Origin of the sequence: Sutcliffiella sp. NPDC057660 (assembly GCF_042800035.1) — a bacterium.
Lineage (GTDB): Bacteria > Bacillota > Bacilli > Bacillales > Bacillaceae_I > Sutcliffiella_A.
In genome coordinates, this window is sequence record NZ_JBHVHV010000001.1 from 216,366 (window position 1) to 274,036 (window position 57,671).

Annotated in this window: 42 protein-coding genes (1 of these 42 only partly in view); 15 read left to right on the forward strand and 27 right to left on the reverse strand. The window is 45.0% G+C overall.

What is annotated here, in order from left to right:
- Nucleotides 1-2,916: the 5' portion of an EAL domain-containing protein gene (locus ACFVAD_RS00975; RefSeq protein WP_386634994.1), read on the reverse strand. It extends 51 nt beyond the left edge of the window; 2,916 of the gene's 2,967 nt are visible here — the first part of the coding sequence; it begins with the start codon at nt 2,914-2,916; its stop codon lies off the left edge, out of view.
- A gap of 197 nt (nt 2,917-3,113) precedes the next feature.
- On the opposite strand from ACFVAD_RS00975, the gene ACFVAD_RS00980 reads away from it, so the two are divergent.
- The 3 genes from ACFVAD_RS00980 (at nt 3,114) to ACFVAD_RS00990 (ending at nt 7,142) form a co-directional block, all read left to right on the forward strand.
- Nucleotides 3,114-5,102, forward strand: a complete 1,989-nt coding sequence (locus ACFVAD_RS00980; RefSeq protein ID WP_386634997.1) for a PAS domain S-box protein — start codon at nt 3,114-3,116, stop codon at nt 5,100-5,102.
- A 142-nt stretch (nt 5,103-5,244) separates the two neighbouring features.
- Nucleotides 5,245-6,630: a Glu/Leu/Phe/Val family dehydrogenase gene (locus tag ACFVAD_RS00985; RefSeq protein ID WP_386634999.1), complete on the forward strand. Its 1,386-nt coding sequence runs from the start codon at nt 5,245-5,247 to the stop codon at nt 6,628-6,630.
- Between the two features lie 119 nt (nt 6,631-6,749).
- The gene (locus ACFVAD_RS00990) at nt 6,750-7,142 is read left to right on the forward strand and encodes a hypothetical protein (protein ID WP_386635002.1); all 393 of its coding nucleotides are present in this window, start codon (nt 6,750-6,752) and stop codon (nt 7,140-7,142) included.
- 83 nt (nt 7,143-7,225) lie between these two features.
- On the opposite strand, the gene ACFVAD_RS00995 is transcribed toward ACFVAD_RS00990, so the two are convergent.
- A complete protein-coding gene (locus ACFVAD_RS00995) occupies nt 7,226-8,395 on the reverse strand; it encodes a hypothetical protein (RefSeq protein WP_386635005.1) in 1,170 nt (389 codons plus the stop codon).
- 155 nt (nt 8,396-8,550) lie between these two features.
- Between ACFVAD_RS00995 and ACFVAD_RS01000 the strand changes: the two genes are divergently transcribed.
- The 6 genes from ACFVAD_RS01000 (at nt 8,551) to ACFVAD_RS01025 (ending at nt 14,408) form a co-directional block, all read left to right on the forward strand.
- A complete protein-coding gene (locus ACFVAD_RS01000; protein WP_386635008.1) occupies nt 8,551-9,321 on the forward strand; it encodes a metal-dependent hydrolase in 771 nt (256 codons plus the stop codon).
- A gap of 127 nt (nt 9,322-9,448) precedes the next feature.
- A complete protein-coding gene (locus ACFVAD_RS01005) occupies nt 9,449-10,000 on the forward strand; it encodes a sigma-70 family RNA polymerase sigma factor (RefSeq protein ID WP_386635011.1) in 552 nt (183 codons plus the stop codon).
- On the forward strand, nt 9,985-11,457 hold the full coding sequence (locus ACFVAD_RS01010) for a hypothetical protein (protein WP_386635013.1): 1,473 nt from the start codon (nt 9,985-9,987) through the stop codon (nt 11,455-11,457). Before ACFVAD_RS01005 ends, ACFVAD_RS01010 begins: the two co-directional genes overlap by 16 nt.
- Before the next feature lie 158 nt (nt 11,458-11,615).
- Complete coding sequence (locus ACFVAD_RS01015; RefSeq protein WP_386635016.1) at nt 11,616-12,227, forward strand: DedA family protein; 612 nt, start codon at nt 11,616-11,618, stop codon at nt 12,225-12,227.
- Between the two features lie 160 nt (nt 12,228-12,387).
- A complete protein-coding gene (locus ACFVAD_RS01020) occupies nt 12,388-12,939 on the forward strand; it encodes a sigma-70 family RNA polymerase sigma factor (RefSeq protein ID WP_386635020.1) in 552 nt (183 codons plus the stop codon).
- Complete coding sequence (locus ACFVAD_RS01025; RefSeq protein WP_386635023.1) at nt 12,924-14,408, forward strand: hypothetical protein; 1,485 nt, start codon at nt 12,924-12,926, stop codon at nt 14,406-14,408. The genes ACFVAD_RS01020 and ACFVAD_RS01025 overlap by 16 nt, the downstream gene beginning before the upstream one ends.
- Nucleotides 14,409-14,481: 73 nt before the next feature.
- Here the strand turns inward: ACFVAD_RS01025 and ACFVAD_RS01030 are convergent, their stop codons facing one another.
- The 7 genes from ACFVAD_RS01030 to ACFVAD_RS01060 form a co-directional block, all read right to left on the reverse strand.
- Nucleotides 14,482-15,609 (reverse strand): M20 family metallopeptidase, encoded by a 1,128-nt coding sequence (locus ACFVAD_RS01030; RefSeq protein ID WP_386635364.1) that lies wholly within the window; start codon nt 15,607-15,609, stop codon nt 14,482-14,484.
- A 50-nt stretch (nt 15,610-15,659) separates the two neighbouring features.
- A complete protein-coding gene (locus tag ACFVAD_RS01035; RefSeq protein WP_386635026.1) occupies nt 15,660-16,670 on the reverse strand; it encodes an ABC transporter ATP-binding protein in 1,011 nt (336 codons plus the stop codon).
- Complete coding sequence (locus ACFVAD_RS01040) at nt 16,671-17,651, reverse strand: ABC transporter ATP-binding protein (protein WP_386635029.1); 981 nt, start codon at nt 17,649-17,651, stop codon at nt 16,671-16,673.
- A 15-nt stretch (nt 17,652-17,666) separates the two neighbouring features.
- Nucleotides 17,667-18,521 carry an ABC transporter permease gene (locus ACFVAD_RS01045; protein ID WP_386635367.1) on the reverse strand — a complete coding sequence of 285 codons (855 nt, stop codon included), beginning with the start codon at nt 18,519-18,521 and terminating at the stop codon, nt 17,667-17,669.
- A gap of 94 nt (nt 18,522-18,615) precedes the next feature.
- Nucleotides 18,616-19,533 carry an ABC transporter permease gene (locus tag ACFVAD_RS01050; RefSeq protein ID WP_386635370.1) on the reverse strand — a complete coding sequence of 306 codons (918 nt, stop codon included), beginning with the start codon at nt 19,531-19,533 and terminating at the stop codon, nt 18,616-18,618.
- A 69-nt stretch (nt 19,534-19,602) separates the two neighbouring features.
- Entirely contained in the window at nt 19,603-21,174 is a 1,572-nt protein-coding gene (locus tag ACFVAD_RS01055) for an ABC transporter substrate-binding protein (RefSeq protein ID WP_386635032.1), read from the reverse strand.
- Nucleotides 21,175-22,054: 880 nt separating this feature from the next.
- Entirely contained in the window at nt 22,055-27,769 is a 5,715-nt protein-coding gene (locus ACFVAD_RS01060) for a pullulanase (RefSeq protein WP_386635035.1), read from the reverse strand.
- 451 nt (nt 27,770-28,220) lie between these two features.
- On the opposite strand from ACFVAD_RS01060, the gene galE (ACFVAD_RS01065) reads away from it, so the two are divergent.
- Entirely contained in the window at nt 28,221-29,273 is a 1,053-nt protein-coding gene (gene galE / locus ACFVAD_RS01065; protein WP_386635037.1) for a UDP-glucose 4-epimerase GalE, read from the forward strand.
- Between the two features lie 991 nt (nt 29,274-30,264).
- Here galE (ACFVAD_RS01065) and ACFVAD_RS01070 read toward each other — a convergent pair.
- The 7 genes from ACFVAD_RS01070 to ACFVAD_RS01100 form a co-directional block, all read right to left on the reverse strand.
- A complete protein-coding gene (locus ACFVAD_RS01070) occupies nt 30,265-31,368 on the reverse strand; it encodes a plasmid pRiA4b ORF-3 family protein (RefSeq protein WP_386635040.1) in 1,104 nt (367 codons plus the stop codon).
- A 175-nt stretch (nt 31,369-31,543) separates the two neighbouring features.
- A complete protein-coding gene (locus ACFVAD_RS01075) occupies nt 31,544-33,445 on the reverse strand; it encodes a hypothetical protein (protein ID WP_386635043.1) in 1,902 nt (633 codons plus the stop codon).
- An 80-nt stretch (nt 33,446-33,525) separates the two neighbouring features.
- Nucleotides 33,526-34,734, reverse strand: coding sequence for an RDD family protein (locus ACFVAD_RS01080; RefSeq protein ID WP_386635045.1), 1,209 nt, complete (start codon nt 34,732-34,734; stop codon nt 33,526-33,528).
- Between the two features lie 26 nt (nt 34,735-34,760).
- Nucleotides 34,761-36,236: an Hsp70 family protein gene (locus tag ACFVAD_RS01085; protein ID WP_386635047.1), complete on the reverse strand. Its 1,476-nt coding sequence runs from the start codon at nt 36,234-36,236 to the stop codon at nt 34,761-34,763.
- Nucleotides 36,226-37,170 carry a nucleotide exchange factor GrpE gene (grpE, locus tag ACFVAD_RS01090; protein ID WP_386635050.1) on the reverse strand — a complete coding sequence of 315 codons (945 nt, stop codon included), beginning with the start codon at nt 37,168-37,170 and terminating at the stop codon, nt 36,226-36,228. The genes ACFVAD_RS01085 and grpE overlap by 11 nt, the downstream gene beginning before the upstream one ends.
- A gap of 11 nt (nt 37,171-37,181) precedes the next feature.
- On the reverse strand, nt 37,182-38,771 hold the full coding sequence (locus ACFVAD_RS01095; RefSeq protein ID WP_386635053.1) for an Hsp70 family protein: 1,590 nt from the start codon (nt 38,769-38,771) through the stop codon (nt 37,182-37,184).
- A 12-nt stretch (nt 38,772-38,783) separates the two neighbouring features.
- Nucleotides 38,784-40,298: an Hsp70 family protein gene (locus tag ACFVAD_RS01100; protein ID WP_386635056.1), complete on the reverse strand. Its 1,515-nt coding sequence runs from the start codon at nt 40,296-40,298 to the stop codon at nt 38,784-38,786.
- A 558-nt stretch (nt 40,299-40,856) separates the two neighbouring features.
- Between ACFVAD_RS01100 and ACFVAD_RS01105 the strand changes: the two genes are divergently transcribed.
- The 5 genes from ACFVAD_RS01105 to ACFVAD_RS01125 all read left to right on the forward strand — a co-directional run bounded on the left by ACFVAD_RS01105 (nt 40,857) and on the right by ACFVAD_RS01125 (nt 45,043).
- Complete coding sequence (locus tag ACFVAD_RS01105) at nt 40,857-41,381, forward strand: competence protein ComK (protein WP_386635059.1); 525 nt, start codon at nt 40,857-40,859, stop codon at nt 41,379-41,381.
- Nucleotides 41,382-41,523: 142 nt separating this feature from the next.
- Complete coding sequence (locus ACFVAD_RS01110; RefSeq protein ID WP_386635062.1) at nt 41,524-41,844, forward strand: hypothetical protein; 321 nt, start codon at nt 41,524-41,526, stop codon at nt 41,842-41,844.
- Nucleotides 41,845-42,221: 377 nt separating this feature from the next.
- The gene (locus tag ACFVAD_RS01115; RefSeq protein ID WP_386635066.1) at nt 42,222-43,190 is read left to right on the forward strand and encodes a glycosyltransferase family 2 protein; all 969 of its coding nucleotides are present in this window, start codon (nt 42,222-42,224) and stop codon (nt 43,188-43,190) included.
- A 4-nt stretch (nt 43,191-43,194) separates the two neighbouring features.
- Entirely contained in the window at nt 43,195-43,575 is a 381-nt protein-coding gene (locus ACFVAD_RS01120) for a GtrA family protein (RefSeq protein WP_386635069.1), read from the forward strand.
- A 16-nt stretch (nt 43,576-43,591) separates the two neighbouring features.
- On the forward strand, nt 43,592-45,043 hold the full coding sequence (locus ACFVAD_RS01125) for an ArnT family glycosyltransferase (protein ID WP_386635072.1): 1,452 nt from the start codon (nt 43,592-43,594) through the stop codon (nt 45,041-45,043).
- A 45-nt stretch (nt 45,044-45,088) separates the two neighbouring features.
- Here the strand turns inward: ACFVAD_RS01125 and galE (ACFVAD_RS01130) are convergent, their stop codons facing one another.
- The 11 genes from galE (ACFVAD_RS01130) to ACFVAD_RS01180 all read right to left on the reverse strand — a co-directional run bounded on the left by galE (ACFVAD_RS01130) (nt 45,089) and on the right by ACFVAD_RS01180 (nt 57,315).
- Entirely contained in the window at nt 45,089-46,081 is a 993-nt protein-coding gene (gene galE / locus ACFVAD_RS01130; protein ID WP_386635074.1) for a UDP-glucose 4-epimerase GalE, read from the reverse strand.
- 107 nt (nt 46,082-46,188) lie between these two features.
- Nucleotides 46,189-47,346: a mannosyltransferase family protein gene (locus ACFVAD_RS01135; RefSeq protein ID WP_386635372.1), complete on the reverse strand. Its 1,158-nt coding sequence runs from the start codon at nt 47,344-47,346 to the stop codon at nt 46,189-46,191.
- Nucleotides 47,347-47,508: 162 nt separating this feature from the next.
- Nucleotides 47,509-47,709 carry a hypothetical protein gene (locus ACFVAD_RS01140; protein WP_386635076.1) on the reverse strand — a complete coding sequence of 67 codons (201 nt, stop codon included), beginning with the start codon at nt 47,707-47,709 and terminating at the stop codon, nt 47,509-47,511.
- Nucleotides 47,706-47,888, reverse strand: a complete 183-nt coding sequence (locus tag ACFVAD_RS01145; RefSeq protein ID WP_386635078.1) for a hypothetical protein — start codon at nt 47,886-47,888, stop codon at nt 47,706-47,708. The genes ACFVAD_RS01140 and ACFVAD_RS01145 overlap by 4 nt, the downstream gene beginning before the upstream one ends.
- A 118-nt stretch (nt 47,889-48,006) precedes the next feature.
- A complete protein-coding gene (locus ACFVAD_RS01150; protein WP_386635081.1) occupies nt 48,007-48,834 on the reverse strand; it encodes a carbohydrate ABC transporter permease in 828 nt (275 codons plus the stop codon).
- Between the two features lie 12 nt (nt 48,835-48,846).
- On the reverse strand, nt 48,847-49,752 hold the full coding sequence (locus tag ACFVAD_RS01155; protein ID WP_386635084.1) for a carbohydrate ABC transporter permease: 906 nt from the start codon (nt 49,750-49,752) through the stop codon (nt 48,847-48,849).
- A 151-nt stretch (nt 49,753-49,903) separates the two neighbouring features.
- Nucleotides 49,904-51,154, reverse strand: coding sequence for an ABC transporter substrate-binding protein (locus ACFVAD_RS01160; RefSeq protein WP_386635088.1), 1,251 nt, complete (start codon nt 51,152-51,154; stop codon nt 49,904-49,906).
- A 64-nt stretch (nt 51,155-51,218) separates the two neighbouring features.
- Nucleotides 51,219-53,312, reverse strand: coding sequence for an amylo-alpha-1,6-glucosidase (locus ACFVAD_RS01165; RefSeq protein WP_386635091.1), 2,094 nt, complete (start codon nt 53,310-53,312; stop codon nt 51,219-51,221).
- A 114-nt stretch (nt 53,313-53,426) separates the two neighbouring features.
- Nucleotides 53,427-54,443, reverse strand: coding sequence for a LacI family DNA-binding transcriptional regulator (locus ACFVAD_RS01170; protein ID WP_386635094.1), 1,017 nt, complete (start codon nt 54,441-54,443; stop codon nt 53,427-53,429).
- Between the two features lie 588 nt (nt 54,444-55,031).
- Nucleotides 55,032-56,483, reverse strand: coding sequence for a carbon starvation CstA family protein (locus ACFVAD_RS01175; protein ID WP_386635097.1), 1,452 nt, complete (start codon nt 56,481-56,483; stop codon nt 55,032-55,034).
- A gap of 289 nt (nt 56,484-56,772) precedes the next feature.
- Complete coding sequence (locus ACFVAD_RS01180) at nt 56,773-57,315, reverse strand: hypothetical protein (protein WP_386635100.1); 543 nt, start codon at nt 57,313-57,315, stop codon at nt 56,773-56,775.
- Between the last annotated feature and the right edge of the window lie 356 nt (nt 57,316-57,671).

The following is a 57,671-nucleotide window of genomic DNA, read 5'->3' on the forward strand; positions in this document are numbered from 1 at the left end:
GCTGGTTTGCGGGAGGGTGTGGCTGTCCTTTAATTGAAGGGTTACCCGGTTAAGGAATCCGGTAAGTTCTGTTCGCTCGTTTTCATCCACCATGAATTCCACGCCATAATAAAAGTAGGTTTCCGGTCCTTCTTCTTTCCAGACTATCTTGCCGATGTAGTCCCGGGTTTCTCCCAGAATACTTGTCCGGATGGAAACGATGAGGTCAGGTCTAACCGGGAACTGCATATGAGAAATAATCCGCATCCCGCCCGGACCGATATTTTCCAACACAATCCCCACTTGGCCGAGTTGTACTTCCTTCCCTCTTATTTCTTTCACGGTGAGTTCTCCCATGAGCGCATTCGGAAAATCGATTCGGAAATACTCCCTGCGCTCGATGGATGGCAGCTTTGCTTTCGTTTTCTGTGGCAGCAGCTTTCTCTTCTCAAGCATATCAGTGAATGGTGAGATAGGAACTGGCTTGCTGAAAATATAGCCCTGAATGATGTCACAATTCTTCTGTTTCATAAAGAGCAGCTGACCTTCCGTTTCTACCCCTTCCACTACAACCTCTATATCCAGGTCTTTGGCAATAACAAAAAGAGATTCCAGGATAATCGCATTCTTTCTGTTTGTTTCTACATCTTTTACAAAGGATCGGTCCACCTTTAGAACATCAATTTCCAATTCGGTCAGTCGCGTCATGGAGGAATATCCCGTCCCAAAATCATCCAGGGCAACCTTCACCCCAAGATTACGTAGATCCCGAACCGTTTTCAGCACAACCTCCGGATTATGAAGGAAGGAACTCTCGGTAATTTCCAGTTCAATTAATTTTGGGTCAACTCCATAGCTTTTTATGGAGCTCTCCACTAATTGATAATAATTTTTACGTAAAAACCTTTGTGGAGAAACATTAATCGATATTGGTACAACGGGTACACCATTCTCAGTCCAAGTGCTGATCTGCTGCAGCACTTTTTCCATCACATAATCCCCGATTTCATTTATCATCCCTGTTTCTTCTGCTATTGGGATGAATTCACCTGGCGATAGCATCCCCCATAATGGATGTTCCCAGCGAATCAATGCTTCCGCTCCGACAATTTGATACGTTTGTGCATTTACTTTCGGCTGAAAATAGATGGTGAATTGGTCTTCCTTTAACGCTTTATGCATATCTCGTTCTATCGTGAATTGCTGATAAGTTTTAACGTTAATATTTGGTGTATAGATTTCAAAGTAATTTTTCCCTAATTCTTTTGCGCGAAATAGGGCAACATCCGCATGTTTCAATAAAGTATCTTCCATCTCTCCATCAAACGGGAAAACACTCACGCCAACACAAGCTGTCAGGTAAAGTTCATATTCTCCTTCATAAACCGGCTCTCTTAAAAGTGTAATCAAATCCTTGGCAATTCCCTTTAGTTCCTCAATTTTCACTGATCCCTGGTAAACAATGATGAACTCGTCCCCGCCAACCCGAGCTACAAAGTGACCTTCCTGCTGATAGACTGTTAGCCGATCCGCGATAATCTTCAGTACATTATCTCCAACCGGATGGCCTAAAGTGTCATTAATGTATTTGAATCGGTCCAAATCAATATAGAGGACCGCGAAATTCTGTTCCGTCTCATCATAGTTTTGAATCAGAAATTCCATTTCCTCTTTTAGCAGTCGGCGATTCGGCAGTCCAGTAAGATAATCATGATTCGCCAAATACTCGACCTTCTCCAAGAGCTCTTTATGTTCTGTAATATCGGTTAAGATTCCGTTAATTTTAACGAGTTGCCGATTTTCGTCCAGTATTGGCATCATGCAATCCTTAACCCATTTATGCTCACCATTTGGCAAAACAATACGATATTCGTTTACAATGGTGTTTTTTTCATAAAGATAGCGAAGATTGGAATCATAGGACGGGAGATCCTGTTTGCATATTATGTCCCTAATGGTTACTGTACCGTTTTCAAACAGAGCAACATCCAAACCTACCATTTTTTCTATCGTTTTCGAAACAAAAGTGAAGCGTTTTCCTTTTACATCATAAGCCCATACTCCAAGATCCAGATTGTCATAGATCTCTTTCATTTCCTGGTCTATTGTTTCCAGTTTCTTTTCCAAAGTCCTCATTTCCGTAATATCCATGATGGTACCGATAAACTTTGTTGGCACCCCCAGGTCATTCAGCACGATATCAGAATTGACAAATATATGAACCACACCGCTGCAAGGTGTGATAAAACGGTATTCCAACGAGCAGCTATTTTGATTTTTCATGGCATTATCATATACGGAACGGAAATTCCCCTGGTCATCGGGATGGATCATACTGAAGAAAACCTCAAAAGTAAAACTGTACTGTTTGCTTTTTTCAATTCCTAGAATATCGTAAGCATGATTTGACCAAGACATCTCCATTGTTGATATATCATAATGCCAATTGCCTAGTTTTGCTGTATTCTGCATTAATCTCAATGAAGATTTAACCGATTTCAGCTCATTTTGGGTTTGTTTCTCTTTTTCAATATTCCTGATAACAACATAAATTCCAATTACGGATGTGTCATCCATGATTGGAACACTTGTTACGCTTACATCAATATGCAGTTTATTTTTATGTAGAATTTTCGTTTCATATGTTAATGAGAGACCCTTTAATGCTTCTTGGAACTTAGCCGCTACTTCGTGTAAGCACTCGTGTGGAATAAACTTCGTGAAATCCCCAGTCAATTCTTTTTGCTTATAGCCGAATTGACTGACTGCCCTTTTATTATTCTTTACAATTTCCCCCTGTGCATTTACTAATATAACCGGGTGCGGATGGTAATCGAAAAGAGAATGGAAGAGTCGTTCTTCAACTAATCTTTCTTTAGTAGCTGTATCTGAGTCCTGCTGTTTCGATCTATTTCCCCATAATTGGATCTTTTTCAATCATATTCCCCACCAATCTGCAACTAATCATGTGTTCGTATTACATTTTATAACATTAGATTAATATTTTGTAACATTTTTTCCAATTGGGAAATTTATCTTATTTTGATATATAGATAATTTAATAATAAATACCTATAATAGAATAATATAGCTTCTAACGCCGGGAAAAATAATGTATGTAAAGAAGGATACTTATGAGAATAGAAGAGAAATTCAAGTTTTTCTTTGAACATATGGTGGACATGGTATTTTTGGTTGAGTGGAAAGATAATGAATTTTGGTATACCTATGTCAATTCTTCTGCACAACAGAAACTAGCAGTCGTGTTGATAGGCAGAAAATTGGAGGATGTACTTCCGCAGGTTACGTACGATCTCCTTCATAAGCATTATTCAGTTTGTGTCCAGAAAAGGGAGTCCATCAGTTATTCAGATTTGAATCTTTTCGTACCAGACATGCCCGCTTCGGAAACCACCTTGACACCTATTGAAGATGATGGGCGCATTTTCGTTCTTGCCATAACCAAAAATGTCAATGAATTGAAGAAAAAAGCGGAAGATTACCTTTTTCTGAACTCTCTAGTAGCAAACACCGTGGATGCCATGTTGGTAATAGACACAAATGGCACCATATTAAAAATAAACGATGCTTTTCAAAAACAATTTGGATGGACAACTCCTGAAATGATTGGTCAGCATTGGGAAGAGTTCCAATTCACCCCAATGGAATTGAAAGCGCAATCAGATGAGACGATTCTGTTGCTTAAAAATCAAAAAACTACCCAACCGCTGGAAACCGTCCGATTAACTAATAATGGTCAATCTATCCATACGTCCGTCAGCTATTCCCCTATTCTGGATAAAGATCAGCAAGTAGTCGCAATCTCCATGATTTATCGCAACATCCAGCATTTGCGGGAGCTCGAGGCAAAACTTGCAGAAAGCAAAGAAGCCTACAAATCCCTATTTTCCTATCATAAAAATGCGATTCTCATGGTCAATTCCAAAGGCTATATCACAAACGTCAATGAAGCCTGCGAAACTTTGACTGGCTATAAAAAAGAACTGATTATCGGTATTGATTTTGTACAATATGTACAACAAAAGCTCCAACTGCCAATTGATCCCCTCCAGAAAGCTTTTGAAGGACTTGTAAATAGCTATGAGGTGGAAGTCCCTCATGCATCCGGAAACATACTTTTCTTTTATGTCACCCACGTCCCTATCATCATTAAAGGGAAGGTAACCGGAGTGTATCTCATCGCCCAGGATATTACGGAAAAGCGGAAAATGGAGCTTGCCTTGAAGGACAGCGAGGAAAAATTCCGTCTCATTACAGAGCATTCCTCCGACTTAATAAAAGTTATCAATAAATGCGGCAACATTTCATATGTTTCCCCTTCTTATCGAAATTTTATGGGCGCTAAATATAAAATCCTGGAAGGTCAGCAACTGACATATGGCGTTCACGAATTAGATCATCCATTATTATTGGAATCCATTCATAAGCTTCGGACAAACGAGATGAAATCCATACAGATAGAATATCGATACTTGAATCAGGAAAAAGAGGAAGTATGGGTGGAAGTGAATGCGTCTTCTATTGCCGGCGAAGGAGAGCTCGATCACATCGTTCTGACTGGACGCATCATTTCAGAACGAAAAGAGCTGCAGGAACTGCTCACCTACCAAGCATATCATGACAGCCTGACGGGTCTTCCAAACCGCCGATTGCTGGAACAATCCTTGGATACGGCGATAGAATCTGCTTCCAAAAACAACGAAAAACTGGCGCTTCTCTTCTTGGACTGCGACAACTTCAAACAAATAAATGATACGTATGGACATGATATGGGAGATCTGTTGCTTGTTGAGCTGGCCCAACGATTATCAACCTGCGTCCGTTCAGAAGGCACCGTTTCCCGATTAGGCGGAGATGAATTTGTTGTCTTGGTCAAGCGTGCAGAGAATTATGAGCATATCACAAGAGTGGCAGACCGCATCCAAACAACACTGCAGCAACCCTATATAATAGAAGGAGAGCTGATTGAGGCCACATCTTCCATCGGAATTTCCATTTATCCCGATAATGGCACAACCATCAAGCAACTATTCCGAAAAGCAGATCAGGCACTATACCAGGTAAAAAATAACGGTCGCAACGACTATCAATTCTATTCATGATAACACCCCAAAAAGGGACTGACCTTTTTGGGGTGTTTCCTCTTCCCTCTCACCTAATCAAAATCAAAATGCTTTTCACTAAAAATTCCCAACCAAAAATGTTATACTATTTGAAAAATACAGAACTGGAGTGATTCACAAAATGTCCAATCAAACACGCCAGATTGTCCAAGATTCGTTAAATGCCTTGTTGGAGGATACTGCATTTCTACCGGAGCTGCAGGGTGATGCCAGAGAGCAAGCCTTCACGTCCCTTGGCTCTATCCTTTCCACCCCCAACCATGTACATAAATCCTTTCTTCGCATCGCGCTCGAAAATGGAAGCGTTGTCAGAATCCCCGCATTCCGGGTCCAGCACAACAACGCCCTTGGCCCCTACAAGGGCGGCATCCGTTTCCATGAGTCCGTCAACGAGGAGGAAGTGATCAACCTTGCTTCCCTCATGACCTTAAAAAATGCACTCCACGACGTGCCCTATGGCGGAGGAAAGGGCGGTATCATTCTCGATCCACGCACCTATTCCGTAAAAGACCTGCATCTCATTTGCAAAAAGTACGTCCAATACTTCAGTGATATCATTGGTCCCGACAAGGATATCCCAGCGCCGGATGTAGGTTCTGGCGAAAGGGAGATGGACTGGATGATGGCCGAGTATAAAAGCATCCGTCCCGGCCAGCCTTATAAAGGAAGCTTCACGGGGAAAAGTGTCGTAAACGGGGGGTCTTTGGGGCGGCGGGAAGCAACAGGTAAGGGCGTCTATTTCACCTTCCGATACATGTTGCATGATTTCATGAAAGATCAACGTAAATTCCTAGCAGGCGCTAGCAATGACAACACCTTCGCCAGGACCGCACTAAAATACGAAGGACGCCCTCTTAAGCTCGCTGTACAAGGCTTTGGTAACGTAGGTTCCGTTGCTGCGCATGAGGCCTATCAATGTCAGTACCTTGAGAACAAGGTGGTTGCCGTTAGCGACCGGAATGTGACACTCTTCAATTCAGATGGTTTGGATATACCTGCTCTTGTCCGATTTTCCTCCCTCCACAAAGGCGACCTGCCTACAACAGATGAACAGCTCCAGGAAGCAGGTGTTAAGGCGGAAATCCAGGATCGCAGCAAGGTGCTCTATCTCGATGTTGATGTTCTGATACTTGCTGCACTTGAGGACCAGATCCACCTCGATAATATGGATAAAATAAAAGCCGGAATCATCGTGGAAGGCGCGAATGCCCCTGTCACAAGCGAGGCAGACCAATATCTCAGCGACAAAGGCGTCATCATCGTGCCCGATATTCTTGCAAATGCAGGCGGGGTCATCGTCTCCTATTTCGAATGGATGCAGGGGCGGGAAACTCAGTTCTATACTGAGGCGGAAGTATACGAACTTTTGTACAAACAGATGAAAACCACCATGGATACCATTCTTCCTGCTTTCTTTGGCGATCCGTTCCCGCTGAGGCAGAACTGTTATATCCATTCGGTGATGAAGCTTTCGACTGTGTTGTTCAGGCAGGGGAAGCTATACTGAGGATGCTTTTAAAAAAGCCTATCTCTAATTTTAAGCAACCACCCCCCGGTATCGGACACTCCCTCTCCTTCATATGATTAAACTGTTAACGCTAACAGAATATGTAGGGGAGCGATAAGATGAAAAACAAGCGTGCGTGGCTGCTTGGACTGTTCCTGATCGTTGGTCTCTTGGTCGGTTGTTATGAGAAAAAAGGTGTAGGTGATTTGGAAATAGGGATCGGCCGGGATGAGGATATGGAGGTTGCTGAAGTTACCGATACATTCACTGTAGACGATATTATTGCCGTCACCTATGGACAGGATGAAATTATTGGCGGCAGTGTGACATTCATCATTTTGAAAAAAGTCGGCATCAACGAGGAAATCATTTTTCAGTGGGAGGAGTCGCTTGACCCAACCTGGACCTGGTTTTCCATTGAAATCTATCCTCCTGAAGAAGAAGGTGACTATATCCTTCGCCTTACGAGCGGAAGCGAACTCTTGGGGGAAAAGAGTTTTTCAGTAGAATAATAATCAAACAAATCTTACTCAACATCAAAAAAGCATCGCTACAAGAAAGCGATGCTTTTTCTAGTCTATATCTATATCATTTCCTACTCATCCTTCTTGTATATCCCTTCAAACGTCACATCCATTCCACGCAAAGCAGTGCATCCTGCATTTTCTGTCACCTCGATGGTGTCCACTCCAAGCTCCAGGTTCAGCTCACATCCATATTCCAATTCGTGAAAAATTCCTTTTGTCCCGTCCACTACTGCCATTCCTTCTAGATCCCCTACGTGCCCTTCACTTGAGACTACATTTAAATGAAAGTAGAATACGTTCCCCGAAACATTGCTGATTTCAAGCTTTCCTTCATTGAGTTCATGCGTCCATACACCTTCCAAATTCTTTAGGTAATAAGGTGGAATGCGATAATCTACAGGGATCCAATCAATCGGGAAGTCATAGATGGAATTGGTGCTTGATGCGTAAACGGCATTCAGTCGATTGGCATCGTGATTGAAGAAGACATACACCTTCTCCCCGTTATGGGTGACTTCATTCAAGAAGGTGACCTTGTTATACTCCCCTACATATGCTTCATACTCCCCCCAGGTGACGTGCATATCCTCTTCCTCGGGGCTCACATAACTCCACCCGTCCATCACCCATTTCCCGTCTTCTTTTATAATCGTAAAATAAATCGTCCCTCCGTTGTCCCCATGCAGCTCGTTGGAAAATTCAATGGAGGATGCAATGATTTTCCCACCGGTATTCTCCCGCACCGAAAAGCGGATATCCATAGACGGGTACGGAGTAAGTGGCGCATCACATTCACAATAATACTTTCCGGCCAGCTCCTTCAGATGTCCATTCGTAAAAGCTTCGGAAGCATACTGAAGCAGTGCCGGTCTTAAAATGTCAAAATTGGCTGGGTTGCTTCTGTTGCTCCAATTGTATTCTTGACCCAGATCACGAAACGTTGCAAGGATTCCTTCAAATAGACCAGTGACAACCCCTTGAACCTCTTCATCCAGCAATTTCTCTTCTTCCTTCACTTCCTCTTTTGGATCCTCAGTTTCCTCGCCTTCACCACTGTCGTTCTCATTATTAATATCTGGCTCCTCTTCCATGTCTTCATTTATTTCATCTGAAACATTGACATTGCTTTCTACCGATATCGCTTCCTTAAAGAAAATCTGCTGAAAAATATAATAAGTCCCTATCCCCGCTATGAGGAATAAAAGCATCCAAACAAGCCACCTCTTTTTAATCATCATATCCCCCTAAACCACAATTTAAGTACCTATATCAATAGATGTGAATATTATTAGAAATATGAATTTTAATATCTTTTTTTATTTATCAGTGTTCTAATACCTATTAATTTACATAAATATGAGAATTGAAAATCCCATAATAAAGGAGCACGAATATGAAACTCACACGCTTAGGCCACTCATGTTTTGTCATCTCTACGAAAAAAGGTAAAAACGTAATGGTAGATCCATTTTTGGGACAAAATCCTGCTTGTCCACGGGAATTTCTTGAGGATAAGTACTTGAAGAAGATAGATACTGTGTTCCTGACACACGGGCACTTTGACCATATCTCAGGGCTTGCGGAGGTCAAAGCAGCCAATCCGGAGGTGTTAGTGGTTTCCCAATATGAGCTTGCTCTCAAGCTGATGGGTGAGGGATACAATGTTTTTCCTTTGAACTACGGCGGTACATATCGCGAGGCCACCTTCGAAGTGACGATGGTGAATGCGGTCCACACCTCCTCCTTCGGGGAAACCCAAGGGCCTCCTGAACTTGTCGGTCTTCCTTGCGGCTATGTATTAAATGTATACGGAGAAAAGGTCATCTATATTTCCGGAGATACGAATGTAATGGCGGATATGAAAATCATTCAGGACATCTATCAGCCAACAGTCGCCATCCTAGCTTGCTCCGGCCAGTTTGTGATGGGCGTGCGGGAGGCAGTATTTGCACTGAATAACCTGCTGGATGTAGAAAAAGTCATCCCATGCCATACCTTCCCTAAAGTCGAAGAGTCCGCAAACCCCGAAATGATGGCCGGCCTGGTTGAAGGATTCCCGGTCATTCAATTCATGATGGGACAGGATCAGGAGCTAAAAGGAGCGATGGAAGGGACAGATGTGGAGGTTTGTATTTTGGGATTCGGGGAGACACGGGATATTTAGGGACAGGTCCCTTGTCCCACTCAAGAATTAAGAAGCACTCTCCAAATTAGGAGGGAGCTTTTTTTTTGCCAAAAATAAGGAACCTGCCTCACCCCAGCATCGTCTATAATGGGAAGGGAGGAGGAATATGGAAACAATGGCAGAACATGATGTGTACCTATCGAAAGAAAAATTACTTGAAAGTTTAATCGAAGACTACGGAACAGAACTGAAACGGGTTGCCTACCTTTATGTAAAAGACCACTCGCTTTCCGAGGATATCATACAGGAAGTATTTATCAACTGCTATCATCATCTGGACTCATTTCGCCAGGAAAGCTCCTATCGAACCTGGTTGATGAGGATCACCGTCAATAAATCCAAGGATGCATTGAAGAGGTGGAGCTTCCGCAAATTAATTTCTAAAGCTGAAATTGAGCCTGAATTGCTCAATATGCATACACCTGAATCTGATACAGTCTCCGGAATGGAAAAGAAAGAGCTTATTCAAGCGGTGCTTACCCTTCCCATCAAGCTCCGCGAGGTCATTATCTTATTCTATTATAAAGATTTTTCAATTGTAGAAATCAGCAGCATCCTCCAACTAAATGAAAATACAATTAAAACCCGCCTATTCAGAGCCCGGGAAAAGCTGAGAACTAAATTAGAGGGGAGCGGCAACCTATGGACAAACAACTAAAAAGCTTAAAAAAAGATCTGGACCAATACATGTTGCATGAAATTACCATGACAACCGATGAAAAGAAAAGGATATTCCAAAAAGTCCTTGCACAAAAGAAGCCAAAGCTCCCTATCGGCTATTATGCTACACTGGTTGCCACCGCTGTACTTATCTGCATTTTCACACTCTCGCAGATTGATTTGTTCTCAAAAAAAGATCCAGGAAAGTCAGATGATGATCCAGCCATTCTCGTTCCTGATGAAGAAAAAATTCCCGAAAATCCAGTGGAGGAAAAGGAACCACCGCCTCCAATACAGGAAAAAGAACCTGTTGAGGAGAGTCCCGATATATATGAAGAAGCACCGATTTTTTACGAGACAGAGGATGGGGAATTCAAGCTTAAGCTTACAAAGGATTCAGATCGCGGAATCGGCATTGGGGATAGCATGGAGGAAGTGCTGGAAATCTTCGGGGAGCCGGATGATCGCCCTTTTGATGAAGCCACTCCAAACAATCCAATATTCCACTATTCCAATGAGGAAGTAGAAATGTTCAGCATCATTTTTACAGAAGGTCCTGAACCGAAAGTTGATTTTGTAAATACCTTTTATTACAGCAACCCTGTGAGCGAAGAATCCTTTTACACGGGTAGTTACGATTATATTCTGGATTTGAAAGCCAATATTAATATCTATGATGATGTTGAGATTGTTTTTTACTCCAATAACACTCCGTTGTACAATATGAAGCTTTTGAATATCGAAAAGCATCAGGATGGCCCTACTATGAAAGAAGCATATGATGCGGAAGAATTAACATTGGAAGAGTTTTTGGAAAAAATCAGTGAGAACGGTATGGAAACAGAAGTCATCAGGGATGAAGAAGTTCCTGAACTGATTACCGGCCTATATGACGGACTCGTCCAAACCTTTTGGGATTTAGGGGAAAAACATAATTGGGATAAATTTGAAAACCCTGCGGATTTTGAAATCCTGAAGCCCGAATTGCTAAACTATGCATCAAATTCTTTTACAACTACTGAGTTGAAAGAACTATCAAACAATCTATACGTTGCGACCGATGCCAAACATCTACCCGACCCATCCTTTCATAGCAGATTAATTGTCACAGAAAAAACAAATGACAAAATAATCGTGTCCACCATTGAAGTGGGTAATCATATTAATCCCTCAAGAACCGTGGATTTCACCTTAGTTAAAGAGGATGGAAAATGGGTGATAGACAGCTGGAACCGAATCATCCAGGATATTCACCTTAGCTGGGAGGAGTACAAGGCCTATATAGAACCCTATACGGACGAAGTCATCTTTTTAAGTGAAAAGAAGTCAGAAGATGGGAAAATAGTATATGTATTCTACATCCCAAAAAATGAGCAGGTAGCTGCCATATACGCATCAAATGGCATAGATATCGTATCCATCCCGGAAGAATGGATACCTGAGGAATATCGATAAGGGTCTGGCCCCTTGTAATTTATAATAAAGAAGCTCATCCCTCGAGGAAAAGCTTCTTTATTTTTTATGTTTATGACAACCTATCAAAAATTTGCGAAGAAACACTTTATTTCTATATAATAGTTCTGTGTAAAAGGATATTTCTAAGGAGACCAACAATGGAAAATTGGCTAACAGACATTATTAATGAATTTGGTTATTTGGGCATTATGTTCCTCATTGCATTAGAGAATATATTCCCACCCATCCCTTCTGAAGTGATATTGACCTTCGCAGGGTTTGCAACCACCACTTCCAATCTTAGTATCCTTGGAGTAGTTGTAGCATCCACAGTAGGTTCGGTTGCTGGAGCGATTGTGTTATATGTGATCGGTTTGCAGCTGGACGTTGAGAGGCTTGAAAAGATTGTCGATCGATGGGGGCATATCCTCAGAATTACAAAAAAAGATGTACACAGGGCCGATGCCTGGTTTGATAAATATGGACCCTGGACGGTGTTTTTGTGCCGTTTTGTTCCCTTGATCCGCAGTTTGATCTCCATCCCGGCTGGAATGTCGAATATGAATTTCGGTCTGTTCCTCCTGTTTACAACGTTGGGGACGCTGATTTGGAATGTTGTCCTTATTTATCTGGGAGCTTCTGTGGGGTCGTCCTGGGATACGATTGTGGAGTATATGGATCTTTATTCGAAATTTGTGTATATCCTGTTGATAGTGCTATTTATTGCACTTGTGGTGGTTTATGTGAGGAAGAGAAGAATGCGTAAATGATTTCGCAAAAAAAAAGCTGTCACACAAATCGATGTGTGACAGTTTTTTTGTTTTGGGGAACCGTGGGACACTGAGGGACACGGGACCTGTCCCCAAAAAACGCCCAAAAATGAAACCCCCTACCCTCCAGCGTCGTCTATTATGGGAAGGGAGGATGATTATGGAAAACATGGAGGAACATGAAAATGCCATTTCAAGGGATCAATTATTGGAAAGTCTGATAGAGGACTATGGAACAGAACTTAAGCGTCTTGCCTTTCTTTACGTGAAGGACCAATCACTTGCAGAGGTTATCATTCAGGAGGTATTTATCAGCTGCTATCATCACCTTGATTCTTTTCGTCAGGAGAGCTCCTATAAAACATGGCTGATGAGGATCACCATCAATAAATCAAAGGATGCACTGAAGCGCTTCAGCTTCCGCAATTTTATTTTCAAGGCGGATATACAGCCCACCCAACTGGATATGAATACCACCGAGTCGGCTACGGTAGCAGGAATGGAAAAAAGTGAGCTGATTCAAGAGATACTGAAGCTGCCTATCAAGCTTCGTGAGGTCATTATATTATTCTATTATAAAGAGATGTCTATCGAAGAAATATGCACTCTCCTCCAGATGAACGAGAATACAACCAAGTCACGCCTTTTCCGGGCCCGTGAAAAACTAAAAGTGACGCTTGAAAGGAGGGAAAACGCATGGAAAAGCAACTAAAAAGTCTGACCAAGGAGCTGGATCAGATACTTTTGAAAAACATTACTTTATCCTCCAATGAGAAAAATAAAATACTGCAGGGCATCCATGAAAAAAGGAGAAAACGTCCGATAGCCTATTATTCTGCGCTGGTTGTAGCAGCTGCGCTTGTCTGCCTATTCACCTTTTCACAGCTGGACTTCATGAAAATAGCCCCCGGTATGTCCGATAAGGAGCCGCCTATCGTGGAGCCACAGGAAGAGGAGCCGGATGAATTGCCTGAAGTGGAGAAAGAAACTCCGGACGTGCCGGAGGAGGATGAAAATGATTACTCAACCTCACCTACCTTCTATATGGACGAAGCAGGAGTTTTCAAACTGAAACTTTGGAAGGATTCAGAGCAAGGGATTGGAATTGGTGACAGCATGGAGAGAGTATTGGCAATTTACGGGGAACCTGCTGAACGATTTGACAACGATGTCAATCCAAACAGTGAGATTTTCAAGTATCGTCATGAAACGCTTGATTCACTTACGATTATTTTCACTGAGGAGACTGAACCAAAAGTAGAGAGTATCAGTGCATTCTATAAATTTAACCCTATCGATCCATTATCCTTTCCTTCGGATTGGTATGGCACAATTTTAGATTTGGTCTCCAATCTAAATGTTTACGGGGAGAAGGAAATTCTGTTCTTTCAAAAGGAAGATAAGTTCTACAATGTAAAGCTGTTGGATAAAAGTAAACATCAGGATGAAACAGAGATGAAAGAGGCCTATAATGCGACAGAATTGACTCTTGAAGAATATCTTGAAAGAGTCATAGAGAAAGCGGATGAGGAGCTAACGGGAGAAGTCGCTGATGAGGATGTTCCCGCTTTGGTAGACTATTTGATGGATAACATCATTCAAACCTTCCATGAGCTGGGTGAAGAATACGATTGGGACACTCACCATGGTAAATTGGCAGATTTTGAAATCTTAAGACCAGAATTAAGAGAGTATGCTTCAACTAACTTAACAGAAGGGCACTTAAAGTATATTAAAGATGAATTTTATATAGGAAGGGATTCAACTTTCTTACCGTCGGATGGCTTTGATATTCGATATACTGTTTTGGAGAATACAAGCAATAGAATTGTCATTTCGACAATTGGCCTTACTGGATACATCGGTAATCCCGAAACCGTATACTACACGATAATAAAAGAGGATGGCAGATGGATTCTGGATGATTGGGAAAGAGTAGGCGTTGATCAGGAATTACTGAATGTGACGTTTGATGAGTTTAAAATCTATATTGACTCCTGGGGGAATAAGCTTGATTTTCTGCACGAGGTATCACATGAAGGGGAAAAGATTTTTGTCTTTAAAGCTTCGGATTATCACCAAGTAGAAGCCGTCTACGCTTCAACCAGCATATTTGTTCCAAATGATAAAATACTTGAAGAATGGATACCCGAGGAGTATCGAAAAAGCGAAACACCATGACCGTAAATAGAATATAGCAGCCTCCAATCTTTGGCAGGCTGCTTTTTACCATTATTGGAAATGGAATGCCCCTTCACTTCGACAACCGATCAATCGTTTTCGCCAGCAACAATGTCCGTTCAGGCAGGGTTTTGATTTCGAGGTACTCGTCCTCGCTATGTGCGTTCCCTCCTACCGGGCCGAGGCCGTCAACGGTGGCGACACCAGTTGCGGAGGTGAAGGATGCGTCAGATCCTCCTCCTGTGGCTGTGTCGAATACCTGAAGGCCGATTTCCTTCCCGACTTCTTCGATAAGGTGTAGCAAGGATACCGTTTGCTTGTTCTTCTCCATCGGCGGGCGGCTGATGGAGCCTTTGAGAATAATCTGAGTGCCGGACACATCCGTGGTCGCGCAGATTTCCTTTATTTTTTCCTCCAGGTACTTGGCCTGGTGCATTTCAGAAATGCGGATGTCCACATGGGCGATCGCGATTGGCGGGATGGTGTTGATGGAAGAACCCCCTTCGATCAGTCCGACGTTGACACTGATGCCTTTTTCATAGTCACTCAGTGCATTCAATTGGATGACTTTATGCGCAAGCTCCTCGATGGCGCTCCGACCTTTTTGCGGCTCGATTCCGGAATGTGCCGCTTTTCCTTTTACGATCACGGTATAGCTTCCACCGCCGCGTCTCGCTGAAACGAGTGAGCCGTCCTTGCGTGCAGGCTCCATAATGAGCGCGTATTCCTTGCCTTGGGATTTTTCCTCGATCAGCGGTCGCGAAGTCGGGGAGCCCACTTCTTCATCACTGTTCAAGATGATCAGCATATTTTTATAGCTCTCACTCCCGGACTGTTGCAGTGCTTTGATGGCATATAAAAGCTCGACCTGACTCGACTTCATATCCACCACCCCTGGTCCGTAGGCTCTGTCCCCTTCTATTCTGAACGGGCGCTCGGCCGCTGTCCCCAACGGAAAGACGGTATCCATATGGGCTACCAGAATAATTTTCGGATCGAAAGCGTCCTTATGCTGGATAATCAAGTTATTTCCGTACTTCTCCTCTTCCCTCACCTCAACGGTAAAGCCCAGCTTCTCATATTCCTTTTTCAAAATGGCTCCTACGCGGTCGATTCCTTCCTTTACGTAAGTCCCACTATCGATGTTCACCAGTTTCTCTATCAATTGAAGCATCTCTGCTTGGCTCTGCTGTAAATACATCTCCACTATTTTACATCTCCTTTGTTTTGGGGACAAGCGACCTGTCCCCCCTACCCCCGGACAAACGGGTAATGACAAGCAACAAAATGCCCGGGTTTTTCTTCTCGTAATTCAGGTTCATCCACTTTGCAATTGTCTTGTGCATACACACACCTCGGATGGAAGCGACAGCCTGAAGGCGGGTTGGCCGGACTCGGCATGTCACCTTCCAGGATGATGCGTTTTTTCTTATCTCTCAGGGTCGGGTCGGCTAAAGGCACTGCCGACAGCAGCCCCTCCGTATAAGGATGAAGCGGTCCATCGAATAGCTGTTCCTTCGTGGTGACCTCGACCACCTTCCCAAGGTACATGACGGCAATCCTGTCACTGATATGCTTCACTGCCGGCAGTCCATGGGCGATAAAAATGAACGTCAGGTCGAATTCCTTCTGCAGCTTCACCATCAGATTCAGGATTTGCGCCTGGATCGAAACGTCCAGTGCAGAAACCGGTTCATCACATACAACGAGCTTCGGCTTCAAGGCAATCGCCCGCGCAATCCCGATCCGCTGGCGCTGCCCTCCACTGAACTCGTGCGGAAAACGCTTGGCATAGGATCGGTCGAGGCCGACAACATCCATCAGCTCATTGACCATTTCCTTCAGTTTCTTCCCTTTTGCCACACCATGGGTGACCAATGGCTCTGCGATAATTTCGAAAACTCGCATTCTCGGATTCAACGAAGAGTAGGGATCCTGGAAGATCATCTGGATTTCTGCGCGCTTTTTACGCAATCGCTCCCCAGTGAGGGTGCTTAAATCCTCTCCCTCGAAAATGATTTCCCCCTCCGTTTTGTCGAGCAGCTGCATAATGAGGTTGCCTGTCGTGGACTTGCCGCAGCCGGATTCCCCCACTATACCGAGCGTTTCACCCTTTTTTACTAGTAAGTCTATGCCGTCGACGGCTTTTAGGTACTGCTTATTTCTTTTTAATAGACCTTCTGATACATCAAAATATTTCTTCAGGCCCCTGACTTCCAACAGATACTCGTCTGTCTTTTCCACTACCTTCATTTCTGACATCTAGATGGCCACCTCTCCCTCTTCATGCAGCCAGCAGCGGACCTTGTGCCCTGCGGACGTTTCCTCCAGTAGCGGCGCCTCATGCGCACATTTTTCCATGGCATATGGACACCGTGGCTGAAATCTGCAGCCCTTAGGCATTGCAGAAGGAATCGGAACCGTGCCTTCAATCGTTAAAAGCTCCTCGTTCCGCTCATGAATTTTCGGTGTACTATCAAGCAACCCCTTCGTGTATGGGTGCTTTGGGCTACTAAAAAGCGTGAACACATCAGTGTGCTCGACAACCTGGCCCGCGTACATGACAATGACGGTATCGACCATCTCCGCCACGACTCCTAGGTCATGGGTAATCAACATGATGGAGGTATCAAAATCACGTGTCAGGCCCTTCATTAGCTCGAGGATCTGCGCCTGGATGGTCACGTCGAGCGCGGTCGTCGGTTCGTCCGCAATAAGCAGCTTCGGGTTGCACGATAGCGCCATCGCAATCATGACACGCTGCCTCATCCCTCCGCTCAATAGATGCGGATGCGAGGAATAGACCTTCTCCGGCCTCGGTATCCCCACCCGGCGGAGCATGTCGATGCTTTTCACCTTCGCCTCTTGTTTGGAAGCGCCTTGATGCAGTCTGATAGATTCAGAGATCTGGTTCCCCACTGTAAATAACGGATTCAAGGACGTCAGCGGCTCCTGGAAGATCATCGCGATCTCGTTGCCGCGCAGCTTTCTCATCTCTTTTTTCGAGAGCTTAGTCAGGTCCTTCCCTTCAAAAAGGATCGACCCTGCTTCAATGCTTCCCGTTGCCCCGATGAGCCCCATGATCGATAGGGAGGTCACGCTCTTTCCGCAGCCGGATTCCCCGACCACCGCGATCGTTTCCCCTTTTTTTATTGAAAAAGAAACACCGTCCACAGATGGGATGACTCCGTTCTCCGTCTTGAAATGGGTTTGCAGATCTTTCACTTCCAACAGTGTTGTCACGTTACAACCTCCCCTTTATTTGCGAGTAACGGAGCGCGGATCCAGGATGTCCCGGAGCCAGTCTCCCAGAAAAATGATGCCAAGTACGGTGATGGTGATGGCGACACCAGGAAAAGTGGCGAGCCACCAGCTTGTCGCAAGATAATCCCGGCCGTCACTCAGGATTCCGCCCCACGAGATCGTGGGCGGCTGAATCCCTAGGCCAAGGAAGCTGAGCGACGCCTCCAGAATGATCGTCGTCGCCACACTCAATGTGGAGATGACGATAAAAGGCGACACAACATTCGGCAGTAGGTGGCGCATGATGATTTTCGAGTGCCTGACCCCTATGGAGCGGGCCGCTTTGACGAACTCGCGCTCCTTGATGGAGAGCACTTCCCCACGGACAATCCGTGCGTATGTGACCCAGTTGGTGATTCCAAGGACGATGATGAGCGTCGTCACACTCGGTCCGAATATGCTTAAGATTACCAGTGCAAATAGTATGGTAGGGATTGCGAGAAAGGAATCTACTATTCTCATAAGCAGGTTATCGAGGAATCCCCCGAAATAGCCCGCGATCAGGCCAACGAAAACCCCGATTGCCCCCGCCAGCACAACCGCCGCTATCCCGACAAGCAAGGACACCTGAGAGCCATAGATGATGCGGCTCAGGATGTCGCGCCCGAGATTGTCCGTTCCCAATAGATATTCTTTGGTGCCGCCCTCCGACCAGAATGGAGGTTTCAGCATCATCGCCGGATTGATGAGATTAGGGTCATGAGGCGCCAGCACCTTAGCGAAGACCGCTACCGCAATTACGCAGAAAACGATGATAAAACCGACCGTCCCCGTTTTACTTCTTAACAGCATCCTTGCCCATCGGGACATAGGTCCTGTCCTTCTATCCGCCCCACTTGCCACTGGCTGGTGGGACACGGGACCTGTCCCTAAATTAATTTCCGCCATCTACTTTTCCCTCCTTCTAGTTGAATTTGATTCTTGGGTCCAATACTTTGTAGATTAGATCGGCTAGCAAATTCATTAAAATAACCATGAAGGCGATAACGAAGACGCTTGCCTGGACGATGGCCATGTCCCTTGTGTTGACTGCCTGGATGAGTAGCTGCCCGAGTCCCGGCCAGGAGAAGATGGTTTCGGTGATAAGCGTTCCGCCGACTACGGTGGAGGTCTGCAGCGCCGTGATTGTGACAACCGGAATCAAGGAGTTTCGCAGCGCATGCTTGTTCACGACAAAAAAGTCATGGATCCCTTTGCTTTTGGCGGTTCGGATATAGTCCTGGTTCAGGATTTCAAGCATGCTCGAGCGGATCAGCCTTGTCATCTCGGCCGCGATCCCTGTGCCAAGGGTGATGGCCGGCAGGACGAGATGGGCGAATGTTCCCCGACCTGAAACCGGAAGCCAGCCGAGCGTCACCGAGAATAGTAGAATCAGCATGATCCCAAGCCAGAAGTTCGGCATGGCTTTACCAAGCACCGCTCCGCCTGTTGCGAGCAGATCAAGCGAGGAGTTCTGCTTTGTCGCAGACCAGATGCCAAGCGGAATGGCGATGACGATCGCGACAAACATCGCCGCTATCGCAAGCTCAAGTGTAGCCGGCAATCGCTCCAGCACCAGTGGCAGTGCGCTGGAATTGTATCGGAACGAGTCCCCGAAGTCTCCCTGCACCAGTCCCTGCATGTATGTAAAATATTGAATATGAAACGGCCTGTCCAATCCAAGTGATGAACGGAGCTGATCGATGTCCTCCTGGCTGGCGTCCTCCGGCAGCATCAGTGCAACTGGATCCCCCGCTACGAAGACAAGGCAGAATACGATAAAAGAAATGATAAAAAGCACGGGTATGATTTGTAAAAGGCGTCGAACCAGGTATTTGCCCATCATTTCACTCCTTATGATGTAGAGGACCAGGGAATAATCCCCAGTCCTCCTTCAAGTCAGTGTAGGTTTTTATTTCTTTTTAATGGTAGGGACGTAGATCATTTCGTCCGGATTCGGGTCAAAGCTGATGCGGTCGCTGACTCCGATGTTGATCTTTTCCTGGTGAAGCATGATGTGCGGTACTTCTTCCGCAGCAATCTCTTCAATTTTCTGGATCTGCTTTTCGCGTGAGGCAGGATCCATGTTATTCGCAGATTCATTTAACAGCGCTTCGATTTCATCGTTTTTGTAGTCGGTTTCACCTGCAAAACGCTCTGCTCTGTACCAGTCAACAGAGTAGGCACCGTCGAACATGGAGTTACCAAGACCTAATAGGTACGCATCCTTGTTTTTCTTCGCCGAACGCATCTCAACGAAATTACTCCATTCCATGAATTCGATGTTCACTTTCACATTAACTGCTGCAAGCATACCGGCGATCATTTCAGTGATTTCCGCATCCTGCAGGTAACGGCCTTTCGGTGCATGAAGCGTCATTTCAAAGCCATCTTCATAGCCTGCTTCTTTCAAAAGTTCCTTAGCTTTATCTACATCATAGTTGTAGGTGTCATGAAGATCCGGATTGTGCCCGAAGTTTCCAGGGCCTACACGCGTACGGGTCGGCACCCCGCCGCCCTTCAGGACATTTTCCGTAATGGCCTTATTATCGATTGCATAATCCAAAGCTTGACGGACACGGACATCAGAAGTCGGGTAGCCTTCTGTTGAACGAAGGATCAGCATAATTGTACGGTTGGATGTCTCCTGCACGATGGACGTGCCATCATTGTCGTTCACGCGGTCCCAATCAGCCGGCGGTACGTTGACAGCAATATCCACGCCACCAGTCAGAAGCTCGGAAACGCGAGTGGAGTTCTCTGGAATCACGCGGAATACCACTTCATCCCACTCTTCCACTTTTCCTTCATAGTAATTTTCAAACGGCGTCATCACGATGCGGTCATCCCTCACCCATTCCTTGAAATGGTAAGGACCGGTCCCAACCGGATTCTCCAAGAAATGATCCCAGCCTTTTTCGTTTATGTATTTGCTAGGCAACATCCCAGACCCCAAACGGGAAAGTCGGTGGAATAATGACGGCTCCGGTGCATGCGTCACTACTTTAAAAGTAAGGTCATCCACGATTTGGACTTCTTTAATCTGCTTATAGTTCGGATACTCCTTCAACGTATCATCTGTCGCAACACGTTCAAGCGTGAATTTTACATCCTCTGATGTCAACGGATCGCCGTTGTGGAAGGTCACACCCTCCTTCAGCTTCATTTCCACTGTCAGGTCGTCTATTTGCTTGAATGTGTCGACCAATTCAGGATGGATTTCGCCTTTTGCATCCTTTTTGAACAGGTAATTGAACATATTGTCATGTACTGCCTCTGTGGACGTATTGTTATGGTTGTGGATATCAAAACTCACAATATCCGTCCCCATCGCAATCGTTAAAGTGCTGCTTTCATTTTCCGGGGTCTTTCCATCATTGCTGTCATCTGTCCCTGTTTTGGTATTGTTTGAACACCCTGCCACAAGTAAAGCCGTGATTGCCATCACCATCATGAAGCTCCAAATAGATTTCCTCTTTCTCATTCCTTATCCCCCTTAAATGTTGTCAAATGAAGCTAAAAGCTTTATAGAAAAACAAATAGAAAGCAGCATCCATTTGTTTACTCCCAAGTTCAAGTTTCCTGATTTCCATCACTTACTTAGCCAAGCTAGATAATATTTTCATAAAGAAAGAATAATCTAAAAATTATAAAAAATCAATAAGGTAATTACAAGATTTGTCATAGATATAAAATTTTAGTAGGTATTTTGGTATGGGTATGAGGTGGGATTCGGGACTGAGGGAACAGGTCCGTTGTCCCGGTTTGGGATATATAAGGTAACTAAAAAAAACGTACCTGCAACCAGCAAGTACGCTTACTTCTTCACTTAAAATATCTATCCATTGCATTCATCCAACTTTCAAATATGACGAAAACTATTTGGTCACGGGGCTAGACCCCATTCCTCATACTGGGCCTGTCCCTGCAAACTTTTTAGCCCGAGTTGATGATTTTTGTCGAAATATGCGTTATATCGATATCTGCCCTGTTTTCGTTGATATATTAAAATTTTCATTGATATATGCATATTTTCGTTGATATCTGAACGGATTCATCGATATATTGAAATTTTCGTTTATATCCCACTTCAGGACACAAAAAATGCGGTTGCAACATAGCCTGAAATGAAAAAACTCGTCAGATTGACGAGTTTTTTCATTTAGAACCAACCATCAAGAGCCCTTATGATACATATACTGATAGGATTTTGATGTTTCTACCATCCCTAGCTCGAGATAGAGAGTGGTAAGCCAGTGAATGGAGCGGGTGTCTGCGGGATCGAGCTCGGGCTCCCACAGGAAGCATTTCACCGCTTTTTCCAGCTGTTTAAGTCAACGGGGACAATGGACCTGTTTCCAAAATCACGTTGCTTTCCTTCTACCAGCCACCATCACGCCGCCGATCATCACAAGCAGCACGCCCAATAGCATATAGTTGAAAGCAGATGTCGCTGTCACAGGAAGCTTGTTCCCGTTGCCTTTGCCAGGCTTTGTACCGTCTCCCGGTTTGCCGCCACCTGGGTTGTTGCCGTTTCCAGGGTTGTTGCCATTCCCATTGCCATTCCCATTGCCCGGCGGATTGTTGCCATCGCCCTCACCCGGATCCGTACCGTCACCATCGCCAGGGTCCGTACCCTCCGCGCTGACCTTCACCACAACAGTCGTCAATGGATCAACTGTAATTCCCACAGCAGTCAACTCTACGCCAGTGACGTCAGAAACTTCCTCAACGCCTGCTTCATCAGCATCAACGACTACCACACCTTCCGTTAGGTCTTCACCCAACGTCAATGCTCTTGCCTCCGTATCAGCATTCACAAATACGTAATACATATCGCCATTTGTCGCTTCATTACGATACGCAACCACGAGATCCTGGTCACCGATTTCCGGAGCGTCGATCATCGTCACATTGGAATCTACCAATTCCTTGGAGCCCAATCTGAACGCATCAGTAGATCTACGTAATTCAATCAATCCAGCTGTATATTCGCGAGTCACATTGTTCACCGGATACTGCTCTGCATCCGTTGCTTTTTCCCAATCGAATCGGTTGATGATGTCCGATGAGTCATAGGAATCATGAATGAAGTATGGATATTGGAATGGGTTGCCGTCCTTGTCCGTCATATAGGTGGACTTGTAAGGTGCGGTGTCCGCTTCCGCTCTCCATTGCTTCGTGCGGCCGAATTCCTGGCCGGCATGCAGGAATGCCGTACCTTGGGATGTGAGGATCATCGCGTTTCCGACACGGATGCGCTGATGAATCTCCTCGTTATTTTCCGGAATGTCCGGATCCTTTTTAATTGATTGAGCGATAACATCGTACAGCGTCAAATTGTCGTGCGCCTCGATGTATTGCACCACATCGCCAGGGTCATCTGCCTTGAAGTTTCGTGGCTGCCCTTTGATGTTGTCAAAAATCTGCGCCACATCACGCTCTCCGCCAGTAATGAAACGCGCTTGCCCTTCCGAACCGAAGCCTGATTTCAGCTCATTGCGGATTTCATCAGAGAAGCTTGCCACCGATTCCGTATGCTGCATCCATTGCTGGTCTGCTGCTTGCACCGGCTCGCCTTCATCTCCTGCAAAAGTGACCCAGCCTTCGCCGATCATGACGATGTTCGGGTTCAATTTTTTTGCTTCGTCATAGGCAATCTGGATGCTTTCCGCATCGTGGTCGCCCATCATATCAAAGCGGAACCCGTCCACCTTGTACTCGTCGACCCAATACTTGATGGAGTCAACCAATACGCGGCGGGACATTTTGTGTGTCGTACCGAGACGTCCGCCGCCAAAGCTTGTTCTTGGCGTTCCGTCAGCGTCCATGAAGTGGTAGTAGTTCGGGACAAGGTCCTCAAAAATCGAAACCTGTGCCGTGTGGTTGTACACCACATCAAGTACCACACCCATGTCGCGTTTATGAATTTCGTTGATCAGATTCTTGAATTCATTTATTCTCAATTCCGGATCATTCGGGTTTTCCGAGTACATGCCGGATAGGGAAAAATAACTGTGCGGGTCATAGCCCCAGTTATAGTTCGTATCCGTGGACGCGTAGTCCAGCATTCTCTCACCATTTGCCAGCTCATTGCTGAAGTAATAGCTCATCACCGGCAGCAATTGAATGTGGGTCACGCCCAATTCCTGAATGTAATCCAATTTTTCCACGAAGGATGCAAACGTTCCGAATTGCGCTTTCAGGTCGTCTGCAATATTTGGGTCGGATGTGAAATCACGAACATGCAATTCATAAATGATTGTGTCTTCGCGCTTTTCAAATCCTGGGATGTCAGCATAGTCAAGCTTAGGTCCGATGGAGGAAACATCGATGATTGCCGCTTTTCCGACAGGATCTCCCGCTTCGTTGTTCCATGCAGCCATTGATTTTGCATAAGGGTCCAGAGCAAGCTTCGTCTCCTCACCATGGGTAATTTCGTAATGGTAGTAGTAGCCTTTCAAGCTCTTCAGACCTGTGTTGTCCTCATCCAGCTTCACACTCCAGACACCGCGGTCGCCCTTTGTCATCGCCACCGTGTCCACCACTGTGTCCTGATCGTCCTTGTTATAAAGGACCACGGAAACGTCGTCCGCTTTTGGAGACCAGACCTTCAGGGTAGCCGTTCCGTCCTTTTGAAGTTCGGCACCAAGCTTGCCGTCATAGCCGTACATCTCATCAATCAGCTTCCAGCCGGATTTGACCGTGATCGTGCGGTCGCCATAGCTGACGGTGTATGGCAGCTTTTCTAAATCAAACGTTCCGTGAACCGACACGCGCTGTGCCCCGTCTAATGTTACGTCTTCAATCGCAACATCGTTTCCATCCAAGTCCTTGATCACCAATTGCTCTTTCAGTTCCTCAAGATCCAAGCCCTCTGTTTTGGTAAAAAGAAGCGTGATTTTCTTTTCTGACAGAACCTCGCCGGACAACAATGCAACTGCAACTGTCCCGTAAGGATTCGTGTACGCCTTATCTTCGCCCTCTTTTACAAAAAGCTGGTTATATTGCTGAAGCATATCGAAGGACATATCTCCAGTCTGCTGTCCTGTTTGCTTGTTGACAAAAAGGAAGCCCATTGTTTGTGCATCTTCTGTAAGTTTGATGTCGTAATAAGCACCATATTTGCCAATGCCCGCAGCATCAGCCGCACCGTTCGGCCAGAAATCAGATGGTGCTGCGACATCGCCCCAGTTCCATAAGCCCCAACCATCATAATCGGCATTGTGGCGTTCATAGTGGATTCGCACCATGTCTGCCGGAAGGTCCACCGGCTCGTATAAAAACACTTCATCAGAGCCCTGCTTGATCCATACTTCGTTCAGTTCCGGGGAGAAAAGCTCAACCGCTTTATCGCCGCCATCCTTGTCTCCGTTCGTAGTATTCAAAACAAGGAATCCAATATTTCGTGCATCTTTCTTTATTTTCACATCAACATACGCACCATAATCCGTCACCTGACCCGCTTCAAAAGGTGTTCCACCGCTTGGCCAGTTTTCGGATGGTGCCGCTACGTCTCCCCATAGCCAAAGACCAAGGTTTTCGTAGCTGTTGTCGGTGCGCTGATAGTGGATGCGTAGCGTGTCTTCACCGATTTCGCCAGGCTGACTAGGCTCGTCCACGACAGGAACATCGCCATTTTCCACCGTGAATAATACCGTTCCGCCATCCTCCATCGCTGGAATCGTGAATGTCACTTTTCCTTCTGCTGTTGCTTCATAGGTCTCTCCAGAGTAATGGTTCGTTACCACTGCATCCGCCGAACCAAAGTTCAGTGTCACTTCTTTTGCCACTGTAGCTGTGTTCAAGCCGACATAGACACTCTCTTCGCCATAGTTGCGGGAGAAAATCAGGTATTTGTCACTGTCAGAGCCTGCGTTTTTCTCGCGGTTCCCTTTGGCAAATACGTCCGTATTGTCGTTCCGGAATGCCAATAACTTTTTGTAATGCTCCAGCACATCGTTACCTTCCACCTGATCCCATGGAAGATTCGGGCGGTTGTCGTAGTACGGGTGGTTGTTCTTGCCAGGCAAGCCAAGCTCTTCCCCGTAATAGATGACAGGCTGCCCTTTAGAAGTAAGCTGCAAGGATGCTGCCACCTGATATTTACCAAGATCGCCGCCGACTGCCTCCAGGAAGCGGTCTTCATCATGGCTTCCAAGGAATTGACCAAGTGTCGCCGTGTTGGTAAGCTTGCCGTTGCGTGCCTGAAGCTTTGTTTCGACCGCATTGATCTCGCCGTTCACAAAGTCTTTTGCATAATTTTTAAACTCGAAATCAAGCAGGGAGTCCATCATTCCCGAGTTCAGGTAGCCCTGGTCATTACCGACGCTGGCGCCCCAAGCCTCCCCGATCAGCTTGTGTTCCGGCATTTCTTTTGTCAAAGCGTTTTTGAAAGCCATCCAAGTTGTGTTCTCGACATGCTTCACCGTATCCACACGGAAGTAGTCGATTGTGTTGCCGTTCGCTGTCCTTGACTTCTCGATCCAGTCCGTCTGCCACTGGACGATCTGGTCGCGAACCTCGGATTCCTCTGTTAAAAAGTCCGGTAAGCCTGCAAGTTCCCCACGAACCGTATCCGTTCCGCCAGCACGAAGCATGCCATCAAAGCGGGCACGGTCCTCATCTGTCGGGAAGTTTGGAATGCTGCTCGTGTCGCCAGCCTTCAATCCATAACCTGTATGATTCAATACCACGTCGACCATAATCTTGATGCCGCGGTTGTGCGCTTCATCAATCAGCTCATGGAAATCAGCCATCGTACCGAAGTGAGGATTCAGTTCCCCGAAATTGCTCGCCCAATAACCATGATAGCCATAGTAAGGCGTATTTGGATCGTCATTGTATCTAACATCATGCTTGATATTTTCCACCACCGGATTGATCCAGATCGTGTTGATGCCAAGCTCGTCCAGGTAATCAAGCTTTGCGGTGATCCCCTTGAAATCTCCGCCCTGATAAGTGCCGTACTTAGACTTGTCATAGCCGATTCCGTAAGGGTCGTTGTTGGAGGAATCGCCATCAAAGAAACGGTCCGTCAGCATAAAATAAACCACTGCCTCATCCCAATCAAAGTCCGCTTCCTCACCAGTGAATGTGCGCGCCTTCACTTCAAGCGTAGCTTCGCCAACATGGCGGTTACCGAACTCATCAATCGCCGTGATTGGCAAGGTTTTCACACCAGCCGGCACGTTCTGATTGACCGCTACTGTCACTTCTTTAAGCGCAGGGTCTATCAGGACTTTCTCTTTTCCGCCGATTGCGGATAGATTGATAGAAAGCTCACGTACTGGCGTATCTTCGCCTGTGCCCAGGTCCACTTTTACTACAGCATTTTCGTTGTAATTAACCGCTGCAGGCTCCGCTGTTCCACTTACATTCAGTTCCGCAACCTGATATTTGACAACGGACTTGCCATCGACTGTATTATATGGATCTGTAACCTCGCTTGTGGAACCATCCACTGTCACAAAATACGTATATTCATGCTCGCCAGGTGGAAGGTCGTTGTACGTATATGTAAAACGCTCATTCTCCATTTCAGCCTGCATGTCATATTTCTCGCCTAAAATGGAAAGCTCCACTTTTTCGACCTTGCCCATTTCCCCGTTCGCATAAAGCTCTTTGTCACGGAAAAAGAAATGCGCATTAGCATCCTCCACAACCGGCCCATTGACTTCCGGCACTTGGAAAATCTCCTCCTGGCCGCTCGTCACCTGAACCTTTGTGATGGACTCGTTCTTGTTCAGCGTAATATAACGGTCATTCTCACCGTCCTTCGCTTCCCAGTTCCCTTTTCTGACAATGAATCCTACGCGCTCCGCTTCTGGACTCACCGCGATGGTAACATACGCCTTCCCATCCTTCACCTCTGTAAAATCAATCTGATCATCCTTGACGCCTGTCCCCCAGACCCAAAGATTCCAGCCATCATAGATCCCATCAGCCCGCTCATAGCTGAAGCTGATCTTGCGTTCCCCCGTATCGGCAATCACACGTGGCGCGACGCCTGCAAACATGGAAACCACAAGAAGAACCGACAATAGCATTGCCATACCCCTTTGAAACTTCCTCCTCATGAAACCTTCCCCCCCCCTTTGTTTGGCTAAAAATTACAGTGGAAGCGTTTGCACAAAATGTCGTAATTTGTTAATTGTGAAATCGTTTGCACAAAGTTGCACAGATAAGCGATTCCTAAACTAGTAAGACTATCAAACTTATGCAAACGCTACCAATCTACCTATATTTAAAGATACTATGAGTTTTCTAAATAATCAATAAAATGTTTTAGGATCAGTTATCGAGAGAGTCGTATTGCTTGGCTAGCTACTACCAACTTTCTTGCTATTTTATAGCTACTTTTCTACTCCTTACTACATTTAAATCGTAATTGATTCTCTCAATTAGGTGATTTCACCAAATATAAACAAATTACGTTCCTTATAATGAATTATTTTATATAAATTAAAGGTTTTTATGTTCTTTATAACGAATTAAATCTGTAAACATCTATAAAGGAGGAATATATAAATGGCGATTTTAGTAACAGGCGGTGCTGGATACATAGGTAGTCATACCTGTATTGAGTTATTGAATGCTGGTTATGAACTTGTAGTTTTGGATAATCTGGTGAATAGTAAATTTGAATCTGTACGAAGAGTTAAGGAATTGACGAACAAGGAATTCCCTTTTTATAAAGTTGATTTACTACATATAGATAAACTTGAAGAGATATTCAAAGAAAACACCATTGATGCAGTCATTCATCTTGCTGGTCTCAAGGCAGTTGGCGAATCTGTTGAACAGCCTCTTTTCTATTACCATAATAACATCACCGGTACGCTTAACCTATGTAAGGTTATGAGTCTTTATGGGGTGAAAAATTTAGTATTTAGTTCTTCTGCCACTGTGTATGGTTTGCCAGATAGCGTGCCCATTACGGAAAATTCCCCTCTCCAAGCAAAGAATCCTTATGGACAAACAAAATTAATGATCGAACAAGTTCTGCAGGACCTTTATCAGTCAGATAAAGAATGGAGTATATCCTTATTGCGCTATTTCAATCCAATAGGTGCTCATGAAAGCGGCCGACTCGGAGAAGACCCCCAGGGAATCCCAAATAACTTAATGCCTTATATTACACAGGTTGCAATAGGTAAACTTCCTGAGCTTCATATTTTCGGTAACAATTATTCTACAGCGGATGGTACAGGTGTCAGGGATTATATTCACGTGGTGGACTTGGCGAAAGGGCATGTATGTGCGTTAGAAAAAGTTTGGAAAACAACAGGAGTAGATGCGTTTAATCTTGGAACTGGCAAGGGGTATAGTGTCTTAGAAATCGTTCAAGCTTTTGAAAAAGCTTCGGGGGTAGAGATTCCATTTCGAGTAATTGGACCAAGACCTGGAGACATCGGCGCATGCTATGCAGATCCTATTAAAGCAAAAATAAATCTAGGTTGGCAGGCGCAAAGGGGCTTGGAGGAAATGTGCAGAGATGCATGGAGGTGGCAAGAGCAAAACCCACTTGGATATGAAACGAATAAAAAAGATACTACATTAAAGTTGGATGTACTTCTGTAAGTAATTTATATATATAAATTTATAAATTAATACATGCCATGATTAAAAAGAATGTATTTCTAAAGCACCCCTCCACTTTGTTAATAGCAGGCTCGCAATTCCGACCCTGCTATTAATTGTAAAAATTAATAAATACATTGATTTATCACAGTCCATCTTGTTCAACGACAATTTCTGAGGAAATTGTCGAAATCACTTCGCCAAACTTCCGGTGGTGTGGAGTCCAGTCTTAGTAGGCAAATAACTATATTACTTACGATACGGAATACATAGGACGGGCTTGGATCAAAAGGATAAGTATCGCTTTGGGAGGCCTCTTGGCTGGCTGAAACAATTTTTTCGTCTACATCAAAAAGAATTCAGCTTATATATCATCAATATATTTTCTCCGTTACCCTATCATTATATTGATCTACCATAGATTTGATTTTTCTTAAAATATTTCGCGGTGGTGGGGCACCGGACCTGTCCCCAAATGTTCGCCAAAAACCACCACCGTACTCGCTTTACCATGCAGAAATTGTTGGGATTTTTGTTGTTTATCCTTTGTTTAAGGGAGGTAATTCAATACTAGATACTTCGAAGGGATATTCATAAAACTATTATCCATGAAAAGGAGAGATTCATATGAAGATTAAAGTGAAAAGCTGGAGCATGCTTACACCTCAGGATAAATTGTTTATTCTCAAAGCAGTCAGCCGACGTTCTCAGGTGAACATTGGTGCCTAATAAAGTTCTTTATGGCCAGGCTCGTGTCACCCCTTTTAAAATCGCTGATGGGGATACCCATCCCCAATTCTCCAGAGTCACTACCGTGAAAACTACACAATTTTAACACTCCAACATATTTCTCCTATAGATAAACGAGTCTTGCCTTTTCGTCTTCATAAAAAGATGCCCGACGTCCATCTAAACTGGACATCGGGCTTTTTTGGGGCCAGGTCCCGTGTCGCATCATAATATTAAGAGGGACACGGGACCTGTCCCTCTGTCACACTTCATCCAACCGCCAATTCACCTCATCCAGGTTAAATCCTTCATACCCCTGGTCTTCTCCCCATTCCATCATGTATTCATGGTCAGGATGCTTCTTGTCTTGGATGATTTGCAGGAAGAGCTCGTAACCCGGTTCTCCCCCAACGTCTTCAGGTGGTGTGCTTCCTTGTCCAGCCAGGCATACAGGTCTGTTTTGGTCATGGTTTTCAATTACCTTTTCCACCTCGATCTTATGCGTCCAGTCATCTCCAAAGTCATAGTTATACAGGATTTGCGATGGGAGATAGTCTGACAGCTTGACCCCGGTTTCCATTTTCATCGGTATCTCACCCTGATACTGAAAAGCTTCTTTGGTGCACACAAGATGAACAACTGGTTTATTTTGATGGAGAGCCACGACGTTCTGCACCGAGCTTGGCGGGAAGATGAGAAAATCGTGAAGGTGATAGTTCTGCCATCCAAAGGCTGCCTGCAATACCTCATGCAATTTCGAAAAAGTGATATTGGTTGGTACGATAATCCTGCGCCATACTTTATGATTCCTCAGCTCAAGCGTCACTTTCAGCTGCACTGCCTCCGTGTGGAACACAGGTTGACCGGATAGTTCCTCCAACTCCTTATACAATGCTTCGTTTGGATGATAATAGCTCTTCTTGCCGTCTCCAACCAGCAACGTGCTGATTTTAAGGCTCAAATCCTTTTGCACGATGGAATCAGAATCAATCAATTCCCCAAAGTGATAGACAAACTCGCTCGAATTGTTCAACCTTGCGACAGCAGTTCGATCCTTTGTTTTGGAAAAGACCATCCAATCCGATGAGGAAATGAACTTCTCTATCAACTCCTCCTTGATGCACTCCGCTTGGAGCACTTCACGAATGGCCTCTTTGATGTGAACATCAATGTTCTTCCATTCCTTCGCTTTCAAGCCATAAAGCACAATCACATATCGGTTCTTGTCATTCACCAACACCAACGCTTTTTTCCGTCCAAGCTTCAGTACATTAGCATGCCAGGCAAACAATGGGTCTACCTCTAAAGGTGCTTCAGGTGTCACTTTCAGTTCATCCAGGAGTTTTTTGGTACATTGAATTAGCATGTTTTGGGCTCCTTTTTTCGGTTTTGCTATAGCATACCATGGGGACAGGTCCCTTGTCCCACTATCAAAGAGAGTGGACACAGGACCTGTCCCCTAAAAAAGCTCGGTTAAACAGCATTCCCAACTGTTTAACCGAGCTACTTCTCTTATTCACAGACAAGACCCTATCCGTCAATTACGGATATATCCATTCCCCATCCTCAGTAAAGCTTCCGTAGTCGAAAGTGCCTTGGTATTGTGTACCGTCTGGCCAGGTCATGGTGCCGTATCCATGCATCATATCGTTTTGCCATTCACCTTCATAGATGGTGCCATCAGGCCAAATATATGTCCCATATCCATCCATCTGACCTTCGTAATACTGACCGATATAGTACTCGCCGGTGGCCCAGGTAAATTCACCGTCTCCATGGAATAGCCCGTCCTGATAGTTGCCCCTATAATAGGATCCATCATCAAAATCTTCTTCGCCATATCCATTGTACCATTCTTCCGAAGGTTCATAGGATCCGTACGTGTCTTCGTAGTTGTATTCTTCTTCATACGTGTCTTCATAGTTATATTCTTCCTCGTATGTTTCTTCAGAATGTGTATCCGGCTCTACTTCCTCTTCATACTCGGCTTGACTTGGATCATTGGTAGTTGCCATTCCCCATTCATCCGATCCATCCATGAAGAAGCTTTCTCTCAGGAAAGACGCCGTGCCATCATATACCATCCACATGGCATCCGGATTCTGGTAATCGTAATTGATGGTGACCATGATCATATTCATGTCCATCAGGGAAATCATCCCTTCCCCACTGGAACCCCAGCCATCATCCTCGAAAGTGAATCGTCCTTCCCCATACTCGTCGAAAGTCACTGTATATTCGATGGAGGCGACACGATTGGCCGGGGGCGCCTGGATGGAATGCAGCTGGATGTAGGCTGTTTGTGCATCAATTTCCTCCAATTCCAGCTCCAATCCTCCTTCTTGAAAACTGTTCGGATCTCCCCAGAGGCCTGAATAAGTCGCAAGATACCCCTCAGGAAGGGCCATCTCAGGTTCTTCATATTGTTCTGGTTCTTCCACTGGCTCCTCTTCCTCATATATCGGCACTTCTTCCTCAACTGATTCAACCATCGTATCCGGCGATTCCTCATAGACTAGTGCAGATCTGTCATTATCTCCGCCGATCTGGGTTCCCACCCATATCAGGAAAATCATGGCGCAAACGACCATCATGAATTTCATCATTTTGCTGCTTTTTTGTTCGTTTCTCGCTTCCCGGGTTTGATCCTGACCTGAGTCAGGCCATACATCCTGCCTATAGGGCTGTTCCAATACTACAGGCTGAGGGCGAGGGGGGTCCTTCCGTGGCTTGGATTCAGCTTTTGTTTTGGTTTTCTTTTCTGCGACCGGCCGCTTTTCCACCACAGGCTTTTGCTCTACTACAGGCTCAGGCGCCTTGCGCTCTGCAGGCATTTCCTTTTCCACAAGTCCCGGTTTGGCACTTGAGAAAAAGAGCCGCTCCTGAAGTTCGCCGATGGTCTTGCACCCAGTGAGTCGGCTGGCATCTACGGGTGCGTATTCTGTTAATAGACCAACCAACTGCACTGTGTCGGACTGAATGTGGGACACGGGACCTGTCCCCATGGCCCGCACTTCCTGGGCACCGAAGAGCGTTATGTTGCCGCTTTTGGAGATCCAGACGTTTTCAGCGTTGATGGAGCCGTGGGCGATGTTCTTTTTATGAAGATGGCCCACGGCGTCGATGAGCTGCTCAACTTGCGTCTTGGTTAGCGAGCCGACTGTCTTCAATCTGTTGCCGACCGGGCACTCTAGCACAGCGTAGGCCTTTGTGCCTTCGTATCCGTCAATCTGCTGGAGCTTTGGCAGGTGTTTGTAATTGGTAACCTGGAGCTGGTAGTGGTCATAGAGCTCGAACCATTTGTCCAGGTCGGCCCCCTGCTTTTCATCAATCATCCTCAGCATAAAGAGCTGCATGCCGTCCTTCTCCTTGACAAGATAGCGAGTCATGCCGCCGAAGCCTTTCAGCTCCCGCAGGATAAAAAACTGATTGATAGTTTTCATAGTGTTTGTCCTCCTTTCTTAAAGTTTAATTTCCGAAAAGAAAAACCTATCCTCCACCTGCAAGATAAGTTTTTCTTCCACTATTTATTAGAAATGACTAGCGTACCCGCTACATGATCATGCAAGGCCCGCTTCTTCTGGTCGAAACCGACGATGAGGAAACCAATAAGTAAAGTAATATATGAAAGTATTTTGGCAAAGTGGCGTCCCACCGCGTGACCGAAGCTGAGGCGATAGCCACGCTTGTCGACGACCTTCATGCCGAGCATCCGCTTGCCCAATGTCGCTTGCATGCCGGAGCTTTCCATGGCGCCGAAGTAAATCCATCCAAGCAGGAACACCACCGTATTGCCCCCATCCCCGAACAGGATGCTGGCCGGGATTCCAAGGATCAGACCGTCAATAAAGTATGCGAAGAACCTTCTCCAGAACCCGATATAGGTCGCATGCTGCATTCCGTGGATGTCGTACACATTCTGTTGCTTTGGCAAAGTCCGCTGCTCTGCCCGGGGCTCCTGCCTAGGGACACTATTTCGTGGAGTCTCCCTTTGCGTTTCCTCCCTATAACCCTGTTCCTGCCTGCTATTTGAAGGCTTTCCCCTTTTCTCATACAAAAACTCCTGCTCTGCTTCCTTCTCCACAAGCGAGCCTTTTGTGGACTTCTCGACAAGCGAGCCCTTCGTTTTCACGTCTCCACCATTAAGAAAGATATCGCTTACCTGACCAAGACTTGTTATCTTCTTCTGGTTCAGTGCCCTTGCCGCACTGTCGCTGACTACTGCATAGTCCAATAGCACCGCTATTAAACTATTGATGTCCTGCATAAAGGTCTGCACCGGACGTCCGAGGGCTTTCCACTCCCCCGCTCCATATAAAACAATCCTATCCTTCTGGGTCACCCAGATATTGTCCGGTGTCACAGAGCCGTGTACGACGCCTTTTCGATGCAGATGGTCAAGCGCGTCCACAAGCTGTTCCACGTGTTCTTTTCCAAGCTGGCCATGCTGGGTCAAAGAGCTGCCTTCCTCGTATTCCAGAACCGAATAGACATCTTCTTCCTCCCCATAGTTAACCGAAATCACACGTGGCAGGTATTTATAATTCGTCACTGTAAGCTGATAATTGTCATACGTTTCAAACCAGTCGTCAATCTGCTGATCAGTGGCGTTTTCACCGAGCAGCGTTCGCATCATGACAGTCTTTTTGTCCTGATTTCCCTGAAGCTGGTAAACTCTCAGCTTCGGATCGGAATAAAGCGTCATTTTATTTTGCATTTCTAAATCGAGCATAGTGGCACCTCGTTATACAGAAAGCGTCAACTTAATTTGACGCTTTCGATTTTTCTGATCTTGCTTTCCTTTTGGACGACGGTTACTGAGACCGTCTGCTGCTGGTTGATGCGGAAGGTGATGACAATATCGAGCTCACCTTTTGGACGCTTGACGAGTCCGGTGATGTTGATCGTACCTATCTTCTTATTGTTGTTGACGAACTTGGATGAACCCTGGTAGACGTCGATGTCGAGCTCATCACAGTTATCGACGTTCGTCGTAAATATCCGGGTCGCTTCACAAGGCGTTCGTCGGTTGCTTGGGATCAGCACGCTGAAGCGGCCATCGCCAAGGCCGATGCCCAATGCATGAGCAGTCGCCGTCTTTATTTCGACTTCCTTGTTCCAGCCGAGGCGCTCATCCAGATAGGCTGCATAAACGGCTGCCCCCTCTGCAACACATAGGTCCGGGTCGATGTTGCCGAAAATCTTTCCTGCACCTATCTTCGACTCCAGCAACTCGTCTACTTTCGGAATACGACTGGAGCCTCCGACCTTGATGACACGGTCGATGTCGCCTTTAGAGAGGGACGCCTTTTCTAGCACATCGTCCATGATCATATCCATCTTTGAAAAATAATGCTGTATGCAATCCTCTAATTCGTGGCGCTCTATTTCAAGCTCGATATGCTGGCCAGGCAGCACGTTCGGCTTGATGATTTCGTGGAAATCCACGGAGGAAAGCGTCTCTTTCGCTTCCTTTGCCGCCTCCATGATATGTGCGTCTGCTTTTATCAGATCCTCTTGGCTTAAGCCATTCAGGTTCAGATTCGCCTTCTTTTTGATGTAGTCTGCAAGCTCGCGGTCAAAATCTAGTCCACCAAGGCGGTCGTCCCCTCCGGTTGCAAGCACCTCGAATATGAGCTTGTCCGGTTCGTTGGTCAGTCGGAAAATCGTCAAGTCAAACGTCCCGCCGCCAAGGTCGAATACCATGATATTCTCATCTCGAAGGTTCTCTTCCTCATGCACACCGTATGCAAGTGCAGCCGCAATCGGCTCCTGGATGATACCTAGAACGTTCAGTCCCGCTTTTCTTGCCGCCTCTGAGGTGTTGCTGCTCTGTAAAGCGGTAAAATAATAAGGAACCGTTACGACGACACCGGACGGGTTAAATCCTGGCGTCGTTTTTTCCGCATATTCATAGACATCCTTCAAAATGATGGAGGAAATGTCTATCGGGGAGTATTCCTTGCCTCCGACCTTGATCTTCTGATTGCCATCATCCATGAGGCGCTTGACGCCGATCACTGCATTTTCCGGATGGATCAGGGCTTTCTTCGCTGCAAGGTTACCGACCAGGAAACCTTGGCGCTCGTCATAATAGACAACAGATGCCCAGGTATATTCACGTCTAGGATTCTGATAGACTTTCGGTCCCTTTTCAGTCCAGCGTGCAATGGCGGAATAGGTAGTGCCAAGGTCGATTCCGAGGGCCGGCTTCTTTTCGTTATCAAATCTCATCCGTATCCCCCTCCTTTACAACTTCCTTTTTCTCCTCCAACACGGGTTGATCGGTTTCATTTTCCTCCGGCTGTTCCACGGTCACGGCCAATTCTTCAAGTGCTGTTCTGTTTTTCACAACGGTTACCTGTGCCGGACGAATGATAAAGCGCGCCTGGTTAAAAAGGGTGCCTTTATAATAAAAGCCATAACGTACCAGCTCTTTGATCTGTTCTGTTTGCATAGCCTGATCCTCTACCACGGCAATCGGCTCCTGGTCGACCTCGTTGAACATATCTCCCTGTTCCGGTGCAAGAAGTCCCACCGAGTAGTCATCAAGCAGATTTTCCAATTCCTGTAAAAGAGTTTCATAGATACTGAGCCATTCGGATACATAGTCAGCATGGTCTGAGTAGACTGAAGCCATTTCCGCCTCCAAATCCACCCCGTACTTTTTACCGTTGTAGAGGCCGTCCATAACAGGTCCGATTGATTTCTCGATAAAAGTGGAGAATTTCTTTTCCAACGCTTCAAGGTCCTTCATCAAGCTCTCGACGATTTCTTCGTTGCGTTCAAGCACCTCTTTGCTTAACAGGGTGGCTTGCTCCACTTGTTCCGGCGCAACTTCGCCTTCTTCAATGACCTGATCGGATTCATCCATTACCACATACTCTTCATATTTCCCCAGTTCAACTGCCTGAAAATTAAGCTTCCTCTGCAATCGGCTCGCCGTTTTGACAGAAAGGCGAATACCTTCGAGACGGTTTTCCAGAGCTTCTATCAGCCCAGTCGGCAACGAGGCGTCAATGCTGATAGCCTCATATTTCACCTGGAAGCTAGAGGAAAGTGCCTCCACATTTTCAGACAAGGATTGCAGCGTGACGTTCCAATCCTGCACCTTATCAAAATAATGCTTATATCCTACATCTAAAATATCTACTTTTTGTTGGTCCATAATGTCTGCTCCTAGTCTCTGCGGATGGTGATCTGGCTTGTTACACCTTCATCGCCTTGTAGTGTCGCCGTTACGATTACTTCGTTCTGCTGGTTCACTTCGAATTTCACGTTGATGCGGTGTGTGCCTTTTGGCGCCTCCGGAATGCCGCTCAGGAAGAACTCACCGATGCAGACACAATTTTCGTCCGATACATACTCGACCAGTTCCGGTGTCTGGAACACAGTGATGCGCATGGAGGTCATGTTGTCCTCCGGGTTGCTGTATAGCTTTTCGTTCGTAACAGTCGGATTCTCCTCTGTCAGCTCCAGCCCTTTTTCAATGACGCCGTTAAAACGGCCACCGCGCACTTCGATCCCAAGGTGATGTGTCACAATATTGTTCATTTCAATTTTTGTATCAAGCTGATCCTCTACAGAGGCCTCGTTCGTGTCGACCACTTTGTCGGTCGGAACACCAAGGCTCGCACCAAAGATGGCTGCTCCTTGTGCAACTACCGTGTCCGGGTTGATGTTGGAGAAAGGCTCTTTGTTGAAGAAGTTCTTGATTTCCTGTTTCACCAATGGGATACGGGTGGATCCGCCGACAAGGATGATACGAGAGATATCCTGAATTGTCATATCTGCGTTTGTTAAGGCCGTCTGAACAGTTGTCATCGTATCGTCAACCAATTCCTTGATCAGCTCTTCGAATTGAGTGCGGGTAATCTCAAAATCGATATTATGGACTTTACCGAACTCATCTTTGATGACATTAGGAATTTCAATATTGACTACTTCCATTTCGGAAAGTTCCTTTTTCGCCTGCTCACTTGCTTCCCGTACCGCTTCTTGTGCTTTTAACAGCTCACTGATTGAAATGCCCTGATCGGCTTCAAGATCAAGCAAGTCCACTTCGGAGGAAAGCTTGAAGTCTTTGGAGACAAGGTCCATCAATAGTTTATCAACATCATATCCTCCAAGGTTCGGATTCCCTTCTTTTGCAAGAACCGAGTATTTAGCCGGTTCGTTCTCATCGACCGTATCTACTTTCAGGATGGAAACGTCGAAGGTTCCGCCACCTAGGTCATAGATTAAGATAGTCTGATTGCGGCCAATCTCAGATGCATACGCGATGGCTGCAGCAACTGGCTCCTCCAATAGATAGATTGGGTCCAGGCCTGCAAGCTCGGCCGCCTCACGGGTCGCTCTTTTTTTGTTATCATCAAAATTTGCCGGGACGCAGATAACTGCGTATTTCGGTGTACCGTTCAGTTCGATGTCCTGCTGGTTTTCGACAAATTCCTTCATTTTCGCAAGAATCTCTGCTGATACATCCTGCGGGCGGTAGCTTTTTCCGAAGAATTCCCTTTCCCACTCGGTTCCCATTTCCCTTTTAATAAAGGAAACGGTGTTTTCCGGATCAATCAGTACTCGTTTCTTTGCGTTATCGCCTACCTGCACCTCTTCCTCCGAACGGAAGCTGACAACGGACGGTATCGTCGTTTCCTTGCCAAGCTTGATCAGTTCGCTTTTCCCTTTACGGTAGATGGCCACTGCAGAGTTTGATGTCCCGAGGTCGATCCCAAGAATATATGGGCTGTTCTTTTCCATGATTGCCATTATGTTTTCCCCCTATTTAGTAGTGTCTATTTTAATAGATTTAAGTTTGATTTCACCGCTGTAGACCATGTCTTCCAACATATGTATGTTCAGCTTCTGGTTTCTCAAGAAGTCATCGTATAGTCGGCATCTTTGCTTCAGTTCCCCTGTTGAGAACGTCAGTATCCCGTTTTCGTCCATTTCAAATAGTGCCACCGCTTGGACAGGGTTCGCACTGACGGTGATTGGAATCTCCAATCCGCCGATTTTATGGTCATCTACCGGTACCTTGCTTTCAGTACGATAGATCTGAATGGCGATGTCGGACTGGTATTTGTGCAGAGTTTCGCCGATGATGCCCCCCTTGCATGGCAGGGTCGTGTTTTTGCTGATCAGATGCTCGATGACATACTTGTTGTCGATGTACATGTCGATGCCGAACGAGTGGGCGGTCACGTCCTGTACCTCAATTGGAATCGGTGCATCGTCGATATCCGGCGCACTGAGATTGGCGGCCAAGATAGCAGCTCCCTGCGCAACAATTTCATCGACGTTGTCCGCTATGAACGGCTGCTTGATCGTTTTTGTCACAATTTCACGAATTGCCGTGGTCCTGGTCGATCCGCCCACCAGGATGATGCGGCTGATGTCCCTTTTGGTGAGACCGGCCGACGCGATTACCTGTTGTGTTTTTTCTATCGTTCTTGCAATCAATGGATCTATTAATCTGTTATATGTATCAACTGTGATTTCTTCATCAATATGGTTGCCAAGGAAATCCGGGATGGAAATGTCTGCGATGCCGCTTTCCGACAGCTCCATTTTCGCCTGCTCTGCTGCTTCCTTCAGCTGCTGCTTGGCAATCGAGCCAGCCACGCCCTGTTCACTTCGTAACGGAATGCTTGTCTGCTTTAAAATGAATTCGACAATTTTGTCATCGAAGTCGTCTCCTCCGAGCATTGAATCCCCATCTACCGCCAGTACGCGGAAATTGTTGTTCTCGACCTTCAGGATTGAAACATCAAAGGTACCTCCGCCAAGGTCGTACACAGCGATGGTCTGGTCTCTTTCCTTATCAAGTCCGTACGCGATAGCAGCTGCAGTCGGTTCCGGCAATAAACGCAGTACATTGAAACCTGCCAGCTCGCCCGCTTCCCTGGTCGCTTTTCGCTGTTCCTCGGTAAAATAGGCCGGGATGGTAATGACTGCGTCCCTTATTTCTTCGCCTAAGTATTTACTTGCTTCGGTGCGGATCTTCTCCAGTATTTCCTTTGCCACAACCACCGGTGATAGGAGTTGCCCCCTGATGCTGTAAGTTTTAGATGGATCGCCGATGAAACGTTTCGATGATGCGACGCTATTTTCCGGGTCGATATAAAGCCTGGATTTCGCAGTATTCCCGACCATCACCTGTCCATTATCTCGGTACGAAACCACCGATGGCAGGATCTTTCTCCCCTCTATCGGAATCGTCTCCACCTTGCCTCTTCTATAAACCGCCGCAGCGGAATTGCTTGTCCCTAAATCTATCCCAATCGCTAATGTCATTCTTCCTAGCCCCCCTAAGACTATTATACTATCTATATCGACAAATTCTTCTAATTATTTACTTTAAAATGGAATTAACGGGACAAGGGACCTGTGCCCAAAGAAAACCGCATGAACAAGCGTATTCAGCTTATCCATGCGGCTTTGTGATGTCCCAAGGAACCTGTCCCATAGTCCCTTCTAACGTATCTTGTATCTTAGGGATGGTGTATTTTAGAGATAACTCCCATGGGAGAGCTGGGTAAGAAGTTCTGCGATGAAGTCCCTGGCTATTTTTAATAAACTATTTATATGACCATATTATGTTCGTTGGACAAAAGTGTTCATAGATTCCATATGGTAGAGGTAAAAATTTTAATAGAAGAATGCTATCTCTTTTAATACATTTAAAACCAACGAATATGTCTCTCGTACCCACTTACCCACCATTTAAACCTATTATTATCAAAAATTCTAAATTTTTTGTTAAAAATTATACTTTTATGTCTAATTATGGATTATAATGTAATTATAGGTAGATATACCTAAATAAAATTGCGTTTTAAAAGGAGTGTTTTGATGGTATTAATTGTGGAAGATTACGAAGTAAGTGAGACGACGATGGCGTTGATGTTTTTTGCGCACCCTCAGCATCAGACGAAAATTCTCGATCTGGAAGGGGATTTCATTACGAGCGAATCTTCCAAGGATTTATTGAATCATGCATGCTTGAATGAAGGCTGTACCGCCGAAGGGAGGCGAACAGCTACGATTATGGCAACCAACTACATACAAAAGACACCGTTACTTGTTAACCAAGTGGAAGGAATCATCGCGATTCCTACACATTCACCAGATCAGCATATCTGCTGCTGGATATTCCTACATCATGTCCTTCAAGTTACTCCCATCACACCTGCCAAGTGCAAAATAACCTTCCAGAACTACAAAGAAATAGAGCTCGACGTATCTGCAGCAACCATTCGTGAACAAATGAAAAAAGCATCCATCGTACAGACCCGCTTCTGTTCGAATCACCGCTATGCATTTTGGTTGAGTCCGAAGCCAAGGAGGAAGATGACAAAGAGGAGATTGGAGGAGTAGGGATCAGTTCCCTTGTCCCACTGAAAAAATGTCAATAGCCTTACAGATTTCTTCTGTAAGGCTGTTTTCGTTTATTAAAAACATTCCAAAACGAACCATTCATCCTTCGTTTTGGTATCATAAAGAAAAAGGGGGATCTTACATGCAGTGGATGAGACACGTAAAATGGGGCCGCTGGATCAGCAACTTTTTTATCTCTGGCATCCTAATGGTTTTTTTTATTGAAATACCTGATTTTCTTATGGCTTTCTTAAAGCACACCGCCCTCGGTTCGTTTCTGGTTCCGTATTTTGTGGTGAGCTACCTCCTCTTTTGGGTGATGCTACCGAAAAACCCACATAAAATACGACTCTATTACGCCCTTGGAACAACAGGTGCGTGTTTATTATTCTTTCTATTGTTTATGTTGCTGATGTTCACCATTATGCTGATCAGTGCTTTGCTGTTTGACTCTTTTTCCTAGGTGTCAGATCCTTTACATAGTTTGTTACCATCTCCCTAATGAAGAAGCTGTATTGCAGAACAACATAGTGCCCGATAGGCAACTTTTCGTTTACCAGTCGGGCTCTTTTCCCTTGAAATCCACTTCTATTTTACCCTTCCCCCCTTACCCCTTTTTAAGTATGGAACTCAGCGGGACACGGGACATGTCCCCATTGTAGTTACAACCATCAATTTCATCTTCCAATTTGATATTCTTGTGATAAAATAGGCATTGGTTCTTTTTTAGTGTTTGCAATATTATTCATAATTTTTACATATAGTGGAATCCTTTTTATTACAACACTAACCATTTTATTACTTGCTTATACGGCTATATATAGAAGGAGTTTAAGAGAAATGAACAAACTACCAGTCTTATCTATCGTTATACCTTGTTATAATGAGGAAGAAGTACTAACAGAAACAATGAAGCAATTGAACAGGCTTCTCCAGGATCTTATGGGTGAAAGATTGATATCCGATGAAAGCTATCTGCTCTTTGTGGATGATGGAAGCAAAGACAATACATGGGAAATGATTAATAAAGAAAGTGAAATGAATCCTTTCGTGCAAGGGCTGAAGCTGGCGAAGAACGCAGGTCATCAAAATGCCTTGTGGGCTGGGTTGATGAGCGTGATCGACAAATGCGATTGTTCTGTATCGATTGACGCAGACCTTCAGGACGACCACAATGTCATCCGTGATTTCATCTTGAAATATTGGGACGGCTACGATATTGTCTACGGAGTTCGTAAGAGCAGAACAAAGGATACCATTTTCAAACGTCAGACTGCGAAAGCCTTTTACCAGATGATGATCAAAATGGGTGTTAATATTGTCGATGACCATGCGGATTTCAGGCTAATGAGTAATCGAGCAATGAAGAATTTGCAGCAATTCAAAGAAGTGAATCTTTTCTTGCGAGGGCTAGTTCCATTGGTCGGGTTCAAATCTGCAAAAGTCTATTATCACCGCCTGGAAAGAATGGCTGGGGAGTCCAAATATCCTTTGAAGAAGATGCTGGCGTTTTCGATGGATGGGATTACCTCTTTCAGTGTCACTCCTATTCGATTAGTGACTACTACCGGAATAATATTTGCTTTCTTGAGTGTATTGGCGGCACTTTACGCAGTGATCAGTAAGCTTAGCGGCAATACGGTTTCCGGTTGGACCTCGATTATCTTATCCGTGTGGTTCATTGGTGGAATACAGTTGATGAGTATTGGATTGATAGGGGAATACATTGGGAAAATCTATAAAGAAACGAAACAACGTCCAAGATATTTTATTGATAAGCACGTTGTAAACGGACAAAAAAAGGATTAATTGGATGATGTTCAACCTGTTAAAGAAAGAAATTGTTTTGTTCGGATTAGTTGGAGTTTTAAATACGGGAATTAATTTTGCCGTATATACTTTGCTTGTCCTGGTCGGCGTCCCTTATCTACTGGCTAATGTAGTGGGTTATGGGGTCGGGATGATCAACAGCTATTTTTTGAACAAACATTTTGTATTTAAGCAAAAAGAACAGAATCCCACACATCTGGCAAAGTTCATCATTGTCAATTTGATGACAGTTGTGGTGCATAGTATCCTACTTTATGTGGCTGTTACCACTTTTGGCTTCCATAAGATCCTTTCACAGGTGTTTGTGACAGGGATTACGTTTGTGATGAATTTTGTCGGCAATAAGCTTTGGACATTCAAGTAGTTAGTAGGGGTAAATTATGAGGAATATTTTTTCCACTCGGTTCTTTTCATATGGACTCAATATTATTGCATTGGTTTGTTTCACCTTGTTTCTGGTTGCGACCTATGTTCAGGTTCAACTGCCTGATAGCGAGTTTTCTGCAAAGAAGATAGCCTTCTGGGTAGTGGTTTTATGTGGATTTCTGCCCCTTTTTTCTTTTATTATGACAAAGTATCTATCAAAAAGGAAGTTTCTTTTTGTTCTGATTGGTATTTCTCTTTTGCTAAGACTTGGCTGGGCCTACTTTATGAAGACACCACTAGCATCAGATTTTTTGTTTATGTTTGATGGGGCTGTAAATATTTCACGTGGAGATTATTCCTTTACGGAAGATTTTTATTTTCAAAAGTGGACGTATCAGCTTGGATTCACTTCCTATGAAGCGATCATCGTCAGCCTTTTCGGAGAAACGCCCAGGGCACTTAAATTATTGAACATTCTATACAGTGTGGGTATATGTCTTCTGGTTTATCTATCAGGAACGAGGCTTTTCAATGAAATGGCTGGCCGGATAGCTGCACTGTTTTATGCCTTCTATGTTCCCAGTGTTATTATGAGTTCTGTTCTAACCAACCAGCACTTGTCCACATTTTTATTCTTTCTTGCGTTTTATTTGGTGATAAGTGGCGGATTGGAGAAAAAATATCACTGGATCGCGATTGGTTCTTTAATTGGCTTGGGCAATATCGCGAGGCCTTTAGGAAGCTTTTCCTTGTTGGCTATTGGGGTGTATTTTGTATTTCTGTATATGTTGGGCTTCGATTGGAGAAAAATCGTTGCTTCGGGCAGAAAGGTTGCAGGAATCATTATCATGTATGTCCTGATTCAGCAACTTGTCAGCTTTTCCATCACGGGACTCGGAATAACGGACCATTCCATGGCCAATAAAGATTCTCTTTGGAAATTTGTAATTGGTTTTAATCATGAAACGAAGGGGCATTATTCTCCTGTGGATCAGAAGTATCTCGATCAGTTCAGCCTATGGGATGAGCGAAACGAGAAGGCTAAAGAGCTTATTACAGAGCGGCTTGCAGATAAGGAAAAGGTCTATGAGCTCTTAGTGGATAAATTTACGATTATGTGGGGAGCAAAGGACAGCACGGTGTTTTGGAGTCTGTTTGGCCTCGATCATACTCCGGAATTTGCGCTGTTTCTCTATACAGCAGAGAGAGTGATGTTCCTAGCATTAGCTATATATGCAATTATCGCGGTAATAGGATATTTCAAGATGAAGGATCGCTACCATCATCTGCTTTTCCTCATTTTGATATTGGGTTACGCAGCGGTGCATATTCTGATAGAAATCCAGACAAGGTACCGGTTTGATATGATGCCTGCTTTGTTTATACTATCGGGACATGGGGTGTATATGACGGTGAACGTTTTCCAGAAGTTTATAGGTAAAAAGGAACAGACAATACAAGGTTAAAAAGGCTGTCGATAGGATTTTATATCCTTCGACAGCCTTATTTTTTTATTTAGAGACATTATATCCATCCGGGTTATAACGATGCCAGTTCCAGGCATCCTTAATGATTTTCTCAAGTGAACTGTATTTCGGTTCCCACCCCAGGACATTATGCGCTTTCGAGGAGGAAGCGATCAGGACAGCAGGGTCGCCCTCTCTTCTTTCCTTAATCTCAGCAGGAATCGGATGCTCGGTGATTCTTCTTGCCACTTCGATTACTTCTCTAACGGAGTAGCCGTTCCCATTCCCGAGGTTGAAAATATCACTTTTGTTCTCCATGCGTAAATATTCCAGCGCCTTATAATGGGCGGATGCAAGGTCCATGACATGGATGTAGTCACGGATACAAGTTCCATCCTCGGTAGGGTAGTCATCCCCGAACATATAGATTTTGTCCCGCTTTCCTAGTGGAACCTGTAAAACAAGTGGGATAAGGTGCGTTTCGGGATCATGGTCCTCACCAATATCCACGCTTTCATGGGCACCGGCAGCGTTGAAATAACGCAATGAAACATATTTCATGCCATAGCCCTGCTCGAACCATTTCATCATCTTTTCCATGGCAAGCTTCGTTTCGCCATATGTGTTCGTAGGTTTTGTCTCGTCCTCTTCCTGAATCGGAATGTTCTTCGGCTCTCCATATGTCGCAGCCGTTGAGGAGAAGACAATCTTCCCGACGCTATTCTGCTTCATCACATCGAGCAGGCACATCATGCCGTACACATTATTATCATAATAAATATACGGATTCTCCATGCTTTCACCCACAAGGGAATTCGCAGCAAAATGAATGACCGCTTCGATGTCATGCTTTTTGAAAACCTCATCCAACTCCTGCTTATCTCTTAGGTCAACTTGGTAAAAATGTTCTATATCCACAGCTGCCCGATGCCCGCTTTGCAGATTATCCACCACTATAATTTCTTCTTTTTTATCTAAAAAATATTGTACGGTATGTGAGCCTATATACCCTGCTCCACCAGTAATCATTATTGCCATAATGCTATTCAACTCCTAAATCTAAATTTTTCCTATTATTGATTATAGTAGCATAACTCCATAATCCATGGTAATCTTCTGAGATAAATATTGGCAACCATCTTCCTTTAGGCAACCCAATAATTCAATGACCAGAAATATACCAATACCATGAGCAATATAATAAAGGAAGTGAGTAGACTGATGTAAAAGATTCTGCGCTTAAACACTTCATATAAGGCGTAATAGAATGGTACAATGACCAAGGCGTATCTGGATATGCTAACAAAATAATCCTTCACATTCTCATAAGCGGGAGCTGTCAATGGAATCAATATTGAATACAAGATGATTATCCAAAATGATAGTCGTATTTTCCCATATGATAAGATGGTAGTCACAAGTATAAGTGTTACAAAAAAAAGTTCCAAAACATTGTAGATATCCAGGTATATAAAATCTCCTGATAAAAGTTTACCTATACTTTGTAAGTGATATTGGAATCCGTCAATAAGCGTGTTCCAAGGAGCCATAAATCCTCTTCCATATTCGCTTTGTACAGCAGAGAAGGAAAAGGGATCTCCAAATTCCAACCATAAATATCCCATATATATAAAAGCAAAAAGCGGGATGTAGGCTCCTTTTAGAATACCCCAGAATCTTTTATTCAGTTTCATACCATTTTTCAATTTGAAGTGATTACTTAAATACTCTATAGCAAACGGTATGGCTAATAATACCCCTGTATTGCGTGTACCTCCTGCAAACATTCCGAATAAAGAAGCAAGCCCCCATTTCTGTAATCGTAAAAAATATAAAAACAAGATAACAAAAAGCATAAACATTGATTCCGTATACAAAGCTGAAAAATAAAAAGATGTCGGAAAGAATGATAACAATAGGGTAATTTTATAGGTTTCCTTTAAAGAATAATCCACTCTCACCAATTTCATAAAGAAGAAAATGAGTAAAAGAAAGCAGATATTCGAGATAATAATTCCAGACATCAACGGGTCGTTCGTAACATAACTCAATAACTTAATAGTGATAGGGTATAGTGGAAAAAAGGCTGTCCCCTTAAGGGAATATCCTTCTTCTACTATACTTAAATACCAACCGGAGTCCCACTTGGAAAAATTATCGAAGAACAAAAATTTTATTGAAGAAAAAAGAGTAGATTCCTCAAGTATCTCTCGATGTACATACACCGCCGGGATAAGAATGACAATTTTATTTATAACAAACAAAAACAAGGAAAAAAGTATCATTTTTTTCCTCTCTGACATAGGGATTGCTTCAGAGTTCAACTTCACACGCTCCTTCTCTGTCCTCAAGATTGCTACCCTATTATACAAAAAATATAGTGGTTGTTAAATCCAATAATCATTAAACCATACAAAACCGGAAAAGAGCACAATCCGTATTCGCATGTGCTCCTTTCCAATATATTAATCTATTTTCGATTTAAACAAAGGATAGATAGCTCGTTTCCTGATCTCTTCAACATCTAACTCTTTTTCAATCAGTCTGTATAATGCCTGTGGGGATAGATTGGCGCTTGACCCTTCCTCTTTAAGGATCCTGCTTAATTCTGAAGCTACCTTTTTCTTTTCTTCCTCAGGATGCTTCCTCCAAACCTCCCCTGTCATTTCACATCTTGCTGGGATGCCTGGTTCGCGCTGGAAGCTGTTTTTGGATCAAATTCTTTTTCATTAATCAACATTTTACCGTTATTGTAAACGTACTTATTCTTGTCTGCTAGTATCACTATGGCATTAATCCGGCAATACCTGTCTCCACCTGTTGTCATATCCTTAAAAACCCCCATGAAAAGCGTAGTCTTCTTTTCCATGAGGGTTTTGCACGTATGATCACTAGCCAGATACTGAGTTTGCAAGTGAGAATCACTAAAGGGACAAGGGACCTGTGTCCCTACCAGCCCAGCCCTACTTCCCACCCGTAAACGAAATACCCTTTATAAAGTATCGATTAAAAAATCCGTAAATGATCAGCACTGGCAGGGTGAATACCATGGAGGCGGCCATGATGTAGTTCCAGTAGCTGATGAACTGTCCTTTGAAGGTGTTGAGTCCGAGCGGCAGGGTGAACATGGCCGGGTCGGAAAGGATGATCAGCGGTCTCATGAAATCGTTCCAGAAGCCCATGAATACAAAGATTGCCTGTGCTGCCAGGGCCGGTTTTGCCAATGGCAGCACGATTTTGAAAAAGGTTCCGAAGCGCGAGAGGCCGTCCATTTCCGCAGCTTCTTCGAGTTCTTTCGGGAAGTTAATGAAAAACTGGCGCATCATGAAGATGAAGGTGGCGTTGATCATCGCCGGTACGATCATCCCCTGATAGGAGTTCAGCCAGTCGAGCTCCCTTAGAATCAAGTAGTTAGGAATCATCGTTACCTGGGCAGGGATCATCAGCACGGCAAGGATGATGATGAACAAGCTCTTTCTTCCCGGAAAGCTGAGTCTTGCCAGTGCATAGCCTGCCATGGAGTTGAAAAGCAGGTTTAACGCGGTCCCGACCACGGCAATGATCAGACTGTTCAATAACCATCTAGGAAAAAGCTCCTGCTGCAGGAAGATTTCTTTATAGTTGTCGAGCGTGAAATTTCTTGGGATGAAATTGATCGTGCCGCTTACGATTTCCTCCAGTGTTTTGAAGGAGGAGGATACTGCCCATAAAAAAGGGATCAGCGTAATGACGGCGTAGAGTCCGAGTATGCCATATAGCAGGGTTTTGCCAGCATTTCTTTTCTTTTTCATTGGTTCTCCTCCTTAGTAAAGTGATTCTTCCTTCGAAAATTTGCGCTGCAGCAAGGTCGCGATCAAAATGACCAAGGAGAGCATGACGGCAATTGCTGCTGCATATCCCATGGTTCCCAAGCTTTTGAAGGCATATTGATAGATTAATAGTACGACGGTCAAAGTGGAATTGTCCGGTCCACCCGATCCACCTGAGAAAATGAAAGATTGGTCAAACAACTGGAACGTACCGATCAGTCCCATGATAACGACAAAGGATGTAACAGGTCGCAGGTTCGGAACTGTGATATACAGGAATTTTTTAAAGGCATTGGCTCCATCCAACTCTGCTGCCTCGTATAATGACTCCGGTATATCCTGCAAGGCTGCCAAATAGATGACCATAAAGAATGGGGCGGTTGCCCAGATATTCATGATCATGATGGCGATCAAGGCCACACTCGGATCCCCCATCCAGTTGTAGGTCGGCAGTCCGATAAAGGAAAGAATTTTATTGATAAGGCCATTCTGGTTGTACATCCACATGAAAATCAGGGTCAGGACGGCTGACGAGGTCAAGGTCGGAAGGAAATAGACAATCCGGAAAAAGCTCTGACCCTTAAGCCCGGCATTCAGCGTGGCAGCAAGTATGAGTGCCAGCAAGGTTTGAATCGGAACAACGATGATGACATATTTAAAAGTGTTCCATAACGCCCTCAATGCCCGTTGATCATCCGCAATATTGGTGAAATTGGCGAATTTCACGAAATCAAAGGTTGCATTCCCCAAGAGCTGCACTTTGTGAAAAGATAGGAAGAAAGCATATAAAATAGGACCAATAATGAATAATGCCAGTACGAAGATAGCGGGTGCCATAAAGGTATAGCCTTGGGTAGCTTCCCTTATTGTTCTTTTGGAATAGGTTCGTTTTTTCTTCATGTTATTCACTCCTTTTCGCCTCCCGAGTTCCAAACAGATAGATGGACTCTTTCTGCAGAAGAGCGTTTCTTCTGCACAAAGAATGCATCTGTTTTTACATGAATGGAGCATCCTGGCCCACCTTGATGAGCCAGGAAACTCCTATTTTCTTTTATTCACCGATTTCCTTGTTTGCCTGTTCTTCCGCTTCTTTTAACGCCTTTTCCAGCTGCTTCTGACCCAAGAAGACAGAAACAAATTGGTTGTTGAAGTTATTCATGATCGTCGGCAGGTTTACGCCATTGGCCCAAACTGTTGCATAGGATGCTCCGGCAACAAGTGGCGCACGGTATTCGTCCTGGTCAAAGCCCAATTTTTCTGCAACGGACTTACGTGTTGGAAGGGCATAGCCTTTGGATGTCCAGATTTCCATGCCTTCAGGACCCGTCAAGTACTCGATCAGCTCCCATGATGCTTCCTTCTTTTCAGATGCTGCATTCATGACATAGGATACCGTGTAGGCCATCGTCCCTTTTTCTCCGTTGATAGTCGGGATTTCCGCTGTGCCGTACTCTACGCTCGGGAAGGTGTCCTCCAGGAATGGAATGGCCCAGTTTCCTTCGATGACCATTGCCGCTTTTTCCTGTCCGAACATTTCGCCGCCCCAGTTTGCACCTACATCAGATGGTTGAGCTGCCGTTTTGTCGACATTCCGCTGGTCGATGATCGGCTGAAGCGCCTCCACGACCTTTTTATCTGCAAAATTGGCTTTATCATCCTTCACTACTTCTCCGCCCAATGATTCGGCAATGTAATACATGCGTGCCAATTCAGGTGCTACCCCAAGGCCGACTACACCGTCTTTTGTCAGCGCCTTGGAGGCTTCACGCATTTCCTCCCAAGTTGTTGGAACCTCTACTCCAGCCTCTTCAAACATCTTTTTATTGTAAAATAACGCTAAGGTCGAATAGTCTTTCGGGAAGCCGTATGTTTTTCCGTCCTTTTGAAAAGCTTCCAATAATGGCTTTTCAAAATCATCAACATCAAATTCATCTGTCACATAGTCATCGAGCGGCTCGAGCACGCCTGTTTCGATCAATGCCGGTGCTTCAAAAGCATCCAGATAGAAGACATCCGGTGCTTCATTTCCAATTAGGCGCGTTTTGATGACGTCCATATATTGGTCCGAGATGACTTCATGCTTCACTTTGATGTTCGGGTGTTTTTCTTCAAAGGAATCCAGTGCTTCCCTCAGCAATTTTGTCTCGGAAGGGTTACCTCCCCAGCCAGCTAGTGTGATTTCCACCTGATCGCCGGATCCTTCCCCATCAGATGAGCTGTCACTTCCACCGCAGCCAGCCAAAACTCCTCCAAACAGCATCGACATTACCCCAAATGTTGCCAACCATTTTTTCGTTTTCATTTTCTAACCCCTCTTCCTTTGTTATGTTTATATCTTCAAGAGAAATTTCTTCTCTTTAAAGCCGTTATCCAATAACTTCCAGTCCAGTTGTGTTTTCCGTGATTTCGACCTCAGCATGCCCTTGCGCATTTTTCGCAACTTGCAGGGAAAGTATGCCTGATGCGATTTTCATCCCGCTCACCTCAAGGGTGTTCATGCCGTCCGGCAGTACCGGTCCAAGCTGGATCGTGCCATTCAGTGCGTCCGGGAACAGGCCAAGTATCGTTTGGACAAATACAAGCGGTGTGCCCGCAGCCCAGGCCTGTGGTGAGCAGGCAACCGGATATTTCACCGTTTTGCCAAGCGATTTTTCATAGCCGCAGAACAGCTCAGGCAAGCGGTCGTATTCGAAGTTTGCCGCCGCATCCATCAGCCCTTGGATGACTGTGTTCGCTTTATGCTGATGCTGCAGCTTGCTCATACCAAGCAGAATCATGCTGTTGTCATGCGGCCAGATGCTGCCGTCATGATAACTCATCGGGTTATAGCCTGCTTCTCCCTTGCCCATCGTGCGGATGCCATAGCCGGAGAACATCGCGGATGATAATAGTGTTTCCATGACCGCTTCGGCTTTATCCTGATCCAGCATTTCAGAAAACAGGAGATGACCCGGATTGGACGTGATCGTGCCGACCTGCTTCTTGTCGCGGTCAAGTGCAATTGCATAGAAATTGACGTCGTCCATCCAGAATTCTTCGTCGAATTTTTCCTTGAGGCGCTGAATGTCTTCCAGCAGTCTTGCAGCTTCCTCTTGTTTTCCGAGCTTTTCATAAATGGAAGCGATGCCTTTTTTGGCCTGGTACACATAGCCCTGAACCTCGGAAAGTGCGATCGGTGTTGTCGCATATTCGCCATTTCGGTGAACAATCGAGTCGCCGGAATCCTTCCATCCCTGATTGGCGATGCCCTTGCTTGCTTCCTGGTGGTACTCGACGAATAGGTCGCCATCTCTGTCCCCGTATTGGTCGATCCAGGTGAGGGCCGCTTCGATGTTCGGCTCCAGGTCTTTCACGATGTTTGTATCACCGGTCCATTTTACATATTCCGTCAGGAGCACTAGAAACAGCGGAGTCGCATCGATTGTCCCGTAGTATGGAGTGAACGGAATCTGTCCGGTAGTCGAAAGCTCGCCAAAGCGCATCTCATGCATGATTTTGCCTGGCTGTTCATCGCGCCACGGGTCCACTTTTGTTCCTTGGTTGCTTGCCATCGTATAGAGCGTCCCTTTTGCGACGTCCGGCTGGAAAGCCAGCATCTGCAGGGCAGCAATCAGGCTGTCCCGGCCAAAAGGAACACCGAACCACGGTAATCCTGCGACAGGGAATGACCCATGGCCGACATCTGTCAAAAGGACCCGCAGATCGCCGAGGCCTCTGTTTACCAAACGTTGCAGCGGTTTGTGGTCAGTACTGATTTTGGTGATGGTCGTGTCCCATTCCTTATAGGAGTTTTCCAGTTTAGCCAGCGCTTCCTCGGCTGGCAGGATCGGCGGCTGCTCTTCTCCATGCTGCGGCTGGATCATGAAGGTGACCCTTTGCTCCTCTTCATGGGCAAGCTGGAACGGAAAAACGATTTCTCCGTGCTCATGAATCTTCTGCGCTTCCTTATCCCATGTCACATAAGTGCGGCGCGTGAGGTCGTCAGCACCTTCATAATGGAAAGTCAGTGATTGGCCGTCGATCGTCTGTCCCTTTCTTTCCCCAATATCCCCGTTCTGGAAGCCGCGCACGATGAACATATCTGCAAAATCTACATCGAGGTGGACGCTGATATCAAATTCGATTTCCTTCGGATAGTAGTTTTTAACTGTAATTGTTTCATAGAGGACGTCATCATGGATAAATCGGCTGCGCTTGATTTCTACTGATTCGCGCCACAGAATGAGTTCGCCCTCCTTTTCCATGTGCGGGTTTGTGAGCATGATGGTAGCTTTGTAGTTTTCAGCCGCATCGGAGTGGAGCAGAATCGGCTCTTCCCCGTTTATCTTCAGGTCCAGTTTGCTCAGGAATCGCGTGTCCTTCGTATATAGGCCCAAGCCGTATGGATGGTTTTCCGGAATGTTCCCGCTTGTGTCCGTGAGCAGGAATAAGTCGTTTTCTTTGATTACTCGATAGTCCATGTTGTAACCTCCTACTTATGTTTCTGCACCCGAAACGTTTTGGGAAAACGGCAAACTTCTTTTCCAAAACGTTTCGGATTTTCATGTTGATAAAAACCACAGTCGATTGTGGTTCTATTTGCTTGATTCCCTAAGGATTAACTCGGTATCTATTATTCTGGCATGCTGAGTGGCCTCCCCCTCAAGCATCCCGATCAGAAGCAATGCCGCTTCCCATCCCAATCTGTATTTATCCTGCCGGATTGTCGATAGTGTCGGGCTTGCATAGGATGCGAGCAGGATATCATCATAGCCAATGACGGCAATATCCTCGGGAACCCTTTTTCCCATTCTTTTGATGGCCCTGATGGCGCCGAATGCCATCAGGTCGCTTGCACAAAATAAAGCGGTGATTTCAGGATACTCATTTAACAGTTCCAATGTTGCATCTTCCGCTTTGTCCTCCACAAAATCGCCAGTTCTGACCCAGTCCATCCGGATGTCCAGACTATGTTCGTATAAGGCTTCCCTAAATCCCTGCAGCCGTCTGATACTGACATCCGCATGGGAGTGGCCATTGATCATGCCTATCTTCCGGTGCCCTCTGTCGATTAAGTGTTTGACCGCATCCTTCGCACCTGCGACGTTATCTGTCGTCACATAGCCAACAGTGTTCGATTCAATCGGGATGTCGATGAGTACACATGGAATGTCACTCTCTACGACCTCCTCCAGGTACGGATCATCCGTCCTGATGCCTTGAATGATCACCCCGTCTACCCGGCGCTCGCGGCAAAGCTGTGTATATGTCTTTTCCCGCTGCTTCGTGGAAGTGGTGCTGAACAAAACAAGGTCATACTCCGAATCGGCACTCGCCTGGTTGATGCCGCAAAGGACTTCAAAGGTGAAATTGTCCTTCACTCCTTCCCGGTTCAGGTTCGAAACGAGCAGACCGATCGTTTTGGACTTTTTCATCACCAGACTTCTTGCGACCGTATTGGGGCTATAGTTCAATTCCTTTGCAACATCCATGATTCGCTGCCTTGTTTTAATGCTCACATCCGAGTATCCGTTCAACGCCCGGGAAACAGTTGTCACAGAAACACCTGCAACCTTGGCAATGTCTTTAATCGTTGTCATGATTCCCTCCAAAACGTTTCGGATAATTTCTTACAAGTAGAATAACACGGATTTGAAAGCGATTGCAAGTAGAATTATGGGGACAGGTCCCGTGTCCCACTCTCAGCATTTTAGCTTCGCTGCTTCAAAATTTGTACTGAATGATGGAGTGTTGTTAGATATGACTCCTGGTAGGTTGTGTAGAGAAGACGCGAATTGAAGTATGATGGACGTTTCAGGGGGTTAAACGGTTAGAAAGGTCCTTCATAAAGCTGATGATGGACTTTTTTGAGTGTCGGCACCTTAAAAAGGGCTTTCATCAAGCCGATGATGGACTTTTTTGAGTGCCTGAACCATAAAAAGGGCTTTCATCAAGCCGATGATGGATCTTTTTGAGTGTCGGTACCTCAAAAAGGGCTTTCATCAAGCCGATGATGGATCTTTTTGAGTGTTATACCCATAGAAAAGGCATTCATTAGTATATAAGGTCACTCCGCACTAGAAAATACCTTTCGCTAAAAATTCACATGCATCCCCCTTTTGGCTACAAATTAAAAGCCGTATGGAAATCCATACGGCTTTGCTTATTACTTTGATCACGCGGGACACGGGACCTGTCCCCTATGCCACCTTATTATAATCCGATACATCCACCTCAAGTGGGATGTTATTGGCACGGGCTTTCTGGGCTTGCCTGAAGAATAGTGCAACCAGGATTGCCGCCCCGATAAATCCGCCGATCCATGCGATGTTCATTGGCAATCTGAATCCGATTGGTGCGTTCAGGATGTAGGTGATGACCATGACCAGCATGAATGTTCCTGGGATTAGTGAAATCCAGTAGTTCTTTCTTGCGATATACAGATACATAGCTCCTACAAACAGTGCGATGACGGCTGTGGCTTGGTTGGCCCAGCTGAAATATCTCCAAAGGAGGTTAAAGTCAATTTGTGTCAGGACTACGGAGATCGCAAATAGTGGAAGTGCGATCCATAGACGGCTAGAAATTTTCTTTTGTGCAATGTTTAAATACTCTGCAATGATCATACGTGCACTTCTGAAAGCTGTATCTCCAGAAGTAATTGGAAGTACTACTACACCAAGCACTGCAAGCGTTCCGCCTACTGCACCAAGCATAAGAGTGGAAACTTCGCTGACGATGGCACCAGGTCCGCCCGCTGCAAGTAATTCACCTAAACCATTATATCCATCAAATAGACTCATGGCTGCAGCTGCCCAGATCATGGCAATGATACCTTCAGCAACCATCATGCCGTAGAAAATTTTACGGCCTTGCTTTTCATTTTGAGTCGTACGGGAAATGATTGGTGTTTGTGTTGCATGGAATCCGGAAAGCGCCCCACATGTGATTGTGAAGAATATCAGTGGGAAAATCGGTAAATTGTCCGGATGGAAATTCGAGAACGAAAGCTCAGGAATCGGCGCACCTTTTACCACTAATCCAATTCCTACTCCTAAAGCACTGATTACTAGGACTGCCCCGAAGTATGGATAAAGGCGACCGATAATTTTATCAACTGGTAATAGTGTTGCCAAAATGTAATATAGAAAAATAACTGCAATAAGAATGCCCAACGCAACTTTTCCGTCCAATAATACGTTGAGAAGGCTTGCTGGTGTAGATACGAATACAGTACCAACCAACAATAACAGCAAGACAGCAAAAGCATTTACTACATGCTTCATGGCTTTTCCAAGGAACTTGGTTGCAAGCTCCGGTAAATGAGCGCCGCGGTTACGTATGGAGATCATCCCTGTCAGGTAATCATGAACTGCTCCGGCAAAAATACAGCCGACAACAATCCAGATGAATGCTACAGGGCCGTAAAGCGCTCCCATAATTGGTCCGAAAACAGGTCCGGTTCCTGCAATATTCAATAGTTGAATCAGCGAGTTTTTCTTTGTGTTCATTGGCACATAATCTACACCATCCGCATCAACATAAGCTGGTGTTGCTCGCTCCTCTTTTATCCCGAACACTTTTTCGACGAATTTGCCGTACGTAAAGTATCCGACAATCAACAAGGCGATGGCCGTTAAGAATGTAATCATTTCTTTTCCCCCTTCATAAATCCCTTATGAATGCGTTTTCATAAATATAGTATAAGAAAAAAATGGACTGATATGGGGATTTAGGACTAAGAGGTATTAATTTTCGATTAAGATGCATTTTTACCTGACTAACATGCAAGAAAATATGTATTTATATTCAGAATGATCTCAGTGATCCGAAAGAGCATTTGTATGTGAATGAAATATTTCTTACGAATAAGTAAAAGCCTTGCGAATGATTTTTCTGCAAGGCTTTTTCTTTATGTTTTTTGCTTGTGCAAAATGCTGGCTAAAGTTTGGCTTCGAAACGAGTACTGAAATCTGGAACATTCGTTTGGATTACACCTGGTGTGGTGCTAGTGATGAACACTTCTACGAGGTCACCTGCTTCAAGCTGGAGGATGGTGGAAACATTGATGGCGTTGACAAATAAAAATGGTTGGTCGATTTCTCCCCAATAGTCGTTGTCGGCTGCGACGCTCACACCGTTTACACGGATTTCCACGCGTACCCGATAATCTTCCGTTGTATTATCAGGAAGAAAAGAAACTGTTCCCGCCACATAGTATACCCCATCTTTACGTGGTACAAATGTGGAGTTGTTCGCATTATAGATATTTCCGATATCGAACTGCTCAGTTTGGAAAAGAACTTTATCGAAGACCCCGACCTCGTCAATCCGCTGTTCTTGATTATTTACCGCACGGAAGGCAGCTGTTTCATCTTGGTCCTCGTCTCTTCCACAGTTTACATTGACAGTGATACCTTTATCGCATCTATTATGGTGGTGTTTTGGATATGCATCCTCTTTACAATAATGATAGTATTTCATTTTGTTCACCTCCCCTCCATCTAGTAGAGGTGACGGGGTGACCTGTCCCCTCATCATCATTCTATGAAAATAGTAGAAGGATGTATGGGTAAAGGACGAGGGAGAGTGCGGAATTATCAAGAATGGGGGACAGGATATTCGAGCACGGGAGGATACCTTTCTTCCTGGGCTATGGGAGAAACTTCCCCAAGCTTCATATGAAAGAAAACGGGGACTGCTCTGAATATAAGAGCTATCCCTGCACTATTTACAACACCCTATAAATTTTTTCCTCAAACTTATCGCTAACCGATCTTCTGTCCTGTAGGATCTGTTCGTTTTTGAACGTCACGCTTCCTCTGTTCTTGTCCAAATTT

What these genes read in the sequence shown, in the direction of transcription:
- ACFVAD_RS01105 (WP_386635059.1), top strand. Translation starts at nt 40,857, where the DNA reads ATGGTATTAATTGTGGAAGATTACGAAGTAAGTGAGACGACGATGGCG.
- ACFVAD_RS01095 (WP_386635053.1), bottom strand. Translation starts at nt 38,771, where the DNA reads ATGGCAATCATGGAAAAGAACAGCCCATATATTCTTGGGATCGACCTC.
- ACFVAD_RS01015 (WP_386635016.1), top strand. Translation starts at nt 11,616, where the DNA reads ATGGAAAATTGGCTAACAGACATTATTAATGAATTTGGTTATTTGGGC.
- ACFVAD_RS01140 (WP_386635076.1), bottom strand. Translation starts at nt 47,709, where the DNA reads ATGACAGGGGAGGTTTGGAGGAAGCATCCTGAGGAAGAAAAGAAAAAG.
- ACFVAD_RS01175 (WP_386635097.1), bottom strand. Translation starts at nt 56,483, where the DNA reads ATGATTACATTCTTAACGGCCATCGCCTTGTTGATTGTCGGATACTTT.
- ACFVAD_RS01160 (WP_386635088.1), bottom strand. Translation starts at nt 51,154, where the DNA reads ATGAAAACGAAAAAATGGTTGGCAACATTTGGGGTAATGTCGATGCTG.
- ACFVAD_RS01000 (WP_386635008.1), top strand. Translation starts at nt 8,551, where the DNA reads ATGAAACTCACACGCTTAGGCCACTCATGTTTTGTCATCTCTACGAAA.
- ACFVAD_RS01125 (WP_386635072.1), top strand. Translation starts at nt 43,592, where the DNA reads ATGAGGAATATTTTTTCCACTCGGTTCTTTTCATATGGACTCAATATT.
- ACFVAD_RS01085 (WP_386635047.1), bottom strand. Translation starts at nt 36,236, where the DNA reads ATGAGATTTGATAACGAAAAGAAGCCGGCCCTCGGAATCGACCTTGGC.
- ACFVAD_RS01060 (WP_386635035.1), bottom strand. Translation starts at nt 27,769, where the DNA reads ATGAGGAGGAAGTTTCAAAGGGGTATGGCAATGCTATTGTCGGTTCTT.
- ACFVAD_RS01135 (WP_386635372.1), bottom strand. Translation starts at nt 47,346, where the DNA reads ATGTCAGAGAGGAAAAAAATGATACTTTTTTCCTTGTTTTTGTTTGTT.
- ACFVAD_RS00985 (WP_386634999.1), top strand. Translation starts at nt 5,245, where the DNA reads ATGTCCAATCAAACACGCCAGATTGTCCAAGATTCGTTAAATGCCTTG.
- ACFVAD_RS00995 (WP_386635005.1), bottom strand. Translation starts at nt 8,395, where the DNA reads ATGATGATTAAAAAGAGGTGGCTTGTTTGGATGCTTTTATTCCTCATA.
- ACFVAD_RS00980 (WP_386634997.1), top strand. Translation starts at nt 3,114, where the DNA reads ATGAGAATAGAAGAGAAATTCAAGTTTTTCTTTGAACATATGGTGGAC.
- ACFVAD_RS01025 (WP_386635023.1), top strand. Translation starts at nt 12,924, where the DNA reads ATGGAAAAGCAACTAAAAAGTCTGACCAAGGAGCTGGATCAGATACTT.
- ACFVAD_RS01150 (WP_386635081.1), bottom strand. Translation starts at nt 48,834, where the DNA reads ATGAAAAAGAAAAGAAATGCTGGCAAAACCCTGCTATATGGCATACTC.
- galE (WP_386635074.1), bottom strand. Translation starts at nt 46,081, where the DNA reads ATGGCAATAATGATTACTGGTGGAGCAGGGTATATAGGCTCACATACC.
- ACFVAD_RS01110 (WP_386635062.1), top strand. Translation starts at nt 41,524, where the DNA reads ATGCAGTGGATGAGACACGTAAAATGGGGCCGCTGGATCAGCAACTTT.
- ACFVAD_RS01165 (WP_386635091.1), bottom strand. Translation starts at nt 53,312, where the DNA reads ATGGACTATCGAGTAATCAAAGAAAACGACTTATTCCTGCTCACGGAC.
- ACFVAD_RS01080 (WP_386635045.1), bottom strand. Translation starts at nt 34,734, where the DNA reads ATGCTCGATTTAGAAATGCAAAATAAAATGACGCTTTATTCCGATCCG.
- grpE (WP_386635050.1), bottom strand. Translation starts at nt 37,170, where the DNA reads ATGGACCAACAAAAAGTAGATATTTTAGATGTAGGATATAAGCATTAT.
- galE (WP_386635037.1), top strand. Translation starts at nt 28,221, where the DNA reads ATGGCGATTTTAGTAACAGGCGGTGCTGGATACATAGGTAGTCATACC.
- ACFVAD_RS01035 (WP_386635026.1), bottom strand. Translation starts at nt 16,670, where the DNA reads ATGTCAGAAATGAAGGTAGTGGAAAAGACAGACGAGTATCTGTTGGAA.
- ACFVAD_RS01070 (WP_386635040.1), bottom strand. Translation starts at nt 31,368, where the DNA reads ATGCTAATTCAATGTACCAAAAAACTCCTGGATGAACTGAAAGTGACA.
- ACFVAD_RS01115 (WP_386635066.1), top strand. Translation starts at nt 42,222, where the DNA reads ATGAACAAACTACCAGTCTTATCTATCGTTATACCTTGTTATAATGAG.
- ACFVAD_RS01005 (WP_386635011.1), top strand. Translation starts at nt 9,449, where the DNA reads ATGGAAACAATGGCAGAACATGATGTGTACCTATCGAAAGAAAAATTA.
- ACFVAD_RS01045 (WP_386635367.1), bottom strand. Translation starts at nt 18,521, where the DNA reads ATGTCCCGATGGGCAAGGATGCTGTTAAGAAGTAAAACGGGGACGGTC.
- ACFVAD_RS01120 (WP_386635069.1), top strand. Translation starts at nt 43,195, where the DNA reads ATGATGTTCAACCTGTTAAAGAAAGAAATTGTTTTGTTCGGATTAGTT.
- ACFVAD_RS01155 (WP_386635084.1), bottom strand. Translation starts at nt 49,752, where the DNA reads ATGAAGAAAAAACGAACCTATTCCAAAAGAACAATAAGGGAAGCTACC.
- ACFVAD_RS01100 (WP_386635056.1), bottom strand. Translation starts at nt 40,298, where the DNA reads ATGACATTAGCGATTGGGATAGATTTAGGGACAAGCAATTCCGCTGCG.
- ACFVAD_RS01180 (WP_386635100.1), bottom strand. Translation starts at nt 57,315, where the DNA reads ATGAAATACTATCATTATTGTAAAGAGGATGCATATCCAAAACACCAC.
- ACFVAD_RS01075 (WP_386635043.1), bottom strand. Translation starts at nt 33,445, where the DNA reads ATGAAAACTATCAATCAGTTTTTTATCCTGCGGGAGCTGAAAGGCTTC.
- ACFVAD_RS01030 (WP_386635364.1), bottom strand. Translation starts at nt 15,609, where the DNA reads ATGTATTTACAGCAGAGCCAAGCAGAGATGCTTCAATTGATAGAGAAA.
- ACFVAD_RS00990 (WP_386635002.1), top strand. Translation starts at nt 6,750, where the DNA reads ATGAAAAACAAGCGTGCGTGGCTGCTTGGACTGTTCCTGATCGTTGGT.
- ACFVAD_RS01055 (WP_386635032.1), bottom strand. Translation starts at nt 21,174, where the DNA reads ATGAGAAAGAGGAAATCTATTTGGAGCTTCATGATGGTGATGGCAATC.
- ACFVAD_RS01020 (WP_386635020.1), top strand. Translation starts at nt 12,388, where the DNA reads ATGGAAAACATGGAGGAACATGAAAATGCCATTTCAAGGGATCAATTA.
- ACFVAD_RS01010 (WP_386635013.1), top strand. Translation starts at nt 9,985, where the DNA reads ATGGACAAACAACTAAAAAGCTTAAAAAAAGATCTGGACCAATACATG.
- ACFVAD_RS01050 (WP_386635370.1), bottom strand. Translation starts at nt 19,533, where the DNA reads ATGGGCAAATACCTGGTTCGACGCCTTTTACAAATCATACCCGTGCTT.
- ACFVAD_RS01145 (WP_386635078.1), bottom strand. Translation starts at nt 47,888, where the DNA reads ATGGGGGTTTTTAAGGATATGACAACAGGTGGAGACAGGTATTGCCGG.